Origin of the sequence: Nonomuraea recticatena (assembly GCF_039533245.1) — a bacterium.
GTDB classification, from domain to species: Bacteria; Actinomycetota; Actinomycetes; order Streptosporangiales; family Streptosporangiaceae; genus Nonomuraea; species Nonomuraea roseola.
This window is the reverse complement of the sequence record NZ_BAAATE010000024.1, coordinates 54165-107183: the sequence shown is the minus strand read 5'-3', so window position 1 is coordinate 107183 and position 53019 is coordinate 54165. Positions and strand designations below refer to the sequence as shown.

At 69.9% G+C, this 53019-nt stretch carries 60 protein-coding genes, 1 tRNA gene and 1 riboswitch (2 of these 62 running past the window's edge); of the genes, 34 read left to right on the top strand and 27 right to left on the bottom strand.

Going from position 1 to position 53019, the window contains the following annotated elements; all coding sequences use genetic code 11:
* The 3 genes from ABFX50_RS35195 to ABFX50_RS35185 all read left to right on the top strand — a co-directional run.
* Positions 1-219, top strand: partial view of a GNAT family N-acetyltransferase gene (locus tag ABFX50_RS35195; RefSeq protein WP_346152607.1) — the 3' portion only. 327 nt of this gene lie to the left of the window's left edge; 219 of the gene's 546 nt are visible here — the last part of the coding sequence; its start codon lies beyond the left edge, outside the window; the stop codon is at positions 217-219.
* A 177-nt stretch (positions 220-396) separates the two neighbouring features.
* Positions 397-990, top strand: a complete 594-nt coding sequence (locus ABFX50_RS35190) for a DedA family protein (protein WP_346152605.1) — start codon at positions 397-399, stop codon at positions 988-990.
* Between the two features lie 184 nt (positions 991-1174).
* On the top strand, positions 1175-1312 hold the full coding sequence (locus ABFX50_RS35185) for a hypothetical protein (RefSeq protein ID WP_346152603.1): 138 nt from the start codon (positions 1175-1177) through the stop codon (positions 1310-1312).
* 171 nt (positions 1313-1483) lie between these two features.
* Here ABFX50_RS35185 and ABFX50_RS35180 read toward each other — a convergent pair whose 3' ends face one another.
* Entirely contained in the window at positions 1484-2545 is a 1062-nt protein-coding gene (locus tag ABFX50_RS35180) for a CU044_5270 family protein (protein WP_346152602.1), read from the bottom strand.
* Positions 2538-3122, bottom strand: coding sequence for an RNA polymerase sigma factor (locus ABFX50_RS35175; protein WP_346152600.1), 585 nt, complete (start codon positions 3120-3122; stop codon positions 2538-2540). The genes ABFX50_RS35180 and ABFX50_RS35175 overlap by 8 nt, the downstream gene beginning before the upstream one ends.
* Before the next feature lie 114 nt (positions 3123-3236).
* Here ABFX50_RS35175 and ABFX50_RS35170 point away from each other — a divergent pair, with 114 nt between their 5' ends.
* Positions 3237-3722 (top strand): hypothetical protein, encoded by a 486-nt coding sequence (locus tag ABFX50_RS35170; RefSeq protein ID WP_346152598.1) that lies wholly within the window; start codon positions 3237-3239, stop codon positions 3720-3722.
* A 37-nt stretch (positions 3723-3759) separates the two neighbouring features.
* Here the strand turns inward: ABFX50_RS35170 and ABFX50_RS35165 are convergent, their stop codons facing one another.
* The 4 genes from ABFX50_RS35165 to ABFX50_RS35150 form a co-directional block, all read right to left on the bottom strand.
* A complete protein-coding gene (locus ABFX50_RS35165) occupies positions 3760-3885 on the bottom strand; it encodes a hypothetical protein (RefSeq protein WP_346152597.1) in 126 nt (41 codons plus the stop codon).
* 69 nt (positions 3886-3954) lie between these two features.
* A complete protein-coding gene (locus ABFX50_RS35160; protein WP_346152595.1) occupies positions 3955-5532 on the bottom strand; it encodes a TROVE domain-containing protein in 1578 nt (525 codons plus the stop codon).
* Positions 5533-5963: 431 nt separating this feature from the next.
* Positions 5964-7052: a sensor histidine kinase gene (locus tag ABFX50_RS35155; protein ID WP_346152593.1), complete on the bottom strand. Its 1089-nt coding sequence runs from the start codon at positions 7050-7052 to the stop codon at positions 5964-5966.
* Positions 7049-7702, bottom strand: coding sequence for a response regulator transcription factor (locus ABFX50_RS35150; protein WP_346152591.1), 654 nt, complete (start codon positions 7700-7702; stop codon positions 7049-7051). Before ABFX50_RS35150 ends, ABFX50_RS35155 begins: the two co-directional genes overlap by 4 nt.
* Before the next feature lie 87 nt (positions 7703-7789).
* On the opposite strand from ABFX50_RS35150, the gene ABFX50_RS35145 reads away from it, so the two are divergent.
* The 3 genes from ABFX50_RS35145 to ABFX50_RS35135 are packed head-to-tail and all read left to right on the top strand — an operon-like array spanning position 7790 to position 10739.
* Positions 7790-9148: a S41 family peptidase gene (locus tag ABFX50_RS35145; RefSeq protein WP_346152589.1), complete on the top strand. Its 1359-nt coding sequence runs from the start codon at positions 7790-7792 to the stop codon at positions 9146-9148.
* 49 nt (positions 9149-9197) lie between these two features.
* Positions 9198-10352: a phospholipase D-like domain-containing protein gene (locus ABFX50_RS35140; protein WP_346127277.1), complete on the top strand. Its 1155-nt coding sequence runs from the start codon at positions 9198-9200 to the stop codon at positions 10350-10352.
* Positions 10353-10376: 24 nt separating this feature from the next.
* The gene (locus ABFX50_RS35135) at positions 10377-10739 is read left to right on the top strand and encodes a hypothetical protein (protein ID WP_346152587.1); all 363 of its coding nucleotides are present in this window, start codon (positions 10377-10379) and stop codon (positions 10737-10739) included.
* A 15-nt stretch (positions 10740-10754) separates the two neighbouring features.
* Here ABFX50_RS35135 and ABFX50_RS35130 read toward each other — a convergent pair whose 3' ends face one another.
* On the bottom strand, positions 10755-11306 hold the full coding sequence (locus ABFX50_RS35130; RefSeq protein WP_346152585.1) for a TetR family transcriptional regulator: 552 nt from the start codon (positions 11304-11306) through the stop codon (positions 10755-10757).
* Positions 11307-11363: 57 nt separating this feature from the next.
* On the opposite strand from ABFX50_RS35130, the gene ABFX50_RS35125 reads away from it, so the two are divergent.
* The 7 genes from ABFX50_RS35125 to ABFX50_RS35095 all read left to right on the top strand — a co-directional run bounded on the left by ABFX50_RS35125 (position 11364) and on the right by ABFX50_RS35095 (position 17045).
* Entirely contained in the window at positions 11364-13136 is a 1773-nt protein-coding gene (locus ABFX50_RS35125; protein WP_346152583.1) for an MDR family MFS transporter, read from the top strand.
* On the top strand, positions 13133-13495 hold the full coding sequence (locus tag ABFX50_RS35120) for a hypothetical protein (RefSeq protein WP_346152581.1): 363 nt from the start codon (positions 13133-13135) through the stop codon (positions 13493-13495). Before ABFX50_RS35125 ends, ABFX50_RS35120 begins: the two co-directional genes overlap by 4 nt.
* On the top strand, positions 13492-13737 hold the full coding sequence (locus ABFX50_RS35115; protein ID WP_346152579.1) for a hypothetical protein: 246 nt from the start codon (positions 13492-13494) through the stop codon (positions 13735-13737). The genes ABFX50_RS35120 and ABFX50_RS35115 overlap by 4 nt, the downstream gene beginning before the upstream one ends.
* 9 nt (positions 13738-13746) lie before the next feature.
* Positions 13747-14196 (top strand): universal stress protein, encoded by a 450-nt coding sequence (locus ABFX50_RS35110; RefSeq protein ID WP_346152577.1) that lies wholly within the window; start codon positions 13747-13749, stop codon positions 14194-14196.
* 185 nt (positions 14197-14381) lie between these two features.
* Complete coding sequence (locus ABFX50_RS35105) at positions 14382-15113, top strand: M15 family metallopeptidase (RefSeq protein ID WP_312895725.1); 732 nt, start codon at positions 14382-14384, stop codon at positions 15111-15113.
* Positions 15114-15330: 217 nt separating this feature from the next.
* Positions 15331-15888, top strand: coding sequence for a hypothetical protein (locus ABFX50_RS35100; RefSeq protein ID WP_346152575.1), 558 nt, complete (start codon positions 15331-15333; stop codon positions 15886-15888).
* Between the two features lie 434 nt (positions 15889-16322).
* On the top strand, positions 16323-17045 hold the full coding sequence (locus ABFX50_RS35095; protein ID WP_346152573.1) for a DUF4386 domain-containing protein: 723 nt from the start codon (positions 16323-16325) through the stop codon (positions 17043-17045).
* 7 nt (positions 17046-17052) lie between these two features.
* Here the strand turns inward: ABFX50_RS35095 and ABFX50_RS35090 are convergent, their stop codons facing one another.
* The gene (locus ABFX50_RS35090; protein WP_346152571.1) at positions 17053-17997 is read right to left on the bottom strand and encodes a hypothetical protein; all 945 of its coding nucleotides are present in this window, start codon (positions 17995-17997) and stop codon (positions 17053-17055) included.
* A gap of 63 nt (positions 17998-18060) precedes the next feature.
* On the opposite strand from ABFX50_RS35090, the gene ABFX50_RS35085 reads away from it, so the two are divergent.
* Entirely contained in the window at positions 18061-19434 is a 1374-nt protein-coding gene (locus ABFX50_RS35085; RefSeq protein WP_346152569.1) for an aminotransferase-like domain-containing protein, read from the top strand.
* Between the two features lie 19 nt (positions 19435-19453).
* On the opposite strand, the gene ABFX50_RS35080 is transcribed toward ABFX50_RS35085, so the two are convergent.
* A complete protein-coding gene (locus ABFX50_RS35080) occupies positions 19454-19849 on the bottom strand; it encodes a hypothetical protein (RefSeq protein ID WP_183652826.1) in 396 nt (131 codons plus the stop codon).
* Between the two features lie 324 nt (positions 19850-20173).
* On the opposite strand from ABFX50_RS35080, the gene ABFX50_RS35075 reads away from it, so the two are divergent.
* From ABFX50_RS35075 to mptB, 3 genes are all read left to right on the top strand, one after another.
* Positions 20174-20521 (top strand): STAS domain-containing protein, encoded by a 348-nt coding sequence (locus tag ABFX50_RS35075; RefSeq protein WP_183652828.1) that lies wholly within the window; start codon positions 20174-20176, stop codon positions 20519-20521.
* A complete protein-coding gene (locus ABFX50_RS35070) occupies positions 20518-21234 on the top strand; it encodes a glycosyltransferase (RefSeq protein WP_346152567.1) in 717 nt (238 codons plus the stop codon). Before ABFX50_RS35075 ends, ABFX50_RS35070 begins: the two co-directional genes overlap by 4 nt.
* 65 nt (positions 21235-21299) lie before the next feature.
* Positions 21300-22781, top strand: coding sequence for a polyprenol phosphomannose-dependent alpha 1,6 mannosyltransferase MptB (mptB, locus tag ABFX50_RS35065; RefSeq protein ID WP_346152565.1), 1482 nt, complete (start codon positions 21300-21302; stop codon positions 22779-22781).
* Here the strand turns inward: mptB and ABFX50_RS35060 are convergent.
* Positions 22681-24870 (bottom strand): hypothetical protein, encoded by a 2190-nt coding sequence (locus ABFX50_RS35060; RefSeq protein ID WP_346152563.1) that lies wholly within the window; start codon positions 24868-24870, stop codon positions 22681-22683. The genes mptB and ABFX50_RS35060 overlap by 101 nt on opposite strands.
* Positions 24871-24929: 59 nt before the next feature.
* Here ABFX50_RS35060 and ABFX50_RS35055 point away from each other — a divergent pair, with 59 nt between their 5' ends.
* The 4 genes from ABFX50_RS35055 (at position 24930) to serS (ending at position 28813) form a co-directional block, all read left to right on the top strand.
* Positions 24930-26114: a glycosyltransferase 87 family protein gene (locus ABFX50_RS35055; protein WP_346152561.1), complete on the top strand. Its 1185-nt coding sequence runs from the start codon at positions 24930-24932 to the stop codon at positions 26112-26114.
* 13 nt (positions 26115-26127) lie between these two features.
* Positions 26128-26544, top strand: a complete 417-nt coding sequence (locus ABFX50_RS35050) for a DUF4446 family protein (RefSeq protein ID WP_346127309.1) — start codon at positions 26128-26130, stop codon at positions 26542-26544.
* Between the two features lie 13 nt (positions 26545-26557).
* A complete protein-coding gene (gene pheA, locus ABFX50_RS35045; RefSeq protein ID WP_183652838.1) occupies positions 26558-27478 on the top strand; it encodes a prephenate dehydratase in 921 nt (306 codons plus the stop codon).
* 72 nt (positions 27479-27550) lie between these two features.
* Positions 27551-28813 carry a serine--tRNA ligase gene (gene serS, locus ABFX50_RS35040; RefSeq protein WP_183652841.1) on the top strand — a complete coding sequence of 421 codons (1263 nt, stop codon included), beginning with the start codon at positions 27551-27553 and terminating at the stop codon, positions 28811-28813.
* Here serS and ABFX50_RS35035 read toward each other — a convergent pair.
* Together ABFX50_RS35035 and ABFX50_RS35030 are read right to left on the bottom strand one after the other, a co-directional pair.
* The gene (locus ABFX50_RS35035) at positions 28806-30215 is read right to left on the bottom strand and encodes a hypothetical protein (RefSeq protein WP_346152558.1); all 1410 of its coding nucleotides are present in this window, start codon (positions 30213-30215) and stop codon (positions 28806-28808) included. The two genes, serS and ABFX50_RS35035, sit on opposite strands and share 8 nt — an antisense overlap.
* A 25-nt stretch (positions 30216-30240) precedes the next feature.
* The gene (locus ABFX50_RS35030; RefSeq protein ID WP_346152556.1) at positions 30241-30786 is read right to left on the bottom strand and encodes a TetR/AcrR family transcriptional regulator; all 546 of its coding nucleotides are present in this window, start codon (positions 30784-30786) and stop codon (positions 30241-30243) included.
* Positions 30787-30875: 89 nt separating this feature from the next.
* Here ABFX50_RS35030 and ABFX50_RS35025 point away from each other — a divergent pair, with 89 nt between their 5' ends.
* Positions 30876-32018 carry an FAD-dependent oxidoreductase gene (locus tag ABFX50_RS35025; RefSeq protein ID WP_346152554.1) on the top strand — a complete coding sequence of 381 codons (1143 nt, stop codon included), beginning with the start codon at positions 30876-30878 and terminating at the stop codon, positions 32016-32018.
* Between the two features lie 66 nt (positions 32019-32084).
* On the opposite strand, the gene ABFX50_RS35020 is transcribed toward ABFX50_RS35025, so the two are convergent.
* Positions 32085-32288 carry a cold-shock protein gene (locus tag ABFX50_RS35020; RefSeq protein WP_183652851.1) on the bottom strand — a complete coding sequence of 68 codons (204 nt, stop codon included), beginning with the start codon at positions 32286-32288 and terminating at the stop codon, positions 32085-32087.
* Between the two features lie 225 nt (positions 32289-32513).
* Here ABFX50_RS35020 and ABFX50_RS35015 point away from each other — a divergent pair, with 225 nt between their 5' ends.
* The gene (locus ABFX50_RS35015) at positions 32514-33323 is read left to right on the top strand and encodes an HAD family hydrolase (RefSeq protein WP_346152552.1); all 810 of its coding nucleotides are present in this window, start codon (positions 32514-32516) and stop codon (positions 33321-33323) included.
* Here the strand turns inward: ABFX50_RS35015 and ABFX50_RS35010 are convergent.
* Both ABFX50_RS35010 and ABFX50_RS35005 read right to left on the bottom strand, forming a co-directional pair.
* Positions 33314-33835 (bottom strand): bacterial proteasome activator family protein, encoded by a 522-nt coding sequence (locus ABFX50_RS35010; RefSeq protein ID WP_183652857.1) that lies wholly within the window; start codon positions 33833-33835, stop codon positions 33314-33316. The two genes, ABFX50_RS35015 and ABFX50_RS35010, sit on opposite strands and share 10 nt — an antisense overlap.
* Positions 33836-33840: 5 nt before the next feature.
* Positions 33841-34797: an NAD(P)H-quinone oxidoreductase gene (locus ABFX50_RS35005; RefSeq protein WP_183652859.1), complete on the bottom strand. Its 957-nt coding sequence runs from the start codon at positions 34795-34797 to the stop codon at positions 33841-33843.
* 115 nt (positions 34798-34912) lie between these two features.
* On the opposite strand from ABFX50_RS35005, the gene ABFX50_RS35000 reads away from it, so the two are divergent.
* Both ABFX50_RS35000 and ABFX50_RS34995 read left to right on the top strand, forming a co-directional pair.
* Positions 34913-36715, top strand: coding sequence for a nucleotide-binding protein (locus tag ABFX50_RS35000; RefSeq protein WP_346152549.1), 1803 nt, complete (start codon positions 34913-34915; stop codon positions 36713-36715).
* A gap of 48 nt (positions 36716-36763) precedes the next feature.
* Entirely contained in the window at positions 36764-37012 is a 249-nt protein-coding gene (locus ABFX50_RS34995; RefSeq protein ID WP_183652863.1) for a hypothetical protein, read from the top strand.
* A gap of 25 nt (positions 37013-37037) precedes the next feature.
* Here the strand turns inward: ABFX50_RS34995 and ABFX50_RS34990 are convergent.
* Positions 37038-37127: transfer RNA gene (locus ABFX50_RS34990), tRNA-Ser, on the bottom strand.
* Between the two features lie 98 nt (positions 37128-37225).
* Between ABFX50_RS34990 and ABFX50_RS34985 the strand changes: the two genes are divergently transcribed.
* Positions 37226-37516: an STAS domain-containing protein gene (locus ABFX50_RS34985; protein ID WP_346152677.1), complete on the top strand. Its 291-nt coding sequence runs from the start codon at positions 37226-37228 to the stop codon at positions 37514-37516.
* 84 nt (positions 37517-37600) lie between these two features.
* Here the strand turns inward: ABFX50_RS34985 and ABFX50_RS34980 are convergent, their stop codons facing one another.
* Positions 37601-40351, bottom strand: coding sequence for a heparinase II/III family protein (locus ABFX50_RS34980; protein WP_346152547.1), 2751 nt, complete (start codon positions 40349-40351; stop codon positions 37601-37603).
* Between ABFX50_RS34980 and ABFX50_RS34975 the strand changes: the two genes are divergently transcribed.
* Positions 40350-40538, top strand: coding sequence for a hypothetical protein (locus ABFX50_RS34975; RefSeq protein ID WP_346152545.1), 189 nt, complete (start codon positions 40350-40352; stop codon positions 40536-40538). The genes ABFX50_RS34980 and ABFX50_RS34975 overlap by 2 nt on opposite strands.
* Positions 40539-40634: 96 nt before the next feature.
* On the opposite strand, the gene ABFX50_RS34970 is transcribed toward ABFX50_RS34975, so the two are convergent.
* The 3 genes from ABFX50_RS34970 to ABFX50_RS34960 are packed head-to-tail and all read right to left on the bottom strand — an operon-like array spanning position 40635 to position 43149.
* Entirely contained in the window at positions 40635-41306 is a 672-nt protein-coding gene (locus tag ABFX50_RS34970; RefSeq protein WP_346152674.1) for a TIGR03943 family putative permease subunit, read from the bottom strand.
* A gap of 5 nt (positions 41307-41311) precedes the next feature.
* Positions 41312-42292 (bottom strand): permease, encoded by a 981-nt coding sequence (locus ABFX50_RS34965; protein ID WP_346152543.1) that lies wholly within the window; start codon positions 42290-42292, stop codon positions 41312-41314.
* A 17-nt stretch (positions 42293-42309) separates the two neighbouring features.
* Complete coding sequence (locus tag ABFX50_RS34960) at positions 42310-43149, bottom strand: NUDIX hydrolase (protein WP_346152541.1); 840 nt, start codon at positions 43147-43149, stop codon at positions 42310-42312.
* Positions 43150-43285: 136 nt separating this feature from the next.
* Here ABFX50_RS34960 and ABFX50_RS34955 point away from each other — a divergent pair, with 136 nt between their 5' ends.
* Positions 43286-44221 (top strand): DUF4328 domain-containing protein, encoded by a 936-nt coding sequence (locus ABFX50_RS34955; protein WP_346152539.1) that lies wholly within the window; start codon positions 43286-43288, stop codon positions 44219-44221.
* 10 nt (positions 44222-44231) lie between these two features.
* Here the strand turns inward: ABFX50_RS34955 and ABFX50_RS34950 are convergent, their stop codons facing one another.
* The 3 genes from ABFX50_RS34950 to ABFX50_RS34940 are packed head-to-tail and all read right to left on the bottom strand — an operon-like array spanning position 44232 to position 46370.
* Entirely contained in the window at positions 44232-44579 is a 348-nt protein-coding gene (locus ABFX50_RS34950; protein ID WP_346152537.1) for a hypothetical protein, read from the bottom strand.
* 34 nt (positions 44580-44613) lie between these two features.
* Complete coding sequence (locus ABFX50_RS34945; protein ID WP_346152535.1) at positions 44614-45684, bottom strand: sensor histidine kinase; 1071 nt, start codon at positions 45682-45684, stop codon at positions 44614-44616.
* On the bottom strand, positions 45681-46370 hold the full coding sequence (locus ABFX50_RS34940) for a response regulator transcription factor (protein WP_183652889.1): 690 nt from the start codon (positions 46368-46370) through the stop codon (positions 45681-45683). The genes ABFX50_RS34945 and ABFX50_RS34940 overlap by 4 nt, the downstream gene beginning before the upstream one ends.
* A 59-nt stretch (positions 46371-46429) precedes the next feature.
* Here ABFX50_RS34940 and ABFX50_RS34935 point away from each other — a divergent pair, with 59 nt between their 5' ends.
* Genes ABFX50_RS34935 through ABFX50_RS34925 form a run of 3 tightly spaced genes read left to right on the top strand, consistent with a single transcriptional unit; the run spans position 46430 to position 47460 of the window.
* Complete coding sequence (locus ABFX50_RS34935) at positions 46430-46594, top strand: hypothetical protein (RefSeq protein WP_346152533.1); 165 nt, start codon at positions 46430-46432, stop codon at positions 46592-46594.
* Positions 46595-46816 (top strand): DUF6412 domain-containing protein, encoded by a 222-nt coding sequence (locus ABFX50_RS34930; RefSeq protein WP_183652892.1) that lies wholly within the window; start codon positions 46595-46597, stop codon positions 46814-46816. It begins immediately after the preceding gene.
* 29 nt (positions 46817-46845) lie between these two features.
* Positions 46846-47460, top strand: a complete 615-nt coding sequence (locus ABFX50_RS34925; protein ID WP_346152530.1) for a YidC/Oxa1 family membrane protein insertase — start codon at positions 46846-46848, stop codon at positions 47458-47460.
* Here the strand turns inward: ABFX50_RS34925 and ABFX50_RS34920 are convergent.
* Positions 47430-47855: an ATP-binding protein gene (locus ABFX50_RS34920; RefSeq protein ID WP_312895730.1), complete on the bottom strand. Its 426-nt coding sequence runs from the start codon at positions 47853-47855 to the stop codon at positions 47430-47432. The genes ABFX50_RS34925 and ABFX50_RS34920 overlap by 31 nt on opposite strands.
* 141 nt (positions 47856-47996) lie before the next feature.
* Positions 47997-49844, bottom strand: coding sequence for a PAS domain S-box protein (locus tag ABFX50_RS34915; protein ID WP_346152528.1), 1848 nt, complete (start codon positions 49842-49844; stop codon positions 47997-47999).
* Positions 49845-49898: 54 nt separating this feature from the next.
* On the opposite strand from ABFX50_RS34915, the gene ABFX50_RS34910 reads away from it, so the two are divergent.
* Positions 49899-50441 (top strand): methylated-DNA--[protein]-cysteine S-methyltransferase, encoded by a 543-nt coding sequence (locus ABFX50_RS34910; RefSeq protein ID WP_346127340.1) that lies wholly within the window; start codon positions 49899-49901, stop codon positions 50439-50441.
* Here the strand turns inward: ABFX50_RS34910 and ABFX50_RS34905 are convergent.
* Entirely contained in the window at positions 50438-51784 is a 1347-nt protein-coding gene (locus ABFX50_RS34905; RefSeq protein WP_346152526.1) for a purine-cytosine permease family protein, read from the bottom strand. The two genes, ABFX50_RS34910 and ABFX50_RS34905, sit on opposite strands and share 4 nt — an antisense overlap.
* A riboswitch (TPP riboswitch) is annotated at positions 51774-51888 on the bottom strand. (Overlaps the previous gene by 11 nt.)
* A 112-nt stretch (positions 51889-52000) precedes the next feature.
* Between ABFX50_RS34905 and ABFX50_RS34900 the strand changes: the two genes are divergently transcribed.
* Positions 52001-52324, top strand: a complete 324-nt coding sequence (locus tag ABFX50_RS34900; protein WP_183652908.1) for a rhodanese-like domain-containing protein — start codon at positions 52001-52003, stop codon at positions 52322-52324.
* Positions 52325-52332: 8 nt separating this feature from the next.
* Here the strand turns inward: ABFX50_RS34900 and ABFX50_RS34895 are convergent, their stop codons facing one another.
* Positions 52333-53019: the 3' portion of an Fpg/Nei family DNA glycosylase gene (locus tag ABFX50_RS34895; RefSeq protein WP_183652910.1), read on the bottom strand. The gene runs 192 nt beyond the window's last position; the window shows 687 of its 879 coding nt (coding positions 193-879); the start codon falls outside the window, past its right edge; its stop codon occupies positions 52333-52335.

Genomic DNA, 53019 nt, shown 5'->3' with positions numbered 1-53019 from the left:
GCGGTGCTGTGTCACTACGGTTTCGTCGTGCGCGGCCTGCAGCGGCTGCAGATCGAGACGCTGGCGGACAACGCCGCGATGCTGCGCTCCGCCGAACGCAACGGCTTCGTCCGCGAGGGCGTGCTGCGCTCCTCGGCCTGGGTGCTGGGCGAGTTCTTGGACGAGGTGCTGCTCGGGCTCCTCGTCCAGGACTGGAAGCCGGCCTTCGGGACTTCGTGAACATGTCGGGGCTGTGACTGGCGTAGCCGGCCAGGTGGCGCGGCGGGGTTCGGCGCCTTCGCGGTGGCGAGCTGGGCGCTGTGGTTTCCCGCACCCCTGAACGGCCACGTGCCTCATGGTGGCCACCGCCTGATCATTTCTAGTCTCAGAGGCATGACGGAATAGCTGATTGACCTGATGGAAATGCTGGGCGCGCCCGGAGCCGGGATCGCGATCGCGCTGGAGAACCTCTTCCCGCCTCTCCCCAGCGAGGTGATCCTGCCGCTGGCCGGTTTCGCCGCCTCCCGGGGAGCGATGGACCTGGTCGCCGTGCTGCTGTGGACCACCGCGGGTTCGGTGATCGGGGCGCTGGCGCTGTACTGGGTGGGCGCCCTGCTCGGCCGCGAGCGCACGCTGGCGCTGGCCGCCCGGATCCCGCTGCTGAAGCTCTCCGACATCGCCAAGACCGAGGCGTGGTTCCTCAAGCACGGGCGCAAGACGGTGTTCTTCGGCCGGATGATCCCGATCTTCCGCAGCCTGATCTCCGTCCCCGCCGGGGTGGAGCGCATGCCGCTGGGTGTCTTCACGCTCCTGACCACGGCCGGGAGCCTGCTCTGGAACACCGTCTTCGTGCTGACCGGCTGGACACTCGGCGAGAACTGGTCGCTGGTGGAGACCTACGTCGGCATGGGCACCAACGCGGTCATCGCCACGGTGCTGCTGGCCGTGCTGGTCTTCGTGGGCGTACGGCTGGTCGAGCGGCGCAAGGGACGGCATGCGGTCGGCGGCTGAGTCCTCGACCAGCAGCCTGTGATCTCCAGCATCGGCACCGCGCCGACGAGAAACCACGCCTGGCGATCGACGCGCACCGGTTACGCCCGCGGGTGTAACCGGTGCGGCCGCTCCTACCTCACCGGTTGTCGCAGACCGCGATCCGCCCTCTCCGTTCACCGGCGGGCCTGTCGGCCTGGTCCCCATGTCGCCTGGGCACGCTGCCGTCATCAGGGCCGACCTCGCGCCGGGCTCCTACGCCCTGGTCACGTGGCTGCGCGACTATCGGACCGGACGGATGCACGCCGACCAGGGCACGTACGAGCTGATCACCGTGGAGTGACCTCCGCGAGGGGCGCGCTCGGAGAACCGGGCGTGTCCTCGTCACGGAACGACGGAGCCCCGCCCGACCCGCATGATCGGACGGGGCTCCGTCACCTCTGTGCCACCGGTCGCGGTCGATGCGTGGCCGCCCGGCTACCGCCGTGTCGCTGCCGTCCCTCGGCGCGTCTCGCTAGCAGGGAATCTTGAGACGAGAAGCGTCGGGTGACGGCTCGGGCATCGCGTCGGCCGCCTCGACCCCGAGCAGGGCGGAGCCGGTGACGGTGCCCTTGGGCACGACGTAGGTGTGGCCGCCGGGCGACTGCGTCTTGTCCTTCGTGGTGACGTAGCGGGTGCCGAGGTAGTGGTAGGTCTGCTTGTCGAAGACCAGCTCGGAGCGCATGGTCTCGTCCTCGGCCATGCCGACGGCCATGCCCGGCCTGCCCGCCGCGTCGGTCACGTCAGGGATGAGACTGATGCCCTCGAGCCCCGCCGCCACCTCGAACAGCGGCGAGGCAAGGCTGGGCCTGGCGGCCGACTTCTGGATCAGGTCGCTGATCGTCAGCCACAGACGCAGGCGGCGAGGTCCTGCCTGTTGCGCGGCGACCTTCTCGATCCTGGCGCGCAGCGCGGTCACGTCGGTGGGCCAGTCGCCGAGCCGCAGGTAGGAGAGCTCGTCGCCGGGGGTCTTGTCGCAGGAGGACTCGTAGACGCTCTCATCGACGCCGGAGCCCCCCGGCACGAAGGGGGCGGGACCGCTGCCCGGGTTGGGGGTGGCGCCCTTCCGCTCCTCCCTGACGAGCCACGGCTTGCCCGGCTCCGCGGGCTCCCACCTGTCCTCAGCGGTCTTGACGGTCACGTGGTCGGCGCCGGTGCCGTCCTTGCGCTCGATCGCCACGTGTCGCGTGGCCATCGACCTCACGTGGAGGTACTGACCCGGCTTCAGTTGCAGCTCGCCCTGCTCCGCGGCGGCGCCGGCCGCCCTCGAGAGCAGTTCCTGGGCGCTCGCCGGAAGGGCGGTGCCAGGGACGAATTGGACCGCCACGACCATGGCGGCCGCGGCGGCGACGACGGCCACACCCTTGAACATGGGGCCCGGCCTCCTGACCGCCCTGCCAAGGATCCGGCGCGGCCCCCGCGCGTGCCGGTCCTCCGCGTAGGCGCGTTCCATGAGAGCGCGGGACCCGGCGAGGTCCTGTGCCGACCCCTCGGGCGTGGCCGCCCACACGCGGCTCATCGCGTCCATCTCATCCATCGAGGGTGTCCTTCCATACGGTGTTCTCCAGTGCTTGACGGGCCTTCTTCCTGGCCCTGTTGAGTCGCGAGCGGACCGTGCCCACGGGGATGTCCAGCGCCCGGGCGGCCTCCTCGTAGCTCAGCCCCGCCCACGCGATCAGCAGCAGCACGTCGCGGTCGCCGGACTTCAGCCCTGCCAGCGCGGCGACCAGCGGCCGGTTCACCGTCAGCGTCGTCACGTTGTCCTCGACGAGGCCGCCTGTGATCTCCACGGGGTCCACGCCCCCGCGCACGTAGGCGCGGTAGCGGGTGACCTCGTCCCTGCGCCGCTTGCCGATCACGTTGGAGGCGATGCCGTACAGCCATGGCCTGGCGTCGGTGTGGTCCAGGCCGTACCGATGGCGGTTCTGGAACGCGGCGAGGAAGGTGTCGGAGACGATGTCCTCCGCCGCGTCGCGTCCGAGCCGCCGCACCGCGTACCTGTGCAGCTGCGGGGCGTGGCGGTCGAACACCGCGGCGAACGCCTCGGGCTCCTGCCACGACCTCTGGATCAACTCGGCGTCGGCGACCTCGACGGTCGCAGCGGGCTGGGGCATAGGGTGCCTTTCGGTCCGGGTGGGCGAACACCCGTACTTACCGGACCTCGCGCAAAAGGTTCATGACGGGCCGACCGCCGTCCTGCCAGGCGCTGCCCTGAGTACGTTGTCCTCGTGACGGAGACACGGGCCACGGGCTACGACGGCCTGTCCTCCCGCCTCGTCCCTGAGGCCGAGCTGCGGGAATTCCTGCTGGACTGCTTCGGCATCGCCGAGCACGAGTTGTTCGTCGGCCACGCCGACCGGGTCGCCGAGGACCTGCGCGACGTCCCGCAGGACGTGGTCTTCGCCGCCTTCTGCACCTACCAGCAGGTCCACGGCCATTTCGCGATGCACTTCGACGTCGGCATCGAGGGACGTCTCGCCGACCGGGTGGGCAGGGGTGAGTTCGCCGCGAGGTTCGCCGCGCACTTCGGCGCCTACGTGCTGCACGGCACCACCGAACCGCCAGGGCTGTGGACGGTGACCCTGGCGGACGGCAGCCGTCTTCGCGCCGCGATGGAAGAGGAAGACGACCGGCCCGTGCTCCACGCGGCCACAGCGCCGATCCCTGGCCTGCCCGAGATCCGCGTGGACGAGGGCCTCTGGCGGATCCGCTGAGCCCTTCGCCCTCTCATCGGCGGCCACCTGTCACGGGCTATCGCCAGGTGTGGCTGCAGACCTCCCAGAGCACCACGTAGGCGACCCACGGGCGCCAGATGTGCTCCAGCTTCCGCCTACGGCGCCCGTACCTCGCGAAGAAGTCGTCCACAGCCTGCTCCATGCGTCTACTCCTCGGGTGGCGTTCGACATCGTCATCGCGGCGAGAACTGCGAGTGACTCGACTCGCCGGTCAGAACGGCCAGTCGGCGTTGCAGCCTGCCTCCAGCAGGGGAATCAGTTTGAACGTGGCGTCGGAGAAGCCGCCGAGTTCGTGCCTGTTCCCCGACCCGGCAGGCATGGCCGCGTGCTGGTAGCCGGCCAGGTTGAAGCCGTACATCGGGATGTGCTTCGGTGCCGCGTCGGTGACGTTGCCGCCGTAGCCGTTCATGGTCTGCATGTCGGACAGGATGATGACCCGGTCGTGACCGTCGTAGGTGCGGCGGACCGACTCGGCGATCTGCGTGCCGTGCCCGACCTCGCCGCTGCGCCCCACGAACCGGTTGAGCTCCTTCAGCACCGAAGCGCCCTTACCGAGGTCGTGCCTGAACACTCTGTCGGCGAAGCCGTACAGGTCGGCTCCGCCCTTGGAGGCCAGGACGACGCCGAACAGGGCGGCGGCATGCGCTGGCGTGACCGACGACCGGCCGGATACGCGGCTGCTCGTCATGGAGGCGGAGGTGTCGACGAGGATGAGGGTGCGTCCCCTGAACGCCGGGACGTTGCCCGTGGCCAGGCTCAGCGCCTTGTCGAGGGCGTGGCCCCACCGCAGCGAGGGCGCGTTGAGGTAGGCGGAGTAGAACCGGAACGGCAGCTGCCGCGACCGCGCCACCTCCTCAGGGTTGCTCAGCTTGGCGGCGATCTGGCTCGCGACCTCGTCGGAGACCCCCGCCTCGTCGAAGTTGCGGAGGTTACGAGCAAGAGCCATGTAGCCCATCGACGGGATGATCGCCTCCCACGCCTCCTTGCCCATCGGGCCCTGCAGCCAGCCGGCGAGCGCCTCCCACGTCATGCCGGCAGCCGCGAGACGCTCGGTCTCGGCGGCGAGGACGGCGTGACGCGCCTCCACCGGCAGCGCCATGAGTCGCTCGCGTTCGATCAGCGTCGGCAGCTGCGTCGGGACGGGCTTGTCGCGGTCGTGACGGCGGTCCAGGGCGTGCTCGAACAGGGCGCCCTGCCACGGCTTACCGGCGTCGGGGGACGGGTGGACGAAGTCGATGACGTCGCCGAACCGCCAGCCGCGGGAGCTGGTGTCGTACTTGAGCAGGTTGCGCTCGTTGTACAGCCGCTGGACGGCGTCGGCGATGCCGCGCTTGACCGGCTTGGGTACGGCGCGGCCGTACCGCGAGGTCCAGTAGGCGAGCGCCTCGCCCGGCTCGTCGGCCCGCTGGAGGACGCTGCCGACGAGCTGACGGTTCAGGCCCTGCTCCCCCGCGCCGAGGCGCGCCTTGACCGCCTCCAGAGCCGCGACGAGCGGCGCGGAACGCATGTTGGCCTCCGAGCGCAGCCACGGCAGGAAGCGCGCCAGCCACTCCACGTCCTCGACCGCGACCTGGTGGACGAGACGGCGGAAGCGGTCGTCGCGGTCGCCGGCCTTCTCGTAGAAGGTGTTCTCGCCGACCATGTTGGAGACCGCGAGAAGGAACAGTTCGCTCTTGGCGTCGCGCACGTAGCCGGGAGCGCCCTCGTGGGTGCGTCCCGAGGGTGTCGCCTCGGTCGTGACCGGGCTGAACACCGCAGGCTTGCTGGTCGTGCTGTTGAACTTCGCCATGACGCGGCGAGGCCCCTCTCGTGGTTCGGTCGAGAGGGGCCTCGTTCGAAAGTCGCGCCCGAGATCGAAGTCGACGAAGGTGACTGTTCGTGCGCTCTGCCGACTGAGCTACACAGGCCCGAAGCCTGTGACGGGACTTGAACCCGCGACCTCACCCTCCCAAAGGAAGTAACCCTCATCTGCGCACCGGGCGCGCCCTGAAGTTGTATCCCTCCCGAGATCAAGGTCGGCGGCAGTGTTGCGGGTATCGAGCCCGCCACCCCGAAGGGTGTTCGCCGAAGAAGTAACTGCTGCCATCGCACCGGGAAGGTGCATATCAAGTTGTGAGCTTCAGAGATCGAGGGTGGCGCCGGGTCGTTTCATGTGGCAGATGAAGGAACCGGCGCTTTCGCGCCTGAAGCGATTCCCACGGTACAGATCAGCGTGACGTGTCACACCTGAATATCGGCGTATGAGGGTCGATGCGCCGCGAAATCGACGACGACCTCCAGTCCGCCTCCCGGGTGGGGGTTCGCCCGCACCTCGGCCTCGTGTGCCTTCGCGATCGACGCGACGATCGACAATCCCAGCCCGGCGCCCTGCTCACGCGTCGTATGGAGGCGTCTGAAGGGCTCGAAGAGGTCGCCGAACCGCTCCCTCGGCACCTCCGGGCCGGTGTTCGCGACCGTCAGAACGCCGTGGGAGAGCGTCATCTCGACGGTTCCGCCTGGATGGTTGTAGCGGACCGCGTTGTCGACAAGGTTGGTGACGAGCCGGTTCAGCAGGACGGGGTCCCCCTGGACGGCGAACGGTTCGATCCGCGTGGTCAGGGTGACGTCGTCCGAGCCTGCCTCGGCCAGGACGAGCCGTACGACCTGGTCCAGGGCGACCGGAACCCTGTCCTCCAGGCCGTGTTCGGCCTGGGCCAGGACCAGCAGGGCGTCGATGAGGCTCTCCGTGCGGCGGTTGTGGAGCAGGAGCTTGTCGCGGATCTCGCCGACGTCCTCGGGCAGGCCGATCTCGATCGCCGCTCGTTGGACGGCCAGCGGGGTCCGCAGCTCGTGGGACGCGTTCGCGATGAACCGCCGCTGCCCTTCGACGGAGCGTTCGAGGCGGTCGAGCATCGCGTCGAAGGTGTCGGCCAGCTCCTTCAGCTCGTCCTTCGGCCCGACGAGCGCGATGCGTTCGTGCAGGGTCGACAGGGACAGTCGCTGCGCGGTGGCGGTGATCCGATGGACGGGCCGCAGGATCCGGCCGGCGACCAGCCAGCCGACGACCACCGACACCAGCGCGAGGATCCCGACCGTCAGCGCGGTCACCCCCCACTGGTAGCTGATCACCTCGTCGACCAGCTCAGGCAGCCGAGGCGGCCGATCGTTCGCCACCCCTGGCAGCGGCGCCACCGGTGCCACGGGGAGCCCCGCGATGCGCCTGTCCAGCGCCTGGCTCAGCAGCAGGTTGACCGTGACCAGCAGGATGACGGAGGTCAGCAGGAACAATCCGGAGTAGATCAGCGTGAGCCGTACCCGGACCGTCGTCACAGCAGGTATCCCGCGCCGGGAACCGTCCGGATGCACGGCGGGTCGCCCAGCTTCGCCCGTAAGCGGCTGACCACGACCCGTACCACCGTGGTGAAGGGGTCGGCGTTCTCGTCCCATGCCTCTTCGAGCAGCCGTTCCGCGCTCACGACCGCGCCGTCCGCCCTCATCAGCACCTCGAGGACGGCAAACTCCTTGAGTGACAGGTGCAGATGCCGCCCGTCCCGCGACGCCTGCAGCCGGTGCGTGTCGAGCACGATGCCGTCCCGCCTCAGCACCGGAGGTGTCCGCGACCGGCTGCGCCGCCCCAGCGCCTGCACGCGGGCGACCAGCTCGGCGTAGTCGAACGGTTTGGGCAGGTAGTCGTCGGCCCCCATCCCGAGGCCGGCGACCCGCTCAGGCACCGACGCCGCCGCCGTCATCATGAGGATCCGCGTACGGCTCCCGCGCGCCACCAGCTCACGGCACACGAGGTCGCCGTGCATCTCGGGCAGGTCCCGATCTAGCACGAGCACGTCGTAGTCGTGCACCGCCAGCCGCTCCACCGCGGCGGCCCCGTCGTAGACCACGTCGACGGCCATGGCGTGGCGGCGCAGCCCCAGTGCCACGAGATCGGCCAGGTCGTGTTCGTCCTCCGCCACCAGAACCCGCATGCCGACGTTCGTACCCGAATCGCGGTAACAGCGGCGTTAACGGATCCGTTCACGACGGCGCAATCGCCTTACGGCCACGCTGCGGTCATGATCAGAGCTCTCTGCGCCGCCGTCCTGCTGACGGCCTGCTCCCTGTCCGCGGCCGCGCCCACGCCCGCGCCGACCCCCACGTCCGCGACGAAGGCGGCGACCCTCCCGGGCGGGAACTGCACCGCCATGACGGCGCCACCGCCGCAGTCGGCGCCGCCGACCTCGGTGAACACGCTCCGGCAGGCGTACTTCTGCGTGCTGGACAACTACTACAGCGGCCCCGCCATGGAGCCCAAGGCGCTGCTGAAGAGCGCCCTCGCCGCCTACACCCAGGACCTGATGCGACGCGGCGCCGACCGGGCCGACCTCCAGCTGCCCGCCATGACAGGCAACCGCGACACCGACTGGACCGCCTTCGCGAAGGTCTTCGGCACCGGCGACCCCGCCGCGCTACGAGCCGCGATCACCGGCATGGTCGCGGGGCTGCACGACAACCATGCCCGCTGGGTCAGGCCGGCCCCGCCGCCGCAGGGCGGGCCGACAGGAACAGGCATCGTGGGCGTGTCGGCCCAGCAGGGACCGCAGCTCGACCCCGCGGCCCGGCCGCCGATGTTCATCACCCGCGTCCTGTCCGACAGCCCCGCCGCCAAGGCCGACATCAGAGCCGGTGACATCATCGTCAAGGTCAACGGCGTGCCGGCGTTCATCGGGGACACAGTGAATCAGGGCATCCTCGACGCCTTCGCCTCCGGCACGGTACGGCTCACGCTCAAGCGCCCCACGACGGGACGGACCCGCACCGTCGAGCTCAAGGAGGGCCCCGTCACGCGGCCGCCTCAGGTGGCGACCTCGAAGAGGCTCGGCGACGGCGTCACCTACGTCCAGCTGCCCGGATTCTTCGAAGGCGCCGCCGACCAGGTCATCGCCAAGCTGCAGGGTAAGCCGAAGGCGGTGGTCCTCGACCTGCGCGGCAACGGCGGCGGATCGCCTCGCGAGGTGACGCGGCTGCTCGGCGCGTTCGCGCACGGCAAGGTCACCAGCTACTTCTGCCCGCTCGAGGGCGACTGCGCGCCCAACAGGACCGACGACAGCGTCCCGCTGCTCGGCCTGCGCCTGGTCGTCCTCACCGACCGCGGGTGCGCCTCTGCCTGCGAGGACTTCAGCGCGGCCGTCAAGGGCCACGGCCTGGGCACTCTCGTCGGGACCCGCACCGCCGGAGCCGTCTCAGGTCCGTCGGACGGGTACCTTCTCGACGACGGCAGCGTTCTGCTGCTGCCCAAGGTCCGGCACCTCGGGCCCGCCCGCGAGATCATCGACACGATCGGCGTCCCGGTCGACCACTACGCCCCCATGAGCGCCCTCGACCTGGCCACCGGGCGCGATCCCGGCGTGGCCAAGGCGCTCTCTCTGCTGTAGCCCTGCCGTGATCCTTGAAGGCGACGGCGCGTGATGACACGCTGACGCCATGGCAGCATTCGGTGGCGGCAAGATCGAGGCCTTCGTCGGACCGACCGAGCTCGGTGCGGCTGACGACCTCGAGCAGGTGATCATCGATTTCATCGGCGGGGCGAAGCACTCGCTGGACATCGCGGTGCAGGAGCTCGACTCCGAACCCATCGCCCAGGCCATCCTGGACGCGCGCTTCCGGGGCGTGAGCGTCCGCATGGTGCTGGAGCAGGACTACCTGCAGTCGGCCAAGCTGCCGGCGGTCACCGTAAGGGCGGGTGAGGACGAGGCCGCCGCCCGCCGGCGCGTCCAGTGGGGCGAGGAGCCCGGCGCGCGGAGCCTGGAGCCGAATCGCAGGATCGTGGGCGCGCTGCTGCGCTGCAACGTCGATGTGAAGGCCGACTACAACCCGGCGATCTTCCACCAGAAGTTCATCATCCGCGACTACCGCGAGCGCACTCTGCCGAGGTCGGCGATCCTGACGGGGTCGGCGAACTTCACCCAGACCGACTGCCACCGCAACCTCAACCATGTCGTCGTCTTCCACGACGCCCGCATCTGCCGCGAGTACACCACCGAGTTCAACCAGATGCGCGCCGGACACTTCGGCCGCGGCGCCCACGGCAAGGTCCCCGCGGCCTACAACCTCAACGGCATCCCGGTCAAGGTGCTGTTCGCGCCCGACCACGCGCCCGAGCTGGAGATCATGAAGCAGATGCTCAAGGCCACCCAGCGGGTGGATTTCGCGATCTTCACCTTCTCCGGCTCCTCCGGCATCGACGACGCCATGATCGCCCTGGCGGCGGCCAGGCGTACCGTCACCGGCGCCATGGACCCCGGCCAGGGCGCACAGACCTGGGCCGCCACCCACGACCTGGACCGCGCCCACATCGAGCTGTACTTCCCCAAACGCAGCCCCGCCTTCGGCAAGCTGCACCACAAGCTCATGACCATCGACGACGCCGTCGTCATCGCCGGCTCCTTCAACTACACCGCTCCGGCCAACAACTACAACGACGAGAACATCTTCGTCATCGGCAGCCCCTACCCCGATCTGCCCAAACGCGAAGGCGGACCGGTCGACCCCGCCGCCTGCGCCGAGCTGACCCGCTTCTTCCGTGACGAGATCCACCGCATCGAGGCCGCCGGCGAACGCTTCATCGGCGAGGGCTGACGTCGTTCGCCCGACAATGAACGCATGACCCCCGCCCCCGAAGGACCGATCAGCCTCGTAGGCGAGGAGTTGAACACGGTCGCCTTCGTGATGGACTACGTCGAGTTCCACTTCAACGGGCCGAGGCTCCGAGCCCTGACCGACCCGCGTGTGCAGATAGGCCTCCGGACCTGGGTGTTTCCAGGTCCCGGATCAAGAGACGCCTTCTGCGCCCTCATCGGGCGAACGGTCCAGGCCGTCAGCCTTCACCTCGACGAGCACCTCGTCCTCCGCTTTCCCGAGGCCATCCTCACCGTCCCGCTGGACGAGGGCAGTCGTCACGGCCCCGAGGCCGCGCACTTCCACGCGCCCCGCGATGACGGGGCGGACAGCATGTGGATCTGGTAGCCGGCGTGTGAACCGTCACCCGCGCCTGCGAAGGCACGCCTCGAAGAGCCCGGTCAGCCGGTCCACGTCCTCGGGGGTGGGGTCGGAGGGCCCGAGCAGTCTGCGGACGGAGCCGACGCCGAGGAAGACCGCTGTGGCCATGCGGGCGCGCGCCATCGCGTCGTCGCCTTCCAGCCGCGCCGCCAGCGGGTTGACCACGGCCGTCCTGAGGCGCTCGCTCAGCAGGGCCTGGATCTCGGGGTCGCCCGCCGATCGTTCCAGCGTGCGCAGGATCGGGCTGTCGGGCTCGGCGCGCATCCGCTGCGCCGTGTACTCCCCGAGCCTGCGGGCAAGGCCTTCGAGGTCGCCCTCGAGCACCTGACGGACCGTCGGCTCGCCCGCCAGCACCTCGCCGAACAGCCCAGCCTTGGAGCCGAAATAGCGCCCGACCAGCGCGATGTTCGCCTCGGCCGCCGCGGCGATCATGCGGACGGTCACCCGTTCGTAGCCGTGCTCGGCGAACAGCGCCCGCGCCGCCGCGAGCAGGCGCTCCCTGGTCGCCTCGCGATCGCGCAGCCGCACCTCCATGGCTGAAGCCTAGTTTCACTTGCCGAGCGGCTAGTAAACGCGCGTATACTTCACGGCATGGTACAAAGCAGGCAGTACTCCCACAGAGAGATCCTCGAGATCATGTCGGGGCTGATGCTGGCGATGCTCACCTCGATGATCTCGACCTCCGTGGTGGGTACGGCGCTGCCGACGATCGTGGGCGAGCTCGGCGGCCAGGAGCAGTACTCCTGGGTCGCCTCGGCCACGATGCTCACGATGACCGTGTCGACACCGCTGTGGGGCAAGCTCTCCGACCTGTACGGCAGGAAGCTGCTCTTCCAGGTCTCGCTCGGCCTCTTCGTCGCCGCCTCGCTCGCGGCCGGGCTCTCCCAGGACATGGGCCAGCTCATCGCCGCGCGTGCCGTACAGGGGCTGGGGGTGGGCGGACTGTCGGCGCTGTCGCAGGTGATCCTCGGCGACATCGTGCCCCCGCGCGAGCGGGGGCGCTACTCGGGCTACATGGGCGCGGTCTTCGGCATCTCCACCGTGGCGGGGCCGCTGCTCGGCGGGTTCATCGTCGACGCCGACCGGCTCGGCTGGCGCTGGTGCTTCTACGTGTGCATCCCGTTCGCCGTGGTGGCGTTCGCGGTGATCCAGCGGGTGCTCAAGCTGCCGAAGGTCAAGCGCAACACCTCGATCGACATCTGGGGCGCGACGACCATCACGGCCGGCGCCAGCGCGCTGATGCTGCTGCTGACCCTGGGCGGCCACGAGTTCGCATGGAACTCCTTCTGGAGCTACTTCCTCGGCGCCGTCGCGGTGGTGTCGCTGCTGCTGTCCGTCTTCGCCGAGCGGAGCGCGCGCGACCCGATCCTGCCGCCGAGGCTCTTCCGCAACAGGACGTTCGTGCTGACCAGCCTGGCCTCGCTGTTCGTGGGCGTGGCGATGTTCGGCGCGATGATCTACCTGCCGCAGTACCTGCAGATCGTGAAGGGCATGAGCCCCACCGCGTCGGGTCTGATGACGCTGCCGATGGTGTTCGCGCTGTTCCTGTCCGGCGTGATCTCGGGAAAGATCGTCACCAACACCGGCAAGTGGAAGATCTTCCCCATGCTCGGCCTGCTGCTGGTGGCCGTCGGCCTGTTCCTGCTGTCGCGCCTGCACGTCGACTCGGAGAAGTGGCTGATCGGCCTGGACGTGGCGGTGCTCGGCGTCGGCCTCGGCCTGTCGATGCAGATGCTCATCCTGGCCGCGCAGAACGGCTCCGAACTGCGCGACATGGCCTCCACCACCTCAGGCGTGTCGTTCTTCAGGTCACTGGGCGGCGCGGTGGGCGTGGCGGCGTTCGGCGCGATCCTGTCCAACCGGCTCAAGGACGAGATGGCCGAGCTCATGAGGGCCGCGCACATCAGCCCCGCGGGCGGCGGAGGCTCGGTCACGCTGGGCAGCCCCACGGCCATCCAACAGCTGCCCGAGCCGATCAGGGGCATCGTGCTGGAGTCCTTCACGCGGGGGCTGGAGACCGTCTTCATGGTCGGCGTGCCGATCGCGCTGCTCGGTTTCGTCGCCGTGCTGTTCCTGAAGGAGCTGCCCCTGCGCGGGAACGTCGAGCCGCCCAAGCAGCCGAGCAAGGACGACCTGGTCCTCGCGGGACTGCTGCTCGAGCTCATCGCCCAGCGCGTCGAACGGGCGAACGGCGAGCCCTCGGCGCTGGTGTCGGCCGTGGCGCGGATGGCGCCCCCCGACGACCTGCCCGAACGCGACAGGGCGAGGGCCGTGGCCACCAGCGTGCTGCGCCCCACCTCGCGCGCCCTGCTGGCGCAGGCCACGCCGGCCGTCAACAGAGTCACCGAAGGAGTCACCCCATGATTCGCACGTTCGTGGGCGCCGTCGCCGCGGTCCTGGCGTCGCTCGCCGGGCTGTGGCTGATGATCGCGCCCTTCGCCCTGGGCACCCAGCCCGAGTCCGCGGACTGGTCCAACCCCACGATCACGGAGTTCTCCACCGGTCTCGGCGTGGCCGTGATCGGTCTGGCAGGCGCGGCGGCCTTCGCCGCCGCCATCTACGAGAACCTCGTCACCAGGGGCCTGGTCACCGTACGGCAGCGCGCGCCCGAGCCCGCCCCCGCACCCACGGGCGCCTCCTCCGCCGAGCTGGCCACCATGCTCGCCCCACTGGTCGAGGCGTTGCGCGAGGACCTCACCACGACGAACGGACACAGGCGATGAAGACCAAGCTGGGCGTATCCGCCCTCATCCTGCTGTTCGTCGGCGGCCTCTGGCTGGTCGCCGCCCCCTTCGTGGTCGGCTACCAGCCGCGCGGCGAGGAGTGGACCGACGCCACGATCAACGACCTGTGGATCGGCGGCCTGCTCGCCGGAGGCGCCTTCGTCACGCTGGTCGTCTACGCGGCCGACGCGCTGCGCGAGCTGGCCCACCGGGGCCGCCACGCGGTGGACTCCTCCCACTGAGAGCATGCCGTGGAACCGTTGGCCAACCGGCTCCCCGAGGGCCGGTTCGAGACAGGCAAGGACGGCGCGGGCATCCTGGTCGTCGGCTACGACGGGACGGAGCCCAGCCGCAACGCCCTGGCGTACGCGGTGGGCCTGGCCCGTCGTGACAGGGCCGGCCTGCTGGTCGCCTTCGTCGAGTGCCTCAACAGCGCCTCGTTCTGGTTCTTCGCCGGCTCGCCGATCATCCCCGACCCCGCCGAGGACCTGGCCGACGACCTGCGCGAGGAGATGCGCCACCACGGCGTGCCGTGGCGCTTCGTCAGCGTGCGAGGAGACGCGGCCAGGGAGCTGGAGTCGCTCGCCGCCGCCCACATGGCCGACGCCATCGTCGTCGGCCGCTCCCGCTCCCCTTGGCACGCCTCCGTGGCACGAGCGCTCGTACGGCGCGCACGCCGTACGGTTCTGGTGGTCCCATGAGCGCCGCCTTTGAGCGTCGCCTTTGAGCGTCGCCTTTGAGCGTCGCCTTTGTGCTTCGTCTGACGAGCGTCGTCCCATGGGCGTCGCTTCACGAGCGCCGTCCCATGGGCGTCGCTTCACGAGCGCCGTCCCATGGGCGTCGCCTCACGAGCGCCGTCCCATGGGAACGGAGTAGGCTTGACCAGGTGAAACGCGCCATCGTAGCCGTGTTGTCGCTGGTCGTCGCCTGCGGCACCAGTCCTGCTCCGACCGCGTCGTCCGACCTCGAGCCGAGCGGCACGGCCACCCCGACGTCCAGCCAGACGCCGACGCCCGCCCCGACGCCGCCGACGCCGACCCCCACGGGCCCGCCCGCCTTCGAGTCGAAGGTGAGCACGCTCAAGCGCGACCAGCTGCCCTATTCGTGGCGGCCTGGCTGCCCCGTCCACTACAGAGATCTGCGCCTGATCACGATGACCTACTGGGGCTTCGACGACAAGGCGCACACCGGCGAGCTCGTGGTCCGCGAGAACGTCACCGACGACATCGTCAGCGTCTTCCAGCGGCTGTACCGCTGGCGTTATCCGATCAAGAGCATGAAGCTCGTGGACGTCTTCAAGGGCAGCGACTTCGACTCGATCGACGCCGACAACACCTCGGCCTTCAACTGCCGCCAGGCGACGGGCTCGGGCAGCTGGTCCAAGCACGCCTACGGCGAGGCCGTCGACCTCAACCCGCGCGAGAACCCGTACGTCACCGCCTCGGGCGACACCGCCCACACCAACGCCCGCAGGTTCACCGAACGCCCTCTCGACAGGCCGGGCGTCATCAATCCGGGGGACCGCGTGGTGAAGGCCTTCGCCGCCGTCGGCTGGGAATGGGGCGGCTCCTGGTCAGGCACCAAGGACTACCAGCACTTCAGCAAGGGCGGCGGCTGACACCCCCTCCGGAGCTGACGATCACGGACCCCACGGTGGCCACGTGACCGCCGTGCTCATTCGCGAGCCGCGCTCAGAGTTCCTGTCCGAACCGTGGGAACAGCTAGCCCCCCCTGCCGCCTGCGACTCGTCTGGGGGAATGCAGGCGAGATCACAGGAACTGTAAGCCCGTCTAACCGCCTGTCGGTGTGGCCCGACTGATCGCTAAGGTGACGTCGTGATCACCAAGCCGCCCGGGTGGCCGTTAATCACGGCGTTCTCTCTCGCGGCGCTCGTGTGCCTGTGGTGGGCCAGTGGGCCGTACTTGTACGTCGAACTGTTCCTCTGGGCGTTCATCGCGGGTGGCTTGCTCTACCTGCTGTGGATCATGCGGGCCATCCCAGCGCTGATAGCTGACGTCAACGCGGTATCCGCGCACTTGCTCCGCTGGTTGATGCCGTGGATCATCGCCGGCTCCACCGTCGCGGCGATCACCGCCGACGTCCCGTTCCTCGTACGGTTCACGCTGTCGCACTCCGCCCTGACCGACTACGCCCAGACCGTGGCTCGAAGCGGCACCCACTCCCACGAATGCCGACTGGTCGGCCTCTACCCTGTCTGCTGGTCAGAGGCAACGCCTGGTGGCGGAGCCCGATTCAGCGTCGATGACTGGCTGGTACGCACATCGGCAGGCTTCGTATGGAGCCCGGCCGGCCAGATGCCCGAGGACGACGTGGAGCGACTCGATCCGATCTTCGGCCCCTGGCACGCATGGTCGAGCTGGGACGAGTGGTGATCAACCGGCCTCGTCTCCGACCCAGCCGCGCCTTGTCCACCAGGCACGCATGCGCGGCTCCGCTGCCACTTCTCCACCAGCTCCCGTCGCTACTCCCCTAACCGCCGCTCGAGGCCTGACGCTGGGGGCTCCATCGCGCTGAAGGCGGCGTCGGGATCCCGTGAAGGGTCGCGTCCTTGCGACGGGGCGATACAGCGACGTGGCTTCGACGCGGAGCCGCTCTGTGCCGCGCACGCTGACCGCTGTGACGCCACCTTCCTGGACGACGACACCCCCGCCGCCTCGATCACGCGCCGCCCGCTGAGCGGTGGGCGGGGCATCGACGCTCCGGGCACAAACCTCGTTCTTGTCGCAGAACCGTTGCAGCCTTACGTATGTAAGGGTACCGTCCTTACAAGTGTAAGAGAGATGTCGGCATCTGCGGGAAAGGCGTGATGAACACCAACAGGCGAGCAACCGCGATCGCGGGCGCACTGGTCATCGTGGGCATGATCGCCGGCGTGCTGAGTGTTGTTCCCGTTATCGAGGAGCCCCGCTATCTCGAGCTCATCTCTTCGCATGAGAGCCAGGTCATCGTCGGCGCAGTTTCGCAGTTCATCATGATCCCCGCCTATGTCGGGTTCGCGCTGTACCTGTATCCGCTACTGCGGATGGAGAACGAAGCGCTCAGCCTGGGTTTTCTTGGGTTCAGGCTGATCGCGGCGACGTTCCATCTCATAGGCGTGATTTCCCTGCCCTTGTTTCTGGTGCTGGGTCAGGAATTCACCCAGGCCGACGCCTTGGGCGCGTCTCATCTGGAGACCTTGGGTGAGCTGCTGCGGACGGCACGCGACCTGGTCAATCATGTCGCATCGATCATCTCGCTGAGCCTCGGCGATCTGCTGTTCTTCCGCATTCTGTATCGGTCGAGATTCGTGCCTCGCTGGTTGTCCGCGTGGGGATTCATCGGGGCCGGATCAGCCATGCTGGCGAGCTTCCTGGTGCTGTTTCGTCTGGCTGATGTCGTCGCGCTTCCCTACCTGGCCCTCAACGCACCACTGGCCCTCCAGAGCTTGGTGCTGGCCACACGGCTGATCACAAAAGGCTTCGACACAAAGCCATCACCTAACGTGACCGCCACTCGAAGCCGCAAAGCCGCCACCGAAGGCGGCGGCTGAGCGCTGTTCACTCGCTGCCTGAGGGGAGTGTCCTGAGCGCGAAGACCGCGCCCGCGGCGACGAGGGCAGCCAGTGCGCCGCCTGCCAGCAGGGTGGGCCCGTCCGGGTGGAGCAGCGGCTGGCCGCGCAGGGCCTGCCACAACGTGAGCCCCGTGAGGCCGGCGTACCCGGCCGAGGCGACCAGCACCAGGCGGGCGCGCGCGGACTCGGCGCGCAGCACCGGGATCCACGCCGCCAGCAGCGCCAGCGCCAGCGCGAGCAGCGGCAGCGCCTGCAGGGCGTGGATGCCGACGAAGTGCGGGATGCGCAGGTCGCCGCCTGTGGTGCTCCATCCGGTGACGGGCATGATCGGCCCGCCGTCGGCGACGCCCACGCTGTGCCTGCCGGCGATCCCCGCGAAGGTGCCGTCGCTCATGGACGTCCGCTGCTCCGACGTCGGCTTGGCCATGAGGAACGCGATGGCCATGCCTGCCAGCGAGATGACCGTCCCCGCGCGAAGCGCCCAGGTGACCGCGGCGTCGCCGATCCGGCGGCGCATCACGAAGAAGGCCAGGACCAGGTTCCCGATCCACAGCAGCGTGATCGACACGGCCATGGCGCCCCACAGGACGGCGTCGAGCGGGGTGGCGACGTTGAAGTGGCTCTGGCGTCCGCGCAGCACCTGACCGACGATGATGACGTACTCGATCGCGAGGAGGATCGCGATGGCGGTGGCGGTCCAGCGGGCGAGCCGGGTGCGCGGCAGGTAGGTCGTCAGCCAGGCCAGGGTCACCGCGTAGATCACGATGGACACGGCGAACTTGAGAGGCTTCAGCCAGATGGGCGCGCCGACCAGGACGCGGTCGTCGAACACGAGTCCGGCGAGGGAGAGCACGACGAAGGGCGCGGTCACCGCGGCGACGAGCATGAGCGGGCGATGCCACCGCATCGCCCCGCGCAGGATGGCGTTCACGCTCCGATCATCGAAGTCGCCGCCGCGCGCGGCGAGAGCCAATCCGCCAGAATTGGTTTGCCTATGGAGCCAATCGATCTGACCGAACGTCTGGGCCAGTGGGCTGCGGGACGTGGCCCGCTGTACCTGCTGCTCGCCTCCGCCCTGCGTCGGCTCATCGACGACGGCGAGCTGCCGGGAGGCACGCTGCTGCCGCCCGACCGCGCTCTCGCGGCGACGCTGGCCGTCGGGCGCACCACCGTCGTCAACGCCTACGAGCAGCTGCAGGCCGAGGGCAAGATCGTCAGGCGCCAGGGCAGCGGCACTCGCGTGGCCGGACCCACCTCACGACAGGACACGTCCGGCGCGACGCTGCTGAGCCTGGGCTACTCCGCCGACGAGGTCATCCAGCTCGTCCTCTCCGCTCCGCCCACCCCGCCGACCGAAGTGATCGACGCGTACGAGCAGGTCGTGCGCCACCTTCCCCAGATCACCGACGATGTCGGGTACCACCCCGCGGGGCACGCCACGTTGCGGCGCGCCATCGCCGACCGATACGGCCGGCGCGGTGTGCCCACCGATCCCGGGCAGATCATCGTGACCAACGGCGCCCAGCAGGCGTTGTCACTGCTCGCGCGCGCACTGCTCAAACCCGGCGACCGGGTCGTCGTCGAAGCGTCCACACACCCGGGGGCGTTGGAGGCCTTCCGCGAGGCGGCCGCCCGGCTGCATACGCTGCCGGTCGGACTGCCCGGCCTCGACGCCGCGGCGCGCGACGTCCGCCCGATCGCCGCGTACGCGATTCCGACCGTCCACAACCCGACCGGTACCGTCATGCCGACCCCGGCCCGCAGGCGACTCGTCGACACCGCGGTGGCCGCGGGCATCACGTTGATCGAGGACGAGGCCTTCGCCGACCTCCTGTTCGCGGGTCAGGACCGGCCACCGCCCCTGTGCTCGTACGCGGACTCGGTGATCACGATCGGCTCGCTGAGCAAGACCGTGTGGGCGGGGCTTCGCACGGGCTGGCTACGCGCACCGGCACCACTGATCGCCCAGCTCGTCAGACTCCGGAACCTTCACGACCACGGCAGCAACGTACCGGCGCAGATCGCCGCCTCGTACCTGCTGCCGCGGCTCGACGCGTTGGTGGAACGCCGCGTCGCCGACCTGGAACGCGGACACGACCACCTGCGTGCGCAGGTGGCGCGGCTGATCCCCGACTGGGAGGTGCCGCCGGTCGCGGGCGGCCACACCCTGTGGGCGCGGTTGCCGAAAGGGAACGCCGTCACCTTCGCTCAGGTCGCGCTGCGCCACGGCGTCGCGATATACCCAGGACCGATCTCGGCGGCGCGCGGTGGTGCCGACGATCGCATCCGCATGCACTTCCTCCTCCATCCAGATCAGCTCACCGAAGCCGCGCGACGTCTCGCCGCCGCGTGGCGCTCCTACCGATGACGCCTTACGGTGAGCCCGCTCAGGCCGACTCGGGGAGCGCTGGAGCCGGGCCGAAGGAGTCGGAGAAGGCGCGGAAGGTCGGGCACGGCCAGCGCCACATGCAACTGCGGCATCGCAGGATCGGATGGGCGTGATCGCTGGTGATGCCGCCCGCGTCGCGCGGCTGGTGCAGGTCCAGCAGTCGCAACCCGAGCTCGGTGAACGTGAGCAGGTCGTCGCGCGCGTCGGCGAGGAAGTCGAGGTCCTCGGTCGAGAGCCGCGTGCGGATGGGGACGAATCCGTCATGGTTGACCAGTCCGCGAAGGCGGCCGGTCTCCTCGCGCCACGAGGCGGCCTTGTCCGCGCGGATCAGCATGGCCTCCAGGTGCTCACGTAGTCGCTGGCGGATGGGGTCCTCGTACAGGTCATCGTTCATCGACTGCTCCCGCGGCGGCCCGGGGCTCGCAGGCCGGAGACGAGTCGTGAGCGAGTGGGTTGCATAGTGTCCTCTCCCTGAGATTCAGGCACCGGGCGGGGTGCGGAGGACCTCCAAGCCGGGTATCCCTGCCGGTCAGAGCGACTGACGCGACAGGCATGGAAGCCGTTACCACCTCACCCCTCTCCGGGCCTTGCCGGTTTCACACTGTCAAGCTTCGCGTACTCTGCGTTTTCATGAGGCCGAAACGGGAGACAAAAACCAGACCGCCCCCTATCGGCGTGAGAACGTGACCCAGAGCCCCGACGCCGCTAGCCTGCCCATGTGGAGCTCAAGGTCTCGACTCGATCACATGCCGGCCAGGCCCTCGTGGCGATCGCCGGTGAAATCGACCTCTATACGGCGCCCCGCCTGCAGTCGGAGTTCACCCGACTGCTGCAGGACGGGCCCAGCCGTGTGGTCATAGACATGTCCCAGGTGGATTTCTGCGATTCCACCGGGATGAACGTGCTGCTCTCGGCGCTCAAGCGCGTCAGGGAGCGTGGAGGGCAGCTCGAGGTGGCCGCGCCGCGGCCAGCCGTCAGGAAGATCCTGCAGGTAACAGGCCTCGACTCGGTCTTCACCGTGCACGAGGAAGTGCCTGAGGAGCTGCTGATCTCAGAGGGCTCGTGACGGACACCGCGGTCATCGTCCCCGCCAAGGACGAGGCAGAACGCATCGGCGCCACCGTGACGGCGGCGCTCCAGCTGCCAGGCGTCGATCTCGTCGTGGTCGTCGACGACGGCTCGACCGACCAGACGGGCAGGGTCGCGCGCGCCGCGGGCGCCAGAGTGGTCCGCCACAGCCGCAACCGCGGCAAGGCGAGCGCCATGGAGAGCGGCGCGGAGGCGGTGCGGCTGCTCGACGCCGCCGTGCCCAGGCACCTGCTCTTCCTCGACGCCGACCTGGGAGAGACCGCCCGCGCGGCCGCCGGCCTCGTGGAGCCGGTACGCGCAGGCGAGGCGGACATGACCATCGCGGTCTTCGCCACCAGGGTGAAGCTGGGCGGCCACGGCGTCGTGGTCCGTCTCTCGCGCGACGGGATCAGGCGGGCCTCAGGCTTCTCCGCCACCCAGCCCCTGAACGGCCAGCGCTGCCTGACGAGGGAGGCCTTCGAGGCCGCCAGACCCCTCGCGCACGGCTTCGGCGTGGAGACCGGGTTGACCATCGACCTGGTGCGCAAGGGGTTCACGGTGGTCGAGGTCGAGGTGGAGATGGCCCACCGTGCGACGGGCACCGACTGGCATGCGCAGCTGCACAGAGCACGGCAGCTTCGTGACGTGGCACGGGCCCTGGCCACCCGCGAGCCGGTGATCCGCGACAACCTCGCCAAGCTCAGGTCGTAGTCCATCCGGCCTGGCCGTCGTCCTCTCGGGTGCGGCCTGTCCCCGTGATGTGCTGGAATCTGCAGGTGACATCGCAGGCAAGGACCGAGGCTGGGCCGGGGCTCGCCGCGCGCGCCGCGCCGGTGCTCATCGCCGGATCCGTGCTGCTGACGATCACCATCGGACTGCTGGGGCCCTCGGCGATGGTGCCGGGGCTCGAAGGGCCTGGCTGGCAGCCGCCGTACTCCCTCGACGCGCGGCCCTCATCGCATCTCGTGATCGCGCTCGCAGCGCTCGCCGTCGTCCTGGGCGGCCTGGGCCTTCTCTGCGGCCTGCGGCGCACCCGTGCCCTCGGCGAAGGCGTGGCGCGGGCGCTGGTGCTGGGAGGCTGCCTGGCCGCCGCCGCGCTGGCCTTCCTGCCGCCCTCCGGATCGGCCGACCACCTCAACTACGCCGCCTACGGGCGCATGGTCACGCTCGGGATCGACCCCTATGTCAGCGGCGCGGCCGACCTTCCAGGCGATCGCGTCGCGGCGGCCGTGGAGGCGCCGTGGCGGGAGGAGCCCAGCGTCTACGGGCCCGTGGCCACGGCGGTGCAGGCGCTGGCCAGCTGGGTCGGCGGCGACTCCGTCAGGCTGACCATCTTCGTGATGGCGCTGGTCAACGCGGCCGCGTTCATCGCCGCGGGGCTGCTGCTCGACCGCCTGACCCGCGACGATCCCGCCCTGCGGCTGAGGGCCGCCCTGCTGTGGACGGCCAACCCGCTGCTGCTCTACCAGCTCGTCGCGGGGCTGCACGTCGACACGCTGGCCATTGCCTTCATGGTGGCCGCGCTGGTGGTGAGCGCCCGCGGCCCGGCTCTCCCGGAGGGAGCGGTGTCCAGAGGACGGCTGGCGGCGTCGGGAGCGCTGCTCGGCCTCGGCGTCGCGGTGAAGCTCAACGTGGGCCTGGTGGCGCTCGGGCCCGCGTGGGAGCTCAGGCGGCGGCCACGACGGCTCGCGCTGGTCGCGGGCGTGGCGCTCGGGGTGGCCACGCTCGGCTACCTCTGGGCGGGGACACACGCCTTCGATCAGGTGAGCAGGGCGGGCAAGGCGATCTCGCACGCCTCCTTCTGGAAGCTCGTCCAGGGATGGCTGCAGGCGGTCGTCGGAGAGGGCAGCGCCTACAGGGGCGAGATCCAGGTGGGCGCGGTGGTTGTGATGGCCCTGCTGGCGTGGGCGCTGTTCAGGCTCCAGCCGCCGCCCGCCGACGCGGCGAGGGTGGCGGCGGTGCTCGTCGTCGCGTACGTGTTCGCGACGCCGTACATCCTGCCCTGGTACGACGGGCTGGCCTTCGCGTTGGTCGCCATGGTGGCGGCCTCGAGGGTCGACCTCTTCCTCACCGCGCACCTGACCCTGCTGTCGCTGGCCTACCTGCCTGCCAGAGTGGACGGCCAGCCCGCCGACCTCGAGTGGCTCAGGACCGTCGTCAGGCAGCAGGTGGTGCCGTGGTCGCTGCTGGCGCTGACGGCGGGTCTTGCGTGGTGGGCGTGGCGAGCTGCAGCGCGCGCACGCACGCGGCCAGAGTGAGCGGCACGGCCACCGTCAGCGCCATGGCCGGGATCGCGATGCCCGAGTCGTTGACGAGGAAGCCGACGAAAGCACAGGTCAGAGCGCCGAACAGGCCCGCGCGCAGGGTCGGGGCGAAGCCGTAGGCGCGGCCGAGCGCCGAGGCTCCCCACCGCGAGGGCCGGTCCAGGACGAAGAACAGGAAGGCCAGCGCCACCAGGGACAGCAGGGTGAGCTGCCAGTTCCCGACGGTGATGCCGACCATCGAGCTGAACTTCCTCCACACCACCGTCCAGGCCTGTCCGTCGATGATCTGCTGGACGAAGGTGCCCAGGTGGGTGCGCTGGTCGGCGGCGCGCAGCCAGTCGGCGAAGGCGATGACCCCGATGAGCGCCGCGCCTGCCGCCCCGACCAGCAGCAGCTTGAGCAGCGAGACCCTACGGCCCGACAGCAGGATGAGGAAGACCGCCAGGCCGATCACGAACGCGGGGACGCCGCCGAAGTCGGCGCCCCACGCAGGCCAGCCGTCGGCGAAGACCGCGAACGCCCCGTAGACCGCGCACACCAGCACGACCACGCTCCTGCGCAGGTGGCCGAGCAGCCACTGGGCCAGGCCCGCCAGAGCGAGGACGGTGCCGGTGGAGTAGACGGCGAAGGCGATGTTGCTGAAGCCGTAGAAGCGCCCTCCCGTGACGGGTTCGTAGCCGGTGACGGCGTTGACCTGGAGTCTGGAGCCGGTCATGACGTCCACGAGGAGGGCCAGCGAGGTGACGCCCGCGACCACGGTCAGCGGGCCGAGGACGTGCGCCCGCCACGGGCCGGCGAACGCCAGCGCGGTGATGAGCCCGGCGAAGGCGAGGATCGTGACGATCAGCGCGGGCATCGCGGCGGGCAGGCTCCACCACGGCACCAGCTGGGCGAGGAAGGTGGAGACCGCGACGGCGCCGCTGACCACGGCCACCACCTGGACCGCGACCAGCACCCGCGACCTCGCGGCGTCCTCGACGGGCGCCTCGGCGCTCCGGGACGAACGGCGCCTGCGCAGCACGAGCGCGGCGACGGCGTAGAAGAGCACCTGCACCGCCACGAAGACGGCGAAGAAGGGCCCTCTGACCTCTCTGAGCACCTGGCTGGCGAGGTCCTCGTCGGCGAGGCGGGTGACACTCTCCGCGACGGTCGGGGGCGCCTCTCCGCCGTTCTCCCACCCTCGCCCGACCACGCCCGCGGGCACGGCGAGCCCCAGGTTCTTGATCGTGGTCGCGGTGAGGTCCGTGATCGTGACGAGCGCGTCCTGGCGGGTGGAGGTGGCGGTCAGGAACCCGTGGCGGTACGGCCCGCCGTACGCGAGGGCGACGTGCAGGTGCGCGGCGGCCGAGGTGTCGGAGACCCCGGCCACCAGGACCGTCGTGCCCGGGGGCAGCCTGTCGAGGAAGGCGCCGATCCTGCGGTCGGCCTCGGCCGCGGCGCTCCGCCTGGCGGCCGCCGTGAGATCGGGCGGCACGCCGTCGCTGTCGGGGGGCAGCGCCGTCCACTCACGGGCGAGCTGGTCGGCCTCCATCACGATCAGGTCGTAGGAGGCGGGGTCGGCCAGGCCCTCTGGGGCGTCGGCGTAGGCGGCGACCTTTCCTGACCTGTCGGCGGCGCCGAGGGCCGCGCCCGGCCCGATGGCCGCGACCCTGCCGCCCGCGTCCACGACGGTCTGTCCCAGCGTGCCGAGCACCGCGTCGTAGCCGGTGCCGTCCTGGAAGGCGGTCAGCTCCGCCCAGCCGGGCACGGCCCCGCCCGTGGGCGCCTCCGGCATGACGCAGCCTGGCGCGCCCGCGCGCTGACCGGCCGACACCGTCAGCCACCCGGCCATCGGGCAGGAGGTTCCCCTGTTCGGCGGCGGCACCACGCGCGTCGAGAGCGAGGCGGAGGCGCCCTGGCCGACGAGCTTCCACAGGTGCGGCGTGCGCGCCTGGTCGAGGTCGCTCCACTGCAGCCCTGGCACGCCGACGACCGCGACCCTGCTCTCGGCGGCGGCGCCCGCCGTGCCCGAGGCCGCCCCCACGAGGACGGGAAGCAGGGCGAGCAGGCCCAGGCAGAGGCGCGCCAGGGTGCGGTACGGCATGCGGGGACCCCCAGAGTCAACGCCCAAGAACGGCTAGAGCCACGGTAACGTGCCACATCGTGACAGGTGGTGGAGCGCCCTCGATCTGGCGGCGGTGGTGGCTGTGGCCGCTGGCCGCGGTGCTCGTCGTGCTGGCCGTGTGGCCGCTCGTCGAGACGTGGCTGACCAACGCGGACGACCAGCGCCTCGTCGACCTCGACGTCTACCGCACCGGCGGGCAGATGCTGCTGGAGGGGCGTCCGGTCTACGACTTCCTCACCCCCGCGCCGCAGCTGCTGCCCTTCACCTATCCGCCGGTCGCGGCGCTGCTGGCCGTACCGCTGGCCTGGATGTCGTGGGAGACGGCGCAGTGGGTGTGGACGGCCGGCGTCTTCGCCGCGCTGGCCGTCACCGTCGGCTTCGCGTTCAGGCAGGTGAACAGGAACCCGCTGGTGTTCGCGTTCCTGATGGTGGCGTGCGCCTACCTGATGCCGATCCGTGACCAGGTGCGTTTCGGGCAGGTCGACATCCTGCTCGTGGCGCTGTGCCTGGCCGACTGCGTGGCGAAGCGGCCGTGGTGGCCGCGCGGGTTCCTGATCGGCCTGGCCACGGCGGTGAAGCTCACGCCCGGCGTCTTCCTCGTCTACCTGCTGGTCACCAGGCAGTGGAAGACGTTCTGGATGGCGGCCTTCTCCACCGCGGCGTTCACGCTGATGCCGTTCGCGGTCATCCCCCGCGACGCGGTCGACTTCTGGTTCAGGGCCCTGCTCGACCCCGAGCGCCTGGGCGCGAACGCGGCCACCACCAACCAGTCGATGCGCGGCATGCTGATCAGGCTCTATCTGCCCGAGTGGCTGACGTCGGTGCTCTGGCTCGCGCTCGTGGCCGTCGTCGCGTGGTACGGCTTCCGCTACGCCCGTCACGCCTTCGAGAGGCTCGACACCATGACCGCGGTCGCGCTGACCGGGCTTATGGCCGTGCTGCTGTCGCCCGTCGCCTGGATCCACCACCTGGCCTGGGTGGTCGTCGTCCTCGGCGCGCTGGTCGGCGACGGACGCGACGTGGTGCGCCTGCGGGTGGCCCTGGGCGTGTGGCTCTTCTACGTGGTGCCGATCCCCTGGTGGGGGGTGGCGATCAAGGCGGCCGAGATCCCGGTCGTCAGCCCGGTCATCGGCAAGATCGTGCAGAACGCCTTCGGGCTGGGCGCGATAGCCCTCGTCTGGCTGCTTGGGGTCTGGTTGCCCAAACGACGCCAGATCTTGTGACACTCTTGGTGATGTGCTGATTACTCTCTGGATGATCGTGGGCGTGCTCGCGGGCGTCAGCGGCGTCGTCATCGGATATGTGGCGCTCAGGCAGGCGCGAGCGGCCGTCGACGACTGCCAGCGGATGATCACCAGGCAGGCCGGCGAGAGCAGGGGCGACCTCAAGGCCATCCGCGACGTCGCGGTCTACCGCTACGACGCGCTGGCGGAGATGACAGGGCGGCTCTCCTTCTCCGTCGCGATGATCAACGGCCTCGGCGACGGCATCGTGCTCACCTCCATCAACGGCCGCTCCGAGACACGCACCTACGTGCGTCCCGTCGTGGGCGGGAAGGGGCAGCAGCAGCTGTCCCCAGAAGAGGAGGAGGCGGTGCGCGCGGCCAGGCTCGGCCTCGGTCCCGAGTTCGAGCCCCAGATGGCAAGACGTTGACTACCCTGTAGGTATGTCTCGCCTCGCCTACCTGGGGCCAGAGGGCACCTTCACCGAAGAGGCCCTGCGGCTCATGGAGCCAAACGCCGAGCGCCTGCCCTGCGCCACAGTCAGCGCCGCGCTCAACGCGTGCCGCTCAGGCGAGGCCGACGGCGCCGTCGTCCCGCTGGAGAACTCACTCGAGGGCGCCATCACCACCACGCTCGACGAGTTCGCCTGGGGCGAGCCGCTGCTCATCTCCGCCGAGCTCCTGCTGCCCGTGCGATTCTCCCTGCTGGCCAGGCCCGACACCTCGCTCTGGCACATCAAGCGCGTCTACACCCACCCCGCCGCGATCACCCAGTGCAGGGCCTTCCTCGCGCGCGAACTGCCCGACGCCGTGGTCGTCGCCGCGCCGTCCACGGCCGCCGCCGCCCAGGAGGTGTCGCTGCCAGGCTCGCCGTACGACGCCGCCATCGCCGCGCGCATCGCGGGCGAGCACTACGGGCTGGTCGAGGTGGTGGCCGACATCGGCGACCGCTCCGACACCGAGACCCGGTTCGTCAGGGTGTCGCGCCCAGGGCCGCTGCCCGAGCCGACCGGCTCCGACCGCACCACGCTCGTGGTCTTCCTGGCCGACGACCATCCTGGCGCGCTGCTGGAGATGCTGACGGAGTTCTCGATGCGCGGGGTCAACCTGAGCCGCATCGAGTCGCGCCCCACGGGCGAGGGCATCGGCCGCTATTTCTTCCACTTCGACTTCGAGGGCCACGTGGCCGACGCCCGTGTCGGCGAGGCGATCTCGGGGCTGCACCGGGTCTGCGGCGAGGTCCGCTTCCTCGGCAGCTACCCGCGGGCCGACGGCGTGGCGCCCCAGATCAAGCGCGGCACGGCCGACAACGAGTTCGCCGAGGCGAGCGACTGGCTGGCGCGCGTGCGCGCGGGTCAGGTGTGAGCGAGCGCCTCGACGCCGTGCCGTACGGGATATCGGGTGTGGGAGCACTGCGCACCTAGGTAGCCTTGGGGGGTGATTGACCTGCGTACCCTTCGTGAGGACCCCGACCGGCTACGGGCGTCGCAGCGTGCCCGCGGTGAGGACGACACCGTCGTCGACACGCTGCTCGACCTCGACGAGCGCCGCCGCGCCGCGCTGACCTCCTTCGAGTCCCTGCGCGCCGAGCAGAAGTCCATGGGCAAGTCGGTCTCCAAGGCCTCAGGCGAGGAGAAGCAGGCGCTGCTCCAGCGGGCCAAGGAGCTCGCGGGGCAGGTCAAGTCGGCGGAGGCCGAGGCCGAGAAGCTTGCCGTCGAGCTCGAGGAGCTCATCGGCACGATCCCCAACATCGTCCAGCCCGAGGCGCCCCACGGCGGCGAGGACGACTACGTCGTGCTCGAGACCGTGGGCGAGCCCCGCGCGTTCGACTTCGAGCCGCGCGACCACCTGGAGCTGGGCGAGCTGCTCGGCGCCATCGACATGGAGCGCGGCGCCAAGGTCTCGGGCTCGCGCTTCTTCTTCCTGCGCGGCGCCGGGGCGAGGCTCCAGCTCGGCCTGCTCAACATGGCCATGCAGCAGGCGATCGAGTCGGGCTTCGTCCCGATGATCACCCCCGTGCTGGTCAAGCCGGAGACCATGGCGGGCACCGGTTTCCACGTCGCGCACGACAAGGAGATCTACCGCCTGCCCGAGGACGACCTCTACCTCGTCGGCACCTCCGAGGTCTCGCTGGCCGGCTACCACGCCGACGAGATCCTCGACGGCTCGCAGCTGCCGCTGCGCTACGCGGGCTGGTCGTCCTGCTTCCGCCGCGAGGCGGGCTCCTACGGCAAGGACACCCGCGGCATCATCCGCGTCCACCAGTTCGACAAGGTGGAGATGTTCTCCTACGTGCGTCCCGAGGAGGCGGCGGAGGAGCACCAGCGGCTGCTGGCGTGGGAGAAGGACATGCTGGCCAAGATCGAGGTGCCCTACCGCATCATCGACACGGCCGCCGGTGACCTGGGCATGTCCGCGGCCCGCAAGTTCGACTGCGAGGCCTGGATCCCCACCCAGGGGCGCTACCGCGAGCTGACCTCGACGTCCAACTGCACCGAGTTCCAGGCCCGCAGGCTCGGCGCCCGCTTCCGCGACAAGGACGGCAAGCCCCAGCACCTGGCCACGCTCAACGGCACGCTGGCCACGACGCGCTGGATCGTCGCCATCCTCGAGAACCACCAGCAGGCCGACGGCTCCGTCGTGGTTCCCAAGGCCCTGCGCCCCTACGTCGGGCTCGACGTCCTGGAGCCGGTCAAGTAGTAGCGGTCCGCCTGGTGGCGACCAGCCCGGTCGCCGCCGTGGCCAGCCCGAGGACGACGGAGAGGCCGAGCGCCGTACCGTGGTCCTCGGGCCGGCCCGCGCTCCACCCGTGGAACGGCAGCGCGACCGCGAGCGCGGTGAAGACACCGGCCCCGAACGCCGCGGTCAGCTCCCTCGCCTTCAACCCCGCCATGCCTGTCATCACCAGCAAGGTGATCATCGTGGTGACGACGGCCAGCAGGCCGAGCGGCCCTGCCAGCCGCGCCGTCGGCGACACGTCGGGCGCGATCGGGAGCAGCGCCGCGCACAGGCAGCCGACGAGGTTGACGATCACCACGATCGCCACGCCCCTGCGGGGGCGGCTGAGGCCCAGCGCGAGGGCGAACACTCCCAACCCCGCCAGGAGTGCGACCGTCGTCTCCTTCCAGACGTATGCGCCGAACCGGTTCACCGGCGTGGCGTCGGCCTCGGACAGGCCCCCGTTCTTCCCGAATCCCAGGCGTCGCCACGTGCCCGCCGTGTCTCTCACCGCGACACCGTCGCGCCCGTTGGCGACCACCACCACGTGTCCCCCGCCAGGCCTGTCCTGTACGGCCACCGCCATCGACTCGACGGGGCCCTCCCAGGAGTTCGACGCCCGCTTCAGCACCTGCAGGCGGCCTTCGGACAACTGCCACGACGCCCGCCATGTCGCGCCGCCGTCATCGGACTGGTCGACCCCCAACCTTCCCTTGAGGATCCGGTAGCAGCGCTCGGCCTGTCCGTGGACACAGGCACCGGTCTGGCCCCGCCCACGCAGGCCGGCGCTCCGTGGACTCCACGTCCTGCCTCCGTCGGTGGAAGCCAGATCGCCTGAGCCGTCGACGTCGGCGACGATCGCTCCCGCCTCTGCCCTGACGTCCTGAGCGATGGGGACGGGCCGCATGCCGGTGGCGGTGACGGCGAGGACGGCCAGGGGGAGGGCGATGAGGGTCCTCGTTCTGGCGCGGGCCTCGTGGGCCTGGCGGCGCACCCACCAGGCGAGGGCGAGGGCGGGCAGGGCCAGCAGGTCCGTGGGATCGGCCAGGACGCGCGAATGGCCCGCCACCAGGGTCCAGGCCTGGGATGCGGCCTCCGCGCCCGTTTCCGTGGTCTTGACGGCCGCGAAGAGGGCTCCCGTCAGCAGGACGGCCGCGGCGTCGGCCCTGCGGCGCAGGAGGAGGGCCAGGAGGGGCGGGGCGACGAGGAGGCCGGCGACGTCGCTCAGCTTGCCGGTGACGAAGCCGGGCCAGGCCTGCTTGAGCAGATGGTCGTTGACCAGTAGGACGATCACCGAGACGAGGGTCACGGGGTGGCACAGCCAGGCGTACCTCATGCCCGATTGGAGGGCGGCGGCCTGGCCGCGGTTCGCGAGAGGGGACATTCGTGCCGTACCCGTGATCCTTCTGTCATTCGGTGAGATAGCGCTGGAGGGTCGGACCGAGCCAGGCGACGACCTCCTCGCGCGTCATGGCCATGACGGGCGGCAGGCGCAGGACGTAGCGGGTGAGCGCCAGGCCGAGGATCTGCGAGGCGGCCAGGCCCGCGCGGGTGGGCGCCGTGGCCGGGTCGGGGCAGAGGCGGGCGGCGAGCGGGCCGAGCTGGGTGGCGAAGATCTCGCGCATCCGCTCGGCGGCGGCCTCGTTGGTGACGCCGGTGCGCAGCAGCACCTGAAGTGCCTCGCTGGTCTCCCACAGGTCGAGGAAGTGGCCGACCATCGCCGTGCCGACCTGCTCGCGCGGCGTCGAGGCCAGGTCGGGGAAGCGCAGGTCGAAGTGGGCGGCGGCGGCGAACAGCTTCTCCTTGTTGCCGAAGTAGCGCATCACCATGGCCGGGTCGACGCCCACGTCGCCGGCGATGGCCCTGATCGTGGCCTTCTCGTACCCGTCGGCGCCGAAGCGCTCGCGGGCGGCGGCCAGGATCGCGGCCTTGGTGTCCTCGGACGATCTCCTCATGTCAACAACTGTAGGCCAACAAGTGTTGACATAGCTAGACGGGCGGAGCGATAGTGATGCCAACAAGCGTTGACCAAGTGGAGGGCATCATGAACGTCACCACCGACGTGCTCGTCATCGGAGCCGGGCCCACGGGGCTCGCCGTCGCCGTCTCCCTCGTCCAGCAGGGGTTCGACGTCACGATCGCCGACGACCAGGCCGAGGGGGACAACACCTCGAGGGCGGCCGTCGTGCACGCCCGCACGCTGGAGGTGCTGGAGCCGCTCGGCGTCACCAAGAAGATGACGGGGCTCGGCATCCACTCGCCGCGCTTCACGATCAGGGACAGAGACAGGGTGCTCGTCCCTGTGGACTTCTCGCGGCTGCCGACCCCCTACCCCTACACGCTGATGATCTCCCAGGCCGACACCGAGCGGATCCTCCTGGACAGGTTCGAGGAGCTCGGCGGGCGGGTCGCCAGGCCGTACAGGGTGGTGGCCGTGGAGCAGGACGCCGAGGGGGCGACGGCGACCTTCGCCGACGGCAGCCAGGTGCGGGCCGGCTACCTGGTCGGCGCGGACGGCATGCACAGCACCGTGCGCGAGCAGGTGGGGATCGGCTTCACCGGCGGCACCTACGCCGAGTCCTTCTCCCTGGCCGACGTACGGCTCAGCGGCGGCGTGCCCGCCGACGAGGTCGAGCTGTTCTTCTCGCCCGACGGGCTCGTGGTGGTCGCGCCGCTGCCCGGGGGCACGTTCAGGATCGTGGCCACCGTCGAGGAGGCGCCCGAGCTTCCCGACGTGGCCTTCGTGCAGCGCCTGCTCGACGCGCGCGGCCCCGTGAAGGAGCGCGTGGTGGTCGAGGAGGTCGTCTGGGGCTCGCGCTTCAGGGTGCACCACAGGGTCGCCGACGCCTACCGCTCGGGCCGGGTGGTGCTCGCGGGCGACGCGGCCCACGTGCACAGCCCTGCGGGCGGGCAGGGGATGAACGCGGGGCTGCAGGACGCGGCGGCCCTGGGCGAGGCGCTGGGACAGGCGCTCCGCAGCGGCTCGGCGGCCCCGCTCGACGCCTACGCGGCGGCGCGGCGGCCGGTGGCCGAGCAGGTGGTGGCGTTCGCCGGAAGGCTCACGGCGCTGGCGACGGTGAACCGCAGGCTGCGTCCGCTGCGCAACATCGCGCTGAGGTGCCTGGCGGTGCTGCCGCCCTTCCGCAGGAAGCTCGCGTGGCGGCTGTCGGGGCTGGTGTATCGGTGACGGCCCCTGGAGACGAAAAGAGCCGGGGATCCGAAGATCCTCGGCTCTTATCTCGTAGCTATCAGGTCAGATGGCACGGACCTGGGAGGCCTGCGGCCCCTTCTGTCCCTGCGTGATCTCGAACTCGACCCGCGCCCCGTCTTCAAGGCTGCGGTAGCCGTTGCCGACGATCTCGGAGAAGTGCACGAACACGTCCGGCGCACCGCCGTCCGGGGCGATGAAGCCGAAGCCCTTCTCAGCGTTGAACCACTTGACGGTTCCCTGAGCCATAAAAGCTCTCCCTCAGGATGTGTATCTATGGGACCCGCACCTCGCGAATCCCGGTGTGTCGTATACAGCAGGCACCCGGGGTGGCTCAGACAATCACATGCCGGTTTTCACTACGGGATCAGCTAATACAACGCCATCACATCTAACACCATTCCGCCGCCTTGGTGTTCCCTCTGCCACGAAGATTTCTGGACCGCGGCATCACAGGGCAAACTGGAAGCTGTTATGCCGAGCCTCTCCGCCGCCCCGCGACTGGTGGCCACCGACCTCGACGGAACCGCCCTGCGCGCCGACGGATCCGTCTCCTCCCGCACCGCCGCCGCCTTCGCCGACGTGGAGCGAGCTGGGGCGATGCTGGTATTCGTCACCGGCCGTCCGCCCAGGTGGATGAGTGTGGTCGCCGACGCCGTGCGCCACCGCGGACTTGCCATCTGCGCCAATGGCGCCCTTGTCTACGACCTGCACACCGAACGGATAGTCGAGTCGCACCTCATCGAGCCCGACGTACTTGGAGAGGTGGTCGCTCAGCTTCGAGCGAACGTGCCCGAACTGGCATTTTCGGTCGAGTACGAAGGTGGTTTTGCGCACGAGTCGGATTTCCGGCTGGGCGGCATGGACAGCAAGGCGGTGGCGGGCCTCAGAGTGGGCGCCTCGACTCTCACCTCGCGGCCGTGCGCCAAACTCCTGGCACTTCATCCCGAGATGGACCCCGACAGCCTGCACGAGGCCGTACAGGATCTCGTGGGGCATCTGGTGACCGCGACGCACTCGAGCGGCAGGGCGCTGATCGAGATGAGCGCGCAGGGCGTGACGAAGGCCTCCGCCCTGGCCGCGCTGTCGTCGAGGAACGGGATCAAGCCGGACGAGGTGATCGCGTTCGGGGACATGCCGAACGACCTGCCCATGCTCGCCTGGGCAGGCACCTCGTACGCGGTCGCCAACGCCCATCCCGACGTGCTCGCCGCGGTCGACCATGTGACCGCGGCGAACGACGAAGACGGCGTGGCCCTCGTGCTGGAGAACCTCTACAGGTAAGGACCCGTGCCGCTGGGCCGGTGGCTCTCCTGGGCCATCCCGCCGGGCAGCGCCTTGCGCATCTGCTCCAGCTGGGCCCTGGCGGCCATCTGCTGCGCGAACAGCGTGGTCTGGATCCCGTGGAACAGACCTTCGAGCCAGCCGACCAGCTGAGCGTGCGCGATGCGCAGCTCGGCGTCGCTCGGCGGCGTGCCGTTGTCGTCGGTGAAGGGCAGCGACAGCCGTTCGAGCTCATCGACCAGTTCGGGCGCCAGACCGTCCTCGAGCTCCTTGATGGAGCTCTCGTGGATCTCCTTCAGCCGCTTGCGGCTGGCTTCGTCCAGAGGCGCGGCTCTGACCTCCTCCAGCAGAGTGCGGATCATGCTGCCGATGCGCATCACCTTGGCGGGTTGCTCGACCAGGTTGGCGATCGACCGCTCCTCGTGCTCACCGTTCTCAGCGCTATCGCCCTGGGCGCTGAAGCCCTCGGGTCCCACCACCACGATGTGGGGAGCGTTCTCCTCAGCGTTCATAGCTCTCAACCTACTAGCAGGATCTTTCCGACGTGCTCTCCTGAATCGAGCATCTCGTGCGCCTTGGCGGCCTCGGCCATGGGCACCTGCGCGTGCACGACCGGCCTGACGGCGCCCGCCGACACCAGCGGCCAGACGTTGTCGGCGACACCGCGCACGACCACGCCCTTCTCGGCCGCCGGCCTGGATCGGAGCGTGGTGCCGTGCACCGCGGCCCGCTTCCTGGTCAGCATGTGGAGATCGAGCTCGCCCTTCACGCCGCCCTGGAGACCGATCACGACCAGCCGTCCGCCCGTCTTGAGAGCTTTGACGTTCCCTGGGAGATATTTGGCTCCCATGATGTCGAGGATCACGTCCGCCTCGACCCGCTCGGCGAAGTCCTCGGTCCTGTAGTTGATCGCCTCGTCGGCCCCCAGCTCCAGGCAGCGTTCGGCCTTCTCCTGAGAGCCGACGGTCACCACCACGCGCGAGCCGAACGCCTTGGCGATCTGGATCGCGGTCGTGCCGATGCCGCTCGCGCCGCCGTGCACCAGCAGCGTCTCCCCGCGCCGCAGCCTGGCCGTCATGAAGACGTTGGACCAGACGGTGCACACCGTCTCGGGCAGACCCGCCGCCTCGGTCAGCGACAGCCCCTCGGGCGCGGGCAGCACCTGCTCCCACGGGACGGCGACGCGCTCGGCGTACCCGCCCCCCGACAGCAGGGCGCAGACCCTGTCGCCCACCGCGAACCCGACGGCGTCGGGACCGACCTCGGAGATCACCCCGGAGCACTCGAGCCCCGGATACGGGGAGGCGCCGGGCGGTGGGTCATAGAAACCTAGCCGTTGGATGACATCCGCCCTGTTGACCGCGGAGGCCGTGACATCGATCACGACTTCTCCCCGCTCAGGACGCGGATCCGGCACCTCCTGCCACTCCAGAACCTCGGGTCCGCCGGGCTTGGTGATGACAATCGCTCGCATGTGACCCAAGGTAGCGGGGCAGGGAAGTTGCGGGTTGCCTGCGTTCAACGGAACACGGGGCGTTAATGTGCAATGTGTTTGCTGCCCCTTTACGCCCATCCCGAGGGGGAACACGGTGGCACGACACGATCGTGAAGAGTCTCTCGAGGAACAGCTCGCCTGGCTCGACGCCATCAAGGAGACCGACGAGGAACCCGTCAAGGTCAGCGCCAAGACCGGCGCCGTGGCCACGGACGAGACCGTCGTTTCGCCATACCCGAAGGACCCCTGGCTGTCGGTGCCCACCGAGCAGGACACTCCGACCCCGCCCCTGTTCAGGGCCGCGGTCGACTCCGTGTACGGCCAGGCCGCGGCGGAGGAGCTGCCCGCCGAGGAGGTGGAGGCGGCCGAGTGGTTCGAGTCCTCGGTCGAGGCCGAGCGGCCTCCCACGTTCGGCAGGGACGACGACGACGCCTTCCTCGCGCCGTTGAAGCCGCTTCCCCGCCCCGACGACACCGACTCCTACCGGATGGGCGCCTTCGACCCGCAGGCAGAGGAGCGTCCCGAGCCCCAGAGCAGCATGTTCGACCCGCTGCCGCCTGAGGAGCGCACCGACCCTTCGTGGCCGCGCCCGCCGTGGCCGCAGCCGGCGGCCGAGAGCTTCGAGGGCATCGCCGACGTCGAGACCGTCCAGGGCGAGCTGGTCCCCGACGACGACACTCCCGAGCCCGGCCTGCCGCGGCACGAGGAGCCTGAGCCCAGGTTCGACGCCTTCCGCTTCGACGACCCCCTGCCGCGTGAACCCCGCGTCAGGGAGGAGCCGCGCGGGGAGGAGCCGCGCAGGGAGGAGCCCCGGCACAGGGAGGAGCCGCCCTCGTTCGAGCGGGCGAGCTTCGCCGAGCCGCCGTCGGTGGAGGTGGCCGTGCAGGAGGAGCCGTTCCCCGTACGCCGCCGCCCGCAGCCGCCGGTTCCCGCCTTCGCCGTGCCGGCCCGTCCCGCCGTCGGCGACAGGCCCACCGCCGAGAGCCTCGACCCCGACTCACTGCTGCGCGGTCGCCGCAACGCCCCCTCCAAGGGCTGGCGCCGGCTGATCTACAAGGCCTCCGCCGGGTGGATCAAGCCGGGCGAGCCCGCCGAGGTGCGCCGCCGTCGCGCCCTGGTCGCCAGGGCCCGCACCCCCGTCGCGACCGGGCACCACCGCGTCGCCGTGCTCAGCCTCAAGGGCGGCGTCGGCAAGACCACCACCACGGTCGGTCTCGGCGCCACGCTCGCGCAGGTCCGCGGCGACAGGGTGATCGCGGTCGACGCCAACCCCGACCGCGGCACGCTCTCCGACAAGCTGGAGCTGGAGACCTCGGCGACGGTTCGCGACCTGCTGAACGAGCGCGCCCAGGTCAAGCGCTACGTCGACATCAGGGCCTTCACCTCGCAGGCTCCCTCACGCCTGGAGGTGCTCGCCTCCGACCGCGACCCCTCGGTCTCCGAGGCGTTCAGCGCCGCCGACTACCAGCAGGTCGCCCAGGTGCTGGAGAACTTCTACTCCATCTGCATCACCGACTGCGGCACGGGGCTGCTCCACTCGGCGATGTCGGGCGTGCTCGGGCTGGCCGACCAGATCGTGCTGGTCAGCTCGCCCTCCGTGGACGGCGCGCGGGCCGCCTCGGCGACGCTCGACTGGCTGGAGGCCCATCACTACGGCGACCTGGTGAGAGACGCCACGGTGGTGCTGTGCAGCGTGCGGCCGAGGTCGAAGTCGGCCGTGGACATCGCCAAGCTCGAGGCGCACTTCGCGGCGCGTTGCCGTACGGTCGTCCGCGTGCCGTACGACCCGCATCTGGAGGAGGGCGCCGAGATCGACCTCGACCGGCTGCAGGAGCCGACGAGGGAGGCGTATCTGCAGCTCGCCGCGGCGGTCGGAGACGGCTTCGCCGGGATGTGAGGCGAGAGAACCCCTCCGCTCGCCTCACCCTGATGAGACAATCCCCGCATGCAACGCTTCGAGCGCCTCACTCTCGAGGAAGCGCGCACCCTGAGCCGCAACCAGCTGCTCCCCCGGATCGAGGACGAGCAGAAGTACTGGTACGAGCGCATCAACGGCGGGCAGATGCGTGTCGGCGACGACCGCGCGTTCAAGACCTTCAACGAGATCATGCACGTCGTCATCAACCCGGACACGCGGGCGCCGCAGGACCAGGACTACTGGACGAAGCCGCTCGGCGAGCTGGGCGACCTCTAGGCCGCAGGCGCGGCCTGGAGGTCGATGGCGGAGGGTAAGGGATTCGAACCCTTGAGGCCATCGCTGACCTGGCCGCTTTCAAGGCGGCTGCACTCGTCCACTATGCGAACCCTCCAGTGCGCACACCACCTTAGCGGCTAACGCTCGATGCGGCAGGGGTGTACCTTCGGAGAAGGCTCCTGAGCGGGAGGCATCTCGTTGGCGGAACTCACTGTGGCGGTGGAGCGCTCCCCTGGAGCAGCGATCGTGAGCCTCCACGGAGATCTCGACAAGGTCTCCGCGCCCGTGCTGCGGGAACAGCTCGTCCTCCTGCACGGCGAGAGGGTCCACACGATCGTCATCGACGCGGCGGGCCTGGCCTTCTGCGACTCCAGCGGCCTGTGGGTGCTGATCGAGCACCAGCGCCTGGTGCGCGAGCACGGCGGCAGTCTGCGGCTCACCGGCGTGCACGGCGTGCTGCGCAGGGTGCTCGACGTGACAGGGCTCAACGCCGCCTTCACCTGAGGAGACCGCCCGCATGCACCGCGACGCCGACTTCCCGGCCTACCGCAGGTCGGGCAGCTCGACGACCCGGGCCGGAGTTCTCCTTCAGGCGGCCGCGTAGATGAGCGCGCCCGCGCGTTCGAAGGGAACGACCTTGCCGTTGAGGATCACTTTGGCGGCATTCGGCGCCGCGATCCCGATGGCCTTGGCCGAGTCGGTGCTCGCGGTCAGCCCGCTGCCGTCGATGCGTACGGTGCCGTCCCCGCCGAAGGTCACGGCCAGGTCCTTGACCGCGGCCGGCGCCTTGACCAGGGGCGCGCCAGCACGCTCGACCGACGAGCCGTCGACCATCACGATCGACCCGGCGTCGGCGTAGAGCAGCTTGCCGTCGAAGGCGTAGGACCCGAACGCTCGCGGCGCCTTCGTGGTCCAGGACTTGTAGTAGACCCCCGCGCCGCCGTTCAGGCTGAGGGCTGTCGCCTCGTGCGACGGGAGGGTGCCCACGGGGAGCCGTTCCACCGTTACGGACGTGTCGGCTGCGCCCTTGGACGGCAGCAGGACGGTGTCGAAGGTCGTCTGGCCGGTGGTCGTCTTGACGTAGGAGGCGTACTTCGCGTTCTCCACCGAGTAGAAGCGCGGCGCGTAGTAGCCGTCGCGCAGGGTGGAGGCGACCTCGGCTGGGTCGGCGGGGACGATCGTGAGGTTCGCACCCGTCGCGAAGGCGGTGGTCGTGGCCTCCGTCCCGGAGCGGATTGAGGGATTGGCGTCCGCGGCGAAGTGCCAGTTCTGCTCGTAGCGGTGCTGCTTGACGGTGCCCACCGGCTTCAGCCGGTCGGAGACCACCCACAGGCCCGAGTGCAGCGACAGGACGGATCGCTCGTGGTGAGCACCGGCGGAGCTCTCGGTGTTCGCGCCGATCAGGTCGAAGGCGGAGTTGGTGATCAGATGCGAGATCCCGCCGGCCGCGGTCGAGGTCTGCGGCTGGTCGTCGATCTCGATCGTGTTGTGCGCCTCCGTGGTACGCCGCAGCCACTCCGCGCGGCCGTCCGTGCTGTAGGTGAAGGTGCCCATGTCGGGCAGGAGCGGCCGGCCGTACGCATAGGCGGTGATGGCCAGCTCGTCAGGGTGACTGTGGTTGCCGCGGTCGGCGTTGATCCGGAGGTGGGAGTCATCGGCGGTCCAGCCGGAGCGGGAGACCGCGACCCGGGTGTCCGGGTAGAGGGCGGAGGTGTGCGCCGGCTTCTCGCCCGACTTGCCGGAGGTGCCGACGTAGAGAAGTTCGGGGTCATTGAGCAGCTCGCCCAGCTTCGCGAGGGTGCTGCGCAGGTCGAGGGAGTCGCTGTCGCCGTAGGCCGGGCCGTACCCACTGGGATAGCTCTGGTCCATGAGGAAGCGGCCCAACTGCCGCAGTTTGGCGGTGGCGGTGAACGTGATGCCGTTGCGCTGCATGAAGGCGACGACGTCCACGTACTGTCTGAGGTAGCCCCGCAGGTAGGCGTCCGTGGACTCCTTGTAGCCGCCGTCGGCGTAGGTCGAGTCGTTGAGCTGGGCTGAGAGGAAGTCGGCGGCGTTGGTCCGCCACGCTGGCGCGACGCGGAACTCCGGGAAGTAGACGGAGGCGTGCAGTAGCGTGATCTTCTGTGACTGCATCTTGTTCGGCGTGCCGTTGACGTTCACCTGCAGGTGGAGGCCGGCTCGGTTCATCGTCTTGAGGATCGCGGTGTTGGCCTCGGGGGTCAGCGACGGGCTCTTGCGCACAATCTCGTAGGCCGCGATCCAATTGTGCAGGCGGCGCGCGGCGTGCAGGTTGCCCGGATAGGAACCGGCGCCCTGATCGGCGTCGTAGGCGTCGGCGTCCTTGATGAAGTCGGTCATCAGGCTGATGAGCGTGCGGGCGTGCTGCTCGTTGCCGGTCTTCTGGTACTCCAGGGCCAGCGGGCCGGCGAAGTAGAAGCGGGGAAGCTGGTAGAGATACTCCTTGTCGGCACCGCCGGGGAGCTTCCAGTCGAAGCCGCCGGGGTCGCCCTCCCAGGAGAACGTGTTCTGTACGGTGTTGGACCAGGTGCGAGTGGCCTCGTCGAAGGTCTCGGCGTTGCCGTACAGCATGATGTCCTTCGCGGTGTCGGCCGTACCGGTCAGCGTCAGCTCCGCCTTCTTCACGCCGGTGACGCCGCCGAGGTCGAACCGCAGGTACGCCTTGCGCGTCTCGCCGGTGAACGGCCCCGTGCCCTGGTCGCTGACCTGCATGTAGTACTTGGTGCCGTACACGTTGCCCGGGTGGGCCGCCCAGATGTAGGTGTCGTGCGTGGGGTGAAGGGTCTTCACCGAGCCGTCGGCCAGGGTCAGGCGGAGGGTGGGCTTGCCCGACCCCTTGCTCCTGCTGTTGATGAGGGCGATGACCGCGTCCTTGTAGCGGCTCATCAGGAAGAATCCGGGCCTGCCGCTGGTGATGCTGCTCGTGACGTCTGCCGTGACCGTCTTTTCCCCCGGGCCGAAGGCCAGCGTCTTGATGTAGACCTCGCCCGATCCCAGCGTCCAGATGTGGCTGGGGGTCAGCTCGAGTGCGCCCGGCCAGGTCGTATGCGAGAAGCCGCCCGCCTCGATGGCCGGGCGCGCGCGATAGTAATCCAGCAGCCGCTGCTTGGCCAGCGCGTAGTCGCCCGCCTTCACCGCGCTCTCCACGGGCTTCAGGCCCGCGTGCGCGTAGTTCAGTCGCGGCCCCACCTTCCAGGCGCCGGCGCTCCACCTGCCGAAGAAACCCGCGTCGGACAACGCGGCCGCGGCAGCCGGAGGCGCCGGCACCAGGAACGCGGCGACCAGAACCAGAACGGCGAGTCGCCGCCACGAAGGAGACATGCGCGCCAAAGTAGGGGTGCGCGGTATGTCCGCGGTATGTCGCGGCAACGCCGTCACCCAGGCCATCACCGGCACCGGCGGATTCAGTGTGGCGATCGCCCCAGACGGCATCCGCGCAGCAGCGGCGGCAGTCATCTTCTGGATCTGGTGTTCAATGCCCGAAACGGGCGCTCGGCTGGCTCGATGAGCTGGGCTTCGAGCTCGGCGATCATCTCGGTGAGCAGGCTGATGCTCGCCGGAGCCGGTGCTGCGGGCCGCGGAGGGCGAGGAGGAGGCCGCCGACCTACTCGTAAGGTTCTGACGGGGCCTCGACTTTCTCCACCGCTGTGGCGTCGAGTTCGGCGTAGACGATGCCGGTGGCGTTGTCGTCCACCTCGGTGGGCACCCAGGTGCCCGTGACCATGACCCAGGAGTCGGGCGCGGGCTGCGGCACGCCGCGCACGATCACCTTGAGCGCGTAGGCGTCGGCGGCGCAGCAGGCCAGCTGCATCCTGGTGACGAACCACTGCCCCTTCTTCCTGGACGGCGTGACGAAGCCGGTCAGCTTGACCGTCCTGTCCTTGAGCGTCTGGTTGGAGTCGCTGAAGACCCTGCCGATGAACTCGCTCATCTTCATCTCGGTCGCCCCCGCGGCCTGCAGCGGCGCGTAGGCGTCGAGGACCTGCGGCGGAGGCGGCGCCTCTGACCTGGCGGCGGCGAACGACCCGAGCGCGGGCGGCGCGATCAGGAAGACCGCGAAGACCGGCAGGCACAGCAGCCAGGCCACCCTCGGCCCGTGATGGTGCTCGGCGGATCGGCGGACCAGCCCCAGCAGCCCGATCGCGAAGATCACCAGCCCGGCCGCGATGAGGAAGGGCCGAAAGCCCGGCTTGACGTAGTTGACGTAGGTGGTGGAGAAGGCCGAGATCCGCAGCAGCGCGCCGCCGAGCAGCATCAGCACCAGGTTCTGCGACATGCGGTTCACAGCAGGATCCATCCGACGACGACGCTCGCCACCACGGCGAACACCAGGGTGACAGGAACGAACCTGACCGCGAACGCCTTACCGAACGTCCCGGTCTGGAGCGCGATCAGCTTGAGGTCGACCATCGGCCCGACCACCATGAACGTCAGCTTCGCCGTGGGAGAGAAGGCCGACATCGAGGCCGCCACGAACGCGTCCGCCTCCGAGCAGATCGACAGCAGCACGGCGAGCGCCGCGAGCACCAGCACCGACAGCCACGGCACCTCCGCCACCGCCGTCAGCCACTCGCGCGGCACCACGACGTTGAGCGTGGCGGCGGCCAGCCCTCCCACGATCAGGAAGCCGCCGGCGTGCAGGAGGTCGTGCCGCATCGCCTCGAGGAACGAGCCGTGGTGATGGGCGCGGTTGCGGATCCACTCGGTCTTTCCGAACCGCAGCCACAGCCAGCCCACCCCCACGGCCGCCACCAGCGAGGCGGCGAAGCGCGCGAGAACCATCAGCGGCTCGTTGGGAAAGGCCACGGCGGTGGCGACCAGCACGACCGGGTTGATCGCGGGGGAGGACAGCAGGAACGCCAGCGCCGCCGCCGGCGTGACGCCTCGCTTGATCAGCCCCGAGGCCACGGGGACCGAGGCGCACTCACACCCCGGCAGCACGGCTCCGGCCAGGCCCGCCACGGGCACCGCCACCGCGGGCCGCTTCGGCAGCGCCCTGGTCCAGAAGCCGGGAGGCACGAACGCCGCGATGGCCGCCGACAGCGCCACGCCGAACACGAGGAACGGCAGGGCCTGCACGCAGATCGCCACGAAGATCGTGGCCCACGTCTGCAGCGCGGGCGCGGTCAGGTGCGGTGCGAGCAGGAACCTGCCCGCGAGCAGTGCCGCGATGATCGCGAGGAACAGCCAGGGAACCTGGGCGGCGGAGCGCGGCCTGCCCCATTCGTCGGGTGGGATCTCGAGTGTCCGGGGGACAGACATGGACACATGCTGCCAGCTCAGAGTCGGTCGAGCAGCCATTTCGGACCGGCGACGAGCGCGCCGAGCCCTGTGACCAGCTCTCTCAGCGCCCTGTCCGCGGTGATGACGAGCACGCGCTCCCACGGCTTCGCCTGCCGTACGACCTCGACGATCGTGTCGTCGCCGCTGCCCGGCGCGTGGACGACGGAGATGCCCTCCACCTCACCCACGCCGCACGCCGCGCCCTCCACGACCGCGACCACGCGAGGGAACCACCGGGTCAGCACCTCGTGCGGAAGGCTTCTGCCCGCCGCGTCGGTCAGCAACCTGGAGGCCGCTCCCCTGCGGTCCTTCCACCAGCCGTGCTCGGCCCTCGCTCCGACGATGTTGGCGACGTCGAGTACCACGAGACCCGGCTCGAGCGCGGCCTGGACCGTCGGCCACGTGTGGGCGAAGCCCGGGTGCAGCCGCTTCTTCTCGATCTCCGGCAGAGTGAGCCAGCGCAGGTCGGCGCTCTCACTGTTGCCGGGTACGGCGTGCAGCAGCGTCTCGGCCTCGGCGATCACGGTGTCGAACGCCCAGCCGCCGTGGTCGTCGTGGTAGACGCCGCGCACCTGCAGCTCGTCGAGCTTGAGCACGGCCTCCTCGCCCGCCTCGCGCAGCGCGGCGTCGACGGGGTCCTCGTGGCTGTCGCACGCCCCTCCGAGCAGGCCCCAGGTGCCGCCGTGGTGACTCCAGAAGGACCGCTTCTGCATCAGGACGTGGGCGACGCCCTCCTCATCGCGGTGGACGGCCAGCAGCCCCGCCGCGCCGTACGTGCCCCAGTGCCTGTGACCCTGCCGACAGATCGTCCACCCGTCGCCGTCCTTGGTCGCCACCCTCGCCTCCCCCGTCGCCGACCTTCAGTCTTCCCGATGGCGGCCGTATGACCATCGTCCGACGCGAAGATCATCTGTTTTCCTGCTCATGAACCGCCATACTGGCGATCACCTTGCCGCCGTCGAAGGATCCGTGGTGCCCCCTCCCTCCCTGCGCCCCGTCCGTCCGTTAGCCGTCCTCGTGGTCGTGATGATCGCCCTGGTCGTCGCCGCGTCCACGGCGATGTCGATCGCCCACCTGCTCCACGGGGAGAGCTGGCGGCTCAGGTACCAGCTGATCCTCATCCCCGCCGGGTTCGCCTACGTGTGCTGGCTGGCTCGCGCCCGCGCCAACGCGCAGGCGCTCTCTCCAGGGGTCGTCCACACCTACGCCGCGCCGTTCATGGTCCTCGGCTGGATCCTGCCCGTGGTCAACCTGTTCGTCCCGAAGGGGATCGTCGACGACATCAGGGCCACCTCGCAACGAGGCGGCCAGGCCCCGGGCACGGACCTGTTCAGAGTCCGCCGCTCCCGGCTGGTCTGGGCCTGGTGGCTGAGCTGGCTGGGGATGCTCGCCGTCCACGCGTACTCGGTGCGGGTGGCCCCGGGCCCGGTCGTGTCGGTGCTCACGATCGCGCTGTCGCTCGTCGCGGGCTCCCTCGCGATCCTGATCGTATGGACGATCACACGCCGGCAGGAGGAGGCGCGCACCAGTGGCGGGTTCGTGCCCGCCCAGCGGCTCGGCCTCGTCCCTCTCGTCGTGCGCGATCACGACGAGGCTCTCGCCTTCTACGTCGGGACACTCGGCTTCGACCTGTGGGAGGACAGACAGGGCGGCGACGGCGAGCGGTGGGTGACCGTCCGCCCGCGCCACGCGAGGGAGACCGCGCTGCTGCTGACCCGCGGCGACACTCCCGCGAGAGAGGGCCGGCTGGTCCTCCACACCGACGACTTCGGCCTCGACCACGGACGGATGCTGGCGGCGGGCGTCACCTTCGACGCCGCTCCCCGCAGGGAGTTCTACGGCACTGTCGCGCCCTTCACCGACCCCGACGGCAACCGCTGGGACCTCCTGTCCTCTCCCGCCCGCTGAGCCGTGCTCGTCACGCGGCGGCGACCACGGCGGTGAAGGTGACCAGTTGCAGGAGGAGCTGGGTGACGGCGAGCGCGGGGCGTAGCCACGTCATCGCCTGCCACCTGGCAGGCAGCATGATCGCGAGCAGGCCGGCGGCGGCGCTGCCCCAGAAGGCCCACCAGGCCAGCGGCAGCAGCCCGCTCGAGTCGGGATCACACTGCTCCCCGTAGGTGAGGCAGCGGGAGAACGCGTAGGTGCTCAGGACGTAGACCCAGGCCAGCACGGTGGTGGGGACCAGCGTGACGGTGCCGATCACCGCACACCTGCGCCAGCCGTCCCACCGGGCCTGGCGCGGAGGGTTCGCGTTCACTGTCATGCGGCCACCCAACCAGATCCCGCACGCGCGTCGGCTAGGGGGCGAGGGGCAGGCGGATCTCGAAGCGGCATCCCGGGCCCTGGTTCGCGACGGAGACGCTGCCGCCGTGAGCGGCGACCAGGCCGTGAGTGATCGCCAGGCCCAGGCCCGCTCCCCCGTCTCTCGTCGGCGTGCGAGCCCTCTCCCCGATGAAGGCGACGTCGAACACCCTCGGCAGGTCCTGCTCGGGGATTCCGCCACAGGCGTCGGTCACCGTCAGGCAGGCCAGGCCGTCCTCCACGGAGACGCGCACAGCGACCGTTCCTCCCGCGGGGGTGTGCCTGATCGCGTTCACCACCAGGTTGCGCAGCGCTCTTCCCAGCGCCCCCGCGTCGGCCGACACGGGGGCGACCGCGGGCGTGGCGCACAGCCGTACCCCCTTGGCCAGGGCCAGAGCCTCCACTCCCGCCACGACGTCGGCCACCAGATCGCCCAGTCCTGTTCTGGTCCTGTTCAGGCGCAGTGATCCGGCGTGGATGCGGGAGAGCTCGAACAGGTCGTCCACCATCGCCGAGAGCCGCTCGACCTCCAGCCTGATCTGGGTGGGGTACCTGCGGGCGTCGCCGACCCCGTCCTCCAGCGCCTCGGCCATGGCTCTCATCCCGGCCAGCGGGGTGCGCAGGTCGTGGCTCACCCAGGCGACCAGCTCCCTGCGCGCCCCTTCGAGGGCGCGTTCGCGCGCGTACGACTCTTCCAGGGTGCTGGCGATGGCCCGCAGTTCCGCGGGCAGCCCAGGCGGCGCGACGAACGAGGGTTCGCGCACCGCGGCCGCCAGCCGCCTGCTCGCCGCCACGATCTGCCTGGCCACCACGAAGGCCACGGCGAGACCCACGAGGCCGCCCACAGCCACCACGCTGAGCACCAGGTCCCTCGCGGCGGCGTCGATGGCCATCCGCATCGTGATCGCCGCGACGCCCGCCACCGTGGCCAGCACCGCGACGGCCACGACGACGGCGAGCATGACGCCGATGGAGCGGGTGCGCAGCCGCCACATCAGCGCGAGACCGGCCGCCGCCACGACCACGCCGAGCCCGGCGGTGACGGCCACGATCTCCAGGAGGGTCATGACAGCGGCTCGTACCTGTAGCCGACGCCCCAGACGGTGACGATCCTGCGCGGCACCGTGGGGTCGGGCTCGACCTTCTCGCGCAGCCGCCGCACATGGACGGTCACCGTGGAGGAGTCGCCGAAGGACCACCCCCACACCTGGTCGAGCAGGGCCGCCCTGCTGAAGGCCTGGCGCGGGTTGCGCATCAGGTAGGCCAGCAGGTCGAACTCGCGCGCGGTCAGGAGGATCTCCTTCTCACCGAGCCGTACCTCGTGGGCGCCCACGTCCACCACCAGGTCGGCGTCGCGCAGGACGCCGCTGCCGCCGGTGACAGAGGCGCCGCGCGCCCTGCGCAGCACCGACTGCACGCGCAGCGCCAGCTCGCGCGGGCTGAACGGCTTGGTCACGTAGTCGTCGGCGCCGGTCTCGAGGCCGACCACGCGGTCGATCTCCTCGCCGAGCGCGGTGAGCATGATCACCGGAACCGGCCAGCGCTCCCTGAGCTTCTTGCAGACCTGAAGGCCGTCGACCTTCGGGAGCATGAGGTCGAGCACCATCAGGTCGGGCGGATCGGCCAGCGCCCTGCGCAGCGCCTCGGCCCCGTCGCCCACGCACTCGACCTGGTGACCGTCGCGCTCGAGGTAACGCGCCACCACCTCGGCGACGGTCGGGTCGTCATCGACGACCAGGATGCGGGTGCTCACCCAGTCACGGTACGGCTAACTGCCTCGCGCACGCATGGTCCAGGACGTACGGTGGCCCTATGGGTCGAATGGTCATGCTCGTCGTGGGCGCGCTTCTGGCGCTTTGGGTGCTTTTCACGTTCATCCTGCCCATGCTCATGGGCTTGCTGCAGCTCGCGCTGATCGTCGGCGTCATCGGCGTGATCGTCTTCATCGCCGTCACCCTGGTGGGCAGGTCCAGGTAGGTGTTCCATTTCGCGCTGGCGGATCCCGCCGGCCTGGTGCTGATCGCCGGGCTGGTGCTGGTCCTGCTCGCCGTCTGGGCGAGCAGCGTGCTCGTCGCCCAGACGGGCGGCACGCCGACCTTCCCCATGGCCTACGCCAGGAAGTCGGCATTTCCTCGCCAGTGCGATCCTGACGCGGCGGGCAGACCGCGTCCTCGAGCTCCGTCATCGCGCTCCTTCTAGAAACCGAGACCTTTCTATGAGGAGTTGCGATGATCGATTCTTTTGTCATGTTCATCACCGGCTTCGGCGGTAGCACCGCGCTGGTGATCGTGCTGTTCACGCTGGCCGTACGGCTGCTGCTGCTGCCGCTCAGCATCAAGCAGGCGCGCGCCGCCAGGATCCGGATGCGGCTCGCGCCGCGCATGCAGGAGCTGCAGAAACGCCACGGCCGCGATCCCGAGCGGCTCAGCAAGGAGATGTCGGCCCTCTACGCCAAGGAAGGCACCTCGCCCTTCGCGGGATTCGGTCCCGCGCTGGCGCAGATGCCGTTCCTGTGGCTGATGTATCAGGTCGCCACCCACCCCCTGATCGGTACGGACCTGCTCGGTCAGCACCTGGCGGTGGTGGTGGCGAAGTACGGCCTCATCAGCTGGCCCGTGCTGGCTTTCGCCGGCGTCATCGTCGCGATCGCGCTGATCGCCTGGTACACCTCCCGCAGGATGGAGGCAGGACAGTTCAAGATCCTCAAACTGCTGCCCTACGGCACGGTGATCGCCGCTGCCGTGCTGCCGCTGGCCGCGGGGATCTACCTGCTGGTCTCGACCGCATGGACGGCCGGCGAGCGCCGGGTGCTCTACCCGGCTTCCTTGAGCGCGGCGACCTGACCGTTGGCGTGCGGGGCGGGGAGCACGGCCCATACCGTGGTCGTCTCCCCGTCGTGCCGGACGCCCCAGCTCTCCGCGACATATTCGACAATGCCGAGGCCGCGCCCGCCGAGTGAGGACATCGTGGGACGGCCCGCGCGCGGCTCGGTCGCCGCGCCTCCGTCACTCACAGCCACCTCGACGTGATCGTCAGTCCACAGCCACGCCACCCTGACCATGCCAGAGGTCAACGGTCGCGCATGCCGTAGCGCGTTGCTCAGCAGCTCGCTCACCACCAGGACCGCATCATCGATCGCGGTGGCGTAGACCCCCCACTCCTGCAGGTCAGTGCAGAGACGCTGGCGCGCGACGGCGACGCTGGACAGTGCGTACGGCAACATCACGACGCTCGACACACCCACCTCCCCGCTCCCATGTCCCCCCAGGGAACGCCCCCGGATACGACCGAAATGCCCCGTTACTCGGTCCCAGAAACCGTGTCTCGATCACAGCTTGTACACATTGGACGATAGATCAGCGCATCCGTGACCGGCTCGTTACCGGCTCGGCGTGTCGGCCACGATAGTGAGAGCAAAACGCATACGAGTGCCTCCACCTGGGCGTGGATGGGCCGTGACCTCGCCGCCCTGCGCCTTGACCAGGCTCCGCACGATGTAGAGCCCGAGACCCACACCGCCGAATCTGCGCCGGTCACCGCTGTCGACCTGAACGAACCGCTCGAATATTCGGTCACGGTCATCAGGGGCGATGCCGACGCCCTCGTCGTCCACCACCACGACCACGTGTCGCCCCTCCGCCCACACCTCGACACTGATCAGACCGCCGTCGGGTGAGTACTTGAAGGCGTTCTCCAGCAGCTGCCCGAGCACGATGTCCGTGGCCAGCGCGTCGCCTCTCACATCGGGCAGATCCTCGGGGATGACCACCTCGACCCTGTGCCTGTCGGACAGGACGGGCAGGCCCAGCGTGGCCGCCCGCACCCGCTCCGCCAGGTTGAAGGTCTCGACGCGGACCGCGAGCTCCTCTGCTCCCGCCCTGGCGCCGAGCAGCAGGTGGTCCATGAGCTGCCCGAGCGACCTGGCCCGCTCGGCGATGGTGTGGACGGCCGAGCGGCGCTCGGGATCGGTCATCTTGTCCCATCGGGCGTCGAGCGTGCTGGCGAACCCGCGCACGATCGTGATCGGGGTGCGCAGTTCGTGGCTGGTGGTGGCCAGGAACAGGTCCTTGGCCTCCTCCAGCTCCTTGGCGGTGGTGATGTCGCGGAAGTCGACGACGATCTCCCCCGTCTCCTCGATCTTGGCGCTGACCACGTCGAGCCAGCGGCCGTTGGCCAGCTGGAAGGTGAGCTTCTCTCCCGGCTCCGGCAGGGGGAAGGGCGGTGGCTCGCCGATGACCTTCTCGACGGGGATGCCGGTCAGCTCACCGGCCGCGGGGTTCCACTGGACCACCCTGCCCGGCTCGTCGAGCACCGCGATGCCGTCGGCGCTGGCGTCGAAGACGGCCCGCTCGTGGGCCCGCTGCCGCAGCGCCTCCTGGTAGGCCATGGCGTTGCCCACCGCGATGCCTGCGTGGCCCGCCAGCAGCTCGAGCAGCTCGAGCTCAACATGGCCCGGCTTGCGCTTGGCGAACAGCGCGTAGAGCGCGCCGTAGGGACGGCCGCCCACCGCGGCCAGGCCCAGCGCGATCGTGTGCAGGCCGGGCAGCTCGGCCCAGACCAGGTCGTCGAGGCCCTCCGACTCGAGCATCACGGTCTTGCCCGTGCGCATCAGCTTGCCGACCAGGCTGCTGCGCAGGTCGGCGGTGACGTTCCTGAGCGACTCGGGCAGCTGGTAGGCGCTGACCAGCCTGAGCCGCTCGTTCTCGATGAGGACGAACCCGCCCGCGTCGGCCCCTGTGAGCTCCGTGAGGCTGGCCGCGATGCGCTCGAGCACGGCGGGCAGCTCCAGCTCGGCGTTGATGTCGCCGACGACGTCGGTGAGCCTGCGCACCAGCCTGGCCCTGTGCGCCCCTCTGTCCCTGGCGACGACGTCGTCCTCCGGCAGGTGGTGGACGTGCACGTAGCCGACGACGGCCGTGCCGTGGAGCAGCGCGCTGGTGTCGACCCGCACGTCGAGGACGGTGCCGTCTCTGCGGAAGCGCTTGGTGCGCAGCGAGACCTGGCCGCCGGTGCGCACCCTTTCGAGAACCGCGTGGTGCTCGGCGGTCAACTCGCCAGGGACGATCGGCGCGCGCCTGCCGACCATCTCCTCGGTGCTCCATCCGAACAACCGCTCCGCCGCTGGGTTCCAGACCAGCACGGTCTGGTCCCTGTCGAGCACGACGACCGCGTTGGGGGCGCTGGAGAGGACGGCAGCGGCGATCTCCTCGTCACCCACGCCTTCCATACTGCCGGTGGCGCGCCCGCTCCGTAAGCCGATCCGTCCGATACGCTGCGGGTTATGTCGGCCGGTGACCTCGAAGCCCTGCTGAGGGTCACCTCAGCCACCTACCGTGCTGGACGGCCGCCTGACGTGGCCGTCGGCACCTACGAAGGCGCCCTCGGCAGGCTGGTGCTCGCGGTCACCGCCAAGGGCGTGGTCGCCTGCAGCTTCGAGGACGAGCACACGATCTTCGAGCGGCTGACGCGGGTCGTGGGCGGCCTCGTCGGCCCCGACGCGCGCCGTCTCGACCCGGTGCGCCGCGAGCTCGACGCCTACTTCTCCAGGCGCCTGCGCGCCTTCACCACCCCCGTCGACCTGCAGCTGGCCACGCCGTTCGCGCGCACGTTGCTGCAGATGACCATGGCAGTGCCGTACGGCACCAGCACCACCACCGCCGACCTCGGGGCGCGCATCGGACGGCCACAGGCGCTGCGCGCGGTGGGCAACGCGCTGAACGCGAACCCGGTGTGCGTGATCGTGCCATGCCACCGGGTCCGCGACCGCGAGAGCTATCCGGGCGGGGCGACCGCCCTTGAGCGCCTGCTGAGGATCGAGGGTTAGCGCCTGCTTCGCCGTACGAAGCCGATGGCCAGGGTGACCAGGCCCGCCACCAGGAACGCGCCCACGGCCGCGCTCATCCACGGCTGCCTGGTGAAGCCCAGCGCCGTGCGCGCGCCGTCCCAGATCGCCGCCCACCAGCTGATCGTCGAGGGCGCGGCCAGCAGCCACCAGGTGACGAAGCCCAGCGCCCACGGCGCGACCATCGGCCAGCGCGAGGGGGCGTGCTCACTGGTGTCCCACGTGCTGGCGCGGCCGAGCACGAAGTAGTCGACCACGAGGACGCCCAGCATCGGGACGAAGACGGCGCCGATGATGCTGAGGAAGGCGCTGTAGGAGTTGACGTCCACCAGCAGCGCCACGCCGATGGTCAGCACGCCGATCGCGATGGAGAAGATGCGCCTGTCCACGCGGGGCATGAGGTTCTGCAGCGACATGGCGGTGGAGTAGACGTTGGCGAAGGACTGGTCGGTCTCACGCAGCACCAGGATGCCGAAGAACAGCGCGCCCAGCGGGGCGGCCACGAACGGGCCGAACACCGTGGTCGGATCGTTCAGCACGGCGTCGTGCCCGGCGATCGCGACCGCGTAGACGCCGATGGCCAGGCAGGCGACCTGCGCGACCGTGTAGCCGCCCACGACGCCGGTGAAGGCGGCGCGGCTGCTGCGCGAGTGCCTGGCGTAGTCGGCGGCCACCGGCACCCACGACACCGACAGCGCGATCACGAAGTCGACGGCGGGGGCGAAGGCGTCCCAGCTGCCGCCGGACGGCGCCGGGGCCGAGCGCAGGAAGACGACAGCGAACCAGATGGTCGAGATGATCACGCCGATCGTGACGACCCGCCTGATCAGCCTGATGGCGCCGAGCGGGTAGATCGTCAGCCCGGTGGTGATCGCCCCCGCGAGGAGCACCCAGACCGCGTACGGCACGGCGTCGCCGAAGATGGCCTGCGCGCCCATCGAGATGACCCACAGCTCGAAGGCGCCCCACCCGAGCATCTGGATGATGTTGAGCACGGTCGGGACGTAGGAGAGCTTGGCCCCGAACAGCCCTCTGAGCAGGACCATCGCGGGCTGGCCCGTCTGCGCGCCGGGGATGGCGGCCAGGCCCACCATGGCGGTGCCGATGAGGCTGCCGACGACGGTCGCGGTGACCGCGGCCGTCATCGACAGCGGGTTGTCGTCGAGGAGGGGGTTGATGAGGAAGAGCGCGAAGGAGAAGCCGAGGAGGCTGACGCCCAGGTTGGCCCAGAACGCGCCCTGGTCGAGGATGCCGAGAGTCTTGGGGGGAGCCTCGTCGAGGGTCAGAGGGACTTCTGCATGCTTGGGGTCGATGACATGCGTCATCACACGCTCCCTACGCCGGCATTACCCGGACAGGTTCATGCGGTCGGCGGCGCAGGAGCCGCCCTCTCAGCCCGGTCATCGCCCGAGCTCCCGCGGTTTGTAATTTTCGACCGAATTATGTCACTTAACGACTTTCTGGCAAGAGGCCGCTCCTCGAAGCCTCACGCGTCGCCCCTCCGGGCGTGGTCAGGGGTTCGGTTCCCCGAGAATGGAGGTATGAGTGTTCCTGAGATCGAAGTGACCGACGTGCCCGCGGGCGCCTACCTGCTCGACGTCCGTGAGCAGGACGAATGGGTCGCGGGCCACGCCCCCGAGGCGGTGCACATCCCGCTCGCCGAGTTGCAGGCGCGGGTCGAGGAGGTGCCCGCCGACCAGCAGGTGTACGTCGTGTGCAGGGTCGGCGGCCGCTCGGCGCACGCCGCCGCATGGCTGAACCACATCGGGCGCGACGCCGTCAACGTCGGCGGCGGCATGCAGTCGTGGGAGATGGCCCGCAAGCCCATGGTGAGCGAGACGGGTCAGCCGCCCTTCGTCGCCTGAGCGGGGCCCTACTTCAGCAGCTTGGACATCCGCCGGTCGGCGAGGATCTTGCCCTCGGTCTGGCAGGTGGGGCAGTACTGCAGCGAGGAGTCGGCGAACGACACCTCGCGGATCGTGTCACCGCACACGTCGCACGTCTGCCCCGCCCTGTTGTGCACGCGCAGCCCCGACTTCTTCTCCGCCTTGAGGTCCTTGGCGGCCAGGCCGTGGGCCCTTTCGACCGCGTCGCGCAGCGTGGTCACGATCGCCTCGTGCAGGTCGGCGATCTGCGTGTCGGTCAGCGTGGCCGAGATCTTGAAGGGCGACATCCTGGCCGCGTGCAGCACCTCGTCGGAGTAGGCGTTGCCGATGCCGGCGATGATCTTCTGGTCTCTCAGCAGGCCCTTGATCTGGGTGCGGTTACCGCCCACGATCTGCTTGAGCGCGCTGGGCGTGAACTCGGGCGCGAGAGGGTCGGGGCCGAGCGAGGCGACGCCGGGGACCTCCTCGGGGTCCTTGACGACGTAGACGGCCAGGCGTTTCTGCGTGCCCGCCTCGGTCAGCTCGAAGCCCGGCGCCACGCCGTCGTCGTCGGGCGCCAGCCGTACCCTCACCGCCAGCGGCCCCTTGCCCGGGCGGACGGGTTTCGCGCCCGACAGGTCGTCGCGCCAGCGCAGCCACCCCGCTCGCGACAGGTGGAAGACCAGGTGGAGGCC

What these genes read in the sequence shown, in the direction of transcription:
- ABFX50_RS35190 (WP_346152605.1), top strand. Translation starts at nt 397, where the DNA reads ATGGAAATGCTGGGCGCGCCCGGAGCCGGGATCGCGATCGCGCTGGAG.
- ABFX50_RS35185 (WP_346152603.1), top strand. Translation starts at nt 1,175, where the DNA reads ATGTCGCCTGGGCACGCTGCCGTCATCAGGGCCGACCTCGCGCCGGGC.
- ABFX50_RS35180 (WP_346152602.1), bottom strand. Translation starts at nt 2,545, where the DNA reads ATGGATGAGATGGACGCGATGAGCCGCGTGTGGGCGGCCACGCCCGAG.
- ABFX50_RS35175 (WP_346152600.1), bottom strand. Translation starts at nt 3,122, where the DNA reads ATGCCCCAGCCCGCTGCGACCGTCGAGGTCGCCGACGCCGAGTTGATC.
- ABFX50_RS35165 (WP_346152597.1), bottom strand. Translation starts at nt 3,885, where the DNA reads ATGGAGCAGGCTGTGGACGACTTCTTCGCGAGGTACGGGCGCCGTAGG.
- ABFX50_RS35160 (WP_346152595.1), bottom strand. Translation starts at nt 5,532, where the DNA reads ATGGCGAAGTTCAACAGCACGACCAGCAAGCCTGCGGTGTTCAGCCCG.
- ABFX50_RS35150 (WP_346152591.1), bottom strand. Translation starts at nt 7,702, where the DNA reads ATGCGGGTTCTGGTGGCGGAGGACGAACACGACCTGGCCGATCTCGTG.
- ABFX50_RS35145 (WP_346152589.1), top strand. Translation starts at nt 7,790, where the DNA reads ATGATCAGAGCTCTCTGCGCCGCCGTCCTGCTGACGGCCTGCTCCCTG.
- ABFX50_RS35140 (WP_346127277.1), top strand. Translation starts at nt 9,198, where the DNA reads ATGGCAGCATTCGGTGGCGGCAAGATCGAGGCCTTCGTCGGACCGACC.
- ABFX50_RS35135 (WP_346152587.1), top strand. Translation starts at nt 10,377, where the DNA reads ATGACCCCCGCCCCCGAAGGACCGATCAGCCTCGTAGGCGAGGAGTTG.
- ABFX50_RS35130 (WP_346152585.1), bottom strand. Translation starts at nt 11,306, where the DNA reads ATGGAGGTGCGGCTGCGCGATCGCGAGGCGACCAGGGAGCGCCTGCTC.
- ABFX50_RS35125 (WP_346152583.1), top strand. Translation starts at nt 11,364, where the DNA reads ATGGTACAAAGCAGGCAGTACTCCCACAGAGAGATCCTCGAGATCATG.
- ABFX50_RS35120 (WP_346152581.1), top strand. Translation starts at nt 13,133, where the DNA reads ATGATTCGCACGTTCGTGGGCGCCGTCGCCGCGGTCCTGGCGTCGCTC.
- ABFX50_RS35115 (WP_346152579.1), top strand. Translation starts at nt 13,492, where the DNA reads ATGAAGACCAAGCTGGGCGTATCCGCCCTCATCCTGCTGTTCGTCGGC.
- ABFX50_RS35095 (WP_346152573.1), top strand. Translation starts at nt 16,323, where the DNA reads ATGAACACCAACAGGCGAGCAACCGCGATCGCGGGCGCACTGGTCATC.
- ABFX50_RS35085 (WP_346152569.1), top strand. Translation starts at nt 18,061, where the DNA reads ATGGAGCCAATCGATCTGACCGAACGTCTGGGCCAGTGGGCTGCGGGA.
- ABFX50_RS35080 (WP_183652826.1), bottom strand. Translation starts at nt 19,849, where the DNA reads ATGAACGATGACCTGTACGAGGACCCCATCCGCCAGCGACTACGTGAG.
- ABFX50_RS35060 (WP_346152563.1), bottom strand. Translation starts at nt 24,870, where the DNA reads ATGCCGTACCGCACCCTGGCGCGCCTCTGCCTGGGCCTGCTCGCCCTG.
- pheA (WP_183652838.1), top strand. Translation starts at nt 26,558, where the DNA reads ATGTCTCGCCTCGCCTACCTGGGGCCAGAGGGCACCTTCACCGAAGAG.
- ABFX50_RS35035 (WP_346152558.1), bottom strand. Translation starts at nt 30,215, where the DNA reads ATGTCCCCTCTCGCGAACCGCGGCCAGGCCGCCGCCCTCCAATCGGGC.
- ABFX50_RS35030 (WP_346152556.1), bottom strand. Translation starts at nt 30,786, where the DNA reads ATGAGGAGATCGTCCGAGGACACCAAGGCCGCGATCCTGGCCGCCGCC.
- ABFX50_RS35025 (WP_346152554.1), top strand. Translation starts at nt 30,876, where the DNA reads ATGAACGTCACCACCGACGTGCTCGTCATCGGAGCCGGGCCCACGGGG.
- ABFX50_RS35020 (WP_183652851.1), bottom strand. Translation starts at nt 32,288, where the DNA reads ATGGCTCAGGGAACCGTCAAGTGGTTCAACGCTGAGAAGGGCTTCGGC.
- ABFX50_RS35015 (WP_346152552.1), top strand. Translation starts at nt 32,514, where the DNA reads ATGCCGAGCCTCTCCGCCGCCCCGCGACTGGTGGCCACCGACCTCGAC.
- ABFX50_RS35010 (WP_183652857.1), bottom strand. Translation starts at nt 33,835, where the DNA reads ATGAACGCTGAGGAGAACGCTCCCCACATCGTGGTGGTGGGACCCGAG.
- ABFX50_RS35005 (WP_183652859.1), bottom strand. Translation starts at nt 34,797, where the DNA reads ATGCGAGCGATTGTCATCACCAAGCCCGGCGGACCCGAGGTTCTGGAG.
- ABFX50_RS34995 (WP_183652863.1), top strand. Translation starts at nt 36,764, where the DNA reads ATGCAACGCTTCGAGCGCCTCACTCTCGAGGAAGCGCGCACCCTGAGC.
- ABFX50_RS34975 (WP_346152545.1), top strand. Translation starts at nt 40,350, where the DNA reads ATGCGCGCCAAAGTAGGGGTGCGCGGTATGTCCGCGGTATGTCGCGGC.
- ABFX50_RS34980 (WP_346152547.1), bottom strand. Translation starts at nt 40,351, where the DNA reads ATGTCTCCTTCGTGGCGGCGACTCGCCGTTCTGGTTCTGGTCGCCGCG.
- ABFX50_RS34970 (WP_346152674.1), bottom strand. Translation starts at nt 41,306, where the DNA reads ATGTCGCAGAACCTGGTGCTGATGCTGCTCGGCGGCGCGCTGCTGCGG.
- ABFX50_RS34965 (WP_346152543.1), bottom strand. Translation starts at nt 42,292, where the DNA reads ATGTCTGTCCCCCGGACACTCGAGATCCCACCCGACGAATGGGGCAGG.
- ABFX50_RS34950 (WP_346152537.1), bottom strand. Translation starts at nt 44,579, where the DNA reads ATGACAGTGAACGCGAACCCTCCGCGCCAGGCCCGGTGGGACGGCTGG.
- ABFX50_RS34945 (WP_346152535.1), bottom strand. Translation starts at nt 45,684, where the DNA reads ATGACCCTCCTGGAGATCGTGGCCGTCACCGCCGGGCTCGGCGTGGTC.
- ABFX50_RS34935 (WP_346152533.1), top strand. Translation starts at nt 46,430, where the DNA reads ATGGGTCGAATGGTCATGCTCGTCGTGGGCGCGCTTCTGGCGCTTTGG.
- ABFX50_RS34925 (WP_346152530.1), top strand. Translation starts at nt 46,846, where the DNA reads ATGATCGATTCTTTTGTCATGTTCATCACCGGCTTCGGCGGTAGCACC.
- ABFX50_RS34915 (WP_346152528.1), bottom strand. Translation starts at nt 49,844, where the DNA reads ATGGAAGGCGTGGGTGACGAGGAGATCGCCGCTGCCGTCCTCTCCAGC.
- ABFX50_RS34910 (WP_346127340.1), top strand. Translation starts at nt 49,899, where the DNA reads ATGTCGGCCGGTGACCTCGAAGCCCTGCTGAGGGTCACCTCAGCCACC.
- ABFX50_RS34905 (WP_346152526.1), bottom strand. Translation starts at nt 51,784, where the DNA reads ATGACGCATGTCATCGACCCCAAGCATGCAGAAGTCCCTCTGACCCTC.
- ABFX50_RS34900 (WP_183652908.1), top strand. Translation starts at nt 52,001, where the DNA reads ATGAGTGTTCCTGAGATCGAAGTGACCGACGTGCCCGCGGGCGCCTAC.